Source organism: Pontibacter sp. LHS1, from assembly GCF_058932855.1.
In genome coordinates, this window is sequence record NZ_JBZYWF010000017.1 from 1 (window position 1) to 57,303 (window position 57,303).

General features: G+C 50.4%; 56 protein-coding genes (1 of these 56 only partly in view). 26 read left to right on the forward strand and 30 right to left on the reverse strand.

The features are described from left to right. Positions 1–21 precede the first annotated feature (21 nt). From AC5FXQ_RS20300 to AC5FXQ_RS20325, 6 genes are all read right to left on the reverse strand, one after another. Complete coding sequence (locus AC5FXQ_RS20300; protein WP_493604244.1) at positions 22–723, reverse strand: TlpA family protein disulfide reductase; 702 nt, start codon at positions 721–723, stop codon at positions 22–24. Between the two features lie 19 nt (positions 724–742). Beyond that, entirely contained in the window at positions 743–961 is a 219-nt protein-coding gene (locus tag AC5FXQ_RS20305; RefSeq protein ID WP_493604245.1) for a PLDc N-terminal domain-containing protein, read from the reverse strand. A gap of 27 nt (positions 962–988) precedes the next feature. Further along, positions 989–1,519: a hypothetical protein gene (locus tag AC5FXQ_RS20310; protein ID WP_493604246.1), complete on the reverse strand. Its 531-nt coding sequence runs from the start codon at positions 1,517–1,519 to the stop codon at positions 989–991. A gap of 7 nt (positions 1,520–1,526) precedes the next feature. Then, positions 1,527–1,817 (reverse strand): hypothetical protein, encoded by a 291-nt coding sequence (locus tag AC5FXQ_RS20315; RefSeq protein WP_493604247.1) that lies wholly within the window; start codon positions 1,815–1,817, stop codon positions 1,527–1,529. 104 nt (positions 1,818–1,921) lie between these two features. Further along, positions 1,922–3,118 (reverse strand): glycine C-acetyltransferase, encoded by a 1,197-nt coding sequence (gene kbl, locus AC5FXQ_RS20320; protein WP_493604248.1) that lies wholly within the window; start codon positions 3,116–3,118, stop codon positions 1,922–1,924. Positions 3,119–3,177: 59 nt separating this feature from the next. After that, positions 3,178–4,551 (reverse strand): hypothetical protein, encoded by a 1,374-nt coding sequence (locus AC5FXQ_RS20325; protein WP_493604249.1) that lies wholly within the window; start codon positions 4,549–4,551, stop codon positions 3,178–3,180. 385 nt (positions 4,552–4,936) lie between these two features. On the opposite strand from AC5FXQ_RS20325, the gene AC5FXQ_RS20330 reads away from it, so the two are divergent. The 5 genes from AC5FXQ_RS20330 (at position 4,937) to AC5FXQ_RS20350 (ending at position 9,924) form a co-directional block, all read left to right on the forward strand. Then, complete coding sequence (locus tag AC5FXQ_RS20330) at positions 4,937–5,914, forward strand: NAD-dependent epimerase/dehydratase family protein (RefSeq protein ID WP_493604250.1); 978 nt, start codon at positions 4,937–4,939, stop codon at positions 5,912–5,914. A 249-nt stretch (positions 5,915–6,163) separates the two neighbouring features. Next, entirely contained in the window at positions 6,164–6,835 is a 672-nt protein-coding gene (locus AC5FXQ_RS20335; protein WP_493604251.1) for a BT1926 family outer membrane beta-barrel protein, read from the forward strand. Between the two features lie 164 nt (positions 6,836–6,999). Continuing rightward, on the forward strand, positions 7,000–7,341 hold the full coding sequence (locus AC5FXQ_RS20340; RefSeq protein ID WP_493604252.1) for a thioredoxin domain-containing protein: 342 nt from the start codon (positions 7,000–7,002) through the stop codon (positions 7,339–7,341). A gap of 46 nt (positions 7,342–7,387) precedes the next feature. Continuing rightward, the gene (locus AC5FXQ_RS20345) at positions 7,388–8,872 is read left to right on the forward strand and encodes a DUF4403 family protein (RefSeq protein WP_493604253.1); all 1,485 of its coding nucleotides are present in this window, start codon (positions 7,388–7,390) and stop codon (positions 8,870–8,872) included. Positions 8,873–8,934: 62 nt separating this feature from the next. Continuing rightward, a complete protein-coding gene (locus AC5FXQ_RS20350; protein WP_493604254.1) occupies positions 8,935–9,924 on the forward strand; it encodes a YihY/virulence factor BrkB family protein in 990 nt (329 codons plus the stop codon). A 75-nt stretch (positions 9,925–9,999) separates the two neighbouring features. On the opposite strand, the gene rlmN is transcribed toward AC5FXQ_RS20350, so the two are convergent. Continuing rightward, a complete protein-coding gene (rlmN, locus tag AC5FXQ_RS20355; RefSeq protein WP_493604255.1) occupies positions 10,000–11,076 on the reverse strand; it encodes a dual-specificity RNA methyltransferase RlmN in 1,077 nt (358 codons plus the stop codon). Positions 11,077–11,097: 21 nt separating this feature from the next. Next, positions 11,098–11,526 (reverse strand): acyl-CoA thioesterase, encoded by a 429-nt coding sequence (locus AC5FXQ_RS20360; RefSeq protein WP_493604256.1) that lies wholly within the window; start codon positions 11,524–11,526, stop codon positions 11,098–11,100. 226 nt (positions 11,527–11,752) lie between these two features. On the opposite strand from AC5FXQ_RS20360, the gene mnmC2 reads away from it, so the two are divergent. From mnmC2 to AC5FXQ_RS20375, 3 genes are all read left to right on the forward strand, one after another. Further along, positions 11,753–12,430, forward strand: a complete 678-nt coding sequence (mnmC2, locus tag AC5FXQ_RS20365; protein ID WP_493604257.1) for a tRNA (5-methylaminomethyl-2-thiouridine)(34)-methyltransferase MnmC2 — start codon at positions 11,753–11,755, stop codon at positions 12,428–12,430. 52 nt (positions 12,431–12,482) lie between these two features. Next, positions 12,483–13,022 (forward strand): glutathione peroxidase, encoded by a 540-nt coding sequence (locus AC5FXQ_RS20370; protein WP_493604258.1) that lies wholly within the window; start codon positions 12,483–12,485, stop codon positions 13,020–13,022. Between the two features lie 272 nt (positions 13,023–13,294). Further along, positions 13,295–13,600 (forward strand): hypothetical protein, encoded by a 306-nt coding sequence (locus tag AC5FXQ_RS20375; RefSeq protein ID WP_007652269.1) that lies wholly within the window; start codon positions 13,295–13,297, stop codon positions 13,598–13,600. Between the two features lie 118 nt (positions 13,601–13,718). Here the strand turns inward: AC5FXQ_RS20375 and AC5FXQ_RS20380 are convergent, their stop codons facing one another. After that, entirely contained in the window at positions 13,719–14,309 is a 591-nt protein-coding gene (locus AC5FXQ_RS20380; RefSeq protein ID WP_493604259.1) for a 5-formyltetrahydrofolate cyclo-ligase, read from the reverse strand. After that, on the reverse strand, positions 14,309–15,886 hold the full coding sequence (gene bshC / locus AC5FXQ_RS20385; protein ID WP_493604260.1) for a bacillithiol biosynthesis cysteine-adding enzyme BshC: 1,578 nt from the start codon (positions 15,884–15,886) through the stop codon (positions 14,309–14,311). The genes AC5FXQ_RS20380 and bshC overlap by 1 nt, the downstream gene beginning before the upstream one ends. A 251-nt stretch (positions 15,887–16,137) precedes the next feature. Here bshC and AC5FXQ_RS20390 point away from each other — a divergent pair, with 251 nt between their 5' ends. Next, positions 16,138–16,518, forward strand: a complete 381-nt coding sequence (locus AC5FXQ_RS20390) for a PH domain-containing protein (protein WP_040573377.1) — start codon at positions 16,138–16,140, stop codon at positions 16,516–16,518. A 1-nt stretch (position 16,519) separates the two neighbouring features. Here AC5FXQ_RS20390 and AC5FXQ_RS20395 read toward each other — a convergent pair whose 3' ends face one another. The 10 genes from AC5FXQ_RS20395 to AC5FXQ_RS20440 all read right to left on the reverse strand — a co-directional run bounded on the left by AC5FXQ_RS20395 (position 16,520) and on the right by AC5FXQ_RS20440 (position 23,397). Next, positions 16,520–16,915: a hypothetical protein gene (locus AC5FXQ_RS20395; protein ID WP_493604261.1), complete on the reverse strand. Its 396-nt coding sequence runs from the start codon at positions 16,913–16,915 to the stop codon at positions 16,520–16,522. A 189-nt stretch (positions 16,916–17,104) separates the two neighbouring features. After that, positions 17,105–18,418 (reverse strand): 30S ribosomal protein S12 methylthiotransferase RimO, encoded by a 1,314-nt coding sequence (gene rimO, locus AC5FXQ_RS20400; RefSeq protein ID WP_493604262.1) that lies wholly within the window; start codon positions 18,416–18,418, stop codon positions 17,105–17,107. Positions 18,419–18,571: 153 nt separating this feature from the next. Next, positions 18,572–18,982, reverse strand: coding sequence for a hypothetical protein (locus tag AC5FXQ_RS20405; protein ID WP_493604263.1), 411 nt, complete (start codon positions 18,980–18,982; stop codon positions 18,572–18,574). Between the two features lie 166 nt (positions 18,983–19,148). Beyond that, complete coding sequence (locus AC5FXQ_RS20410) at positions 19,149–19,664, reverse strand: carboxypeptidase regulatory-like domain-containing protein (RefSeq protein ID WP_493604264.1); 516 nt, start codon at positions 19,662–19,664, stop codon at positions 19,149–19,151. A gap of 18 nt (positions 19,665–19,682) precedes the next feature. Next, positions 19,683–20,642, reverse strand: coding sequence for a signal recognition particle-docking protein FtsY (gene ftsY, locus AC5FXQ_RS20415; protein WP_299984308.1), 960 nt, complete (start codon positions 20,640–20,642; stop codon positions 19,683–19,685). Positions 20,643–20,756: 114 nt separating this feature from the next. Next, positions 20,757–20,909 carry a DUF4295 domain-containing protein gene (locus AC5FXQ_RS20420; protein WP_253401133.1) on the reverse strand — a complete coding sequence of 51 codons (153 nt, stop codon included), beginning with the start codon at positions 20,907–20,909 and terminating at the stop codon, positions 20,757–20,759. Positions 20,910–20,911: 2 nt separating this feature from the next. Then, positions 20,912–21,100, reverse strand: a complete 189-nt coding sequence (gene rpmG / locus AC5FXQ_RS20425; protein WP_493604265.1) for a 50S ribosomal protein L33 — start codon at positions 21,098–21,100, stop codon at positions 20,912–20,914. A gap of 134 nt (positions 21,101–21,234) precedes the next feature. After that, positions 21,235–22,851 (reverse strand): aminopeptidase P family protein, encoded by a 1,617-nt coding sequence (locus AC5FXQ_RS20430; RefSeq protein ID WP_493604266.1) that lies wholly within the window; start codon positions 22,849–22,851, stop codon positions 21,235–21,237. After that, positions 22,851–23,090, reverse strand: a complete 240-nt coding sequence (rpmB, locus tag AC5FXQ_RS20435; RefSeq protein WP_493604267.1) for a 50S ribosomal protein L28 — start codon at positions 23,088–23,090, stop codon at positions 22,851–22,853. Before rpmB ends, AC5FXQ_RS20430 begins: the two co-directional genes overlap by 1 nt. A 133-nt stretch (positions 23,091–23,223) precedes the next feature. Next, positions 23,224–23,397 carry a C1orf53 family protein gene (locus AC5FXQ_RS20440; protein WP_493604268.1) on the reverse strand — a complete coding sequence of 58 codons (174 nt, stop codon included), beginning with the start codon at positions 23,395–23,397 and terminating at the stop codon, positions 23,224–23,226. A 141-nt stretch (positions 23,398–23,538) separates the two neighbouring features. Between AC5FXQ_RS20440 and AC5FXQ_RS20445 the strand changes: the two genes are divergently transcribed. The 7 genes from AC5FXQ_RS20445 to AC5FXQ_RS20475 all read left to right on the forward strand — a co-directional run bounded on the left by AC5FXQ_RS20445 (position 23,539) and on the right by AC5FXQ_RS20475 (position 34,057). Continuing rightward, on the forward strand, positions 23,539–23,841 hold the full coding sequence (locus tag AC5FXQ_RS20445; RefSeq protein ID WP_493604269.1) for a hypothetical protein: 303 nt from the start codon (positions 23,539–23,541) through the stop codon (positions 23,839–23,841). Between the two features lie 148 nt (positions 23,842–23,989). Continuing rightward, a complete protein-coding gene (rocD, locus tag AC5FXQ_RS20450) occupies positions 23,990–25,231 on the forward strand; it encodes an ornithine--oxo-acid transaminase (protein ID WP_493604270.1) in 1,242 nt (413 codons plus the stop codon). A gap of 122 nt (positions 25,232–25,353) precedes the next feature. After that, complete coding sequence (locus AC5FXQ_RS20455; protein WP_493604271.1) at positions 25,354–25,623, forward strand: putative signal transducing protein; 270 nt, start codon at positions 25,354–25,356, stop codon at positions 25,621–25,623. A 247-nt stretch (positions 25,624–25,870) separates the two neighbouring features. Further along, entirely contained in the window at positions 25,871–26,845 is a 975-nt protein-coding gene (gene hemB / locus AC5FXQ_RS20460; protein WP_493604272.1) for a porphobilinogen synthase, read from the forward strand. A 202-nt stretch (positions 26,846–27,047) separates the two neighbouring features. Continuing rightward, positions 27,048–30,809 (forward strand): S8 family serine peptidase, encoded by a 3,762-nt coding sequence (locus AC5FXQ_RS20465; RefSeq protein ID WP_493604273.1) that lies wholly within the window; start codon positions 27,048–27,050, stop codon positions 30,807–30,809. Between the two features lie 594 nt (positions 30,810–31,403). Further along, positions 31,404–33,311: a heparin lyase I family protein gene (locus AC5FXQ_RS20470; RefSeq protein ID WP_493604274.1), complete on the forward strand. Its 1,908-nt coding sequence runs from the start codon at positions 31,404–31,406 to the stop codon at positions 33,309–33,311. 131 nt (positions 33,312–33,442) lie between these two features. Further along, positions 33,443–34,057, forward strand: coding sequence for a hypothetical protein (locus tag AC5FXQ_RS20475; RefSeq protein ID WP_493604275.1), 615 nt, complete (start codon positions 33,443–33,445; stop codon positions 34,055–34,057). A 78-nt stretch (positions 34,058–34,135) separates the two neighbouring features. On the opposite strand, the gene AC5FXQ_RS20480 is transcribed toward AC5FXQ_RS20475, so the two are convergent. From AC5FXQ_RS20480 to AC5FXQ_RS20500, 5 genes are all read right to left on the reverse strand, one after another. Continuing rightward, positions 34,136–36,664, reverse strand: coding sequence for a DUF5916 domain-containing protein (locus tag AC5FXQ_RS20480; RefSeq protein WP_493604276.1), 2,529 nt, complete (start codon positions 36,662–36,664; stop codon positions 34,136–34,138). Positions 36,665–36,871: 207 nt separating this feature from the next. Next, entirely contained in the window at positions 36,872–37,252 is a 381-nt protein-coding gene (locus AC5FXQ_RS20485) for a co-chaperone GroES (protein ID WP_493604277.1), read from the reverse strand. Between the two features lie 17 nt (positions 37,253–37,269). Then, positions 37,270–37,797 (reverse strand): hypothetical protein, encoded by a 528-nt coding sequence (locus tag AC5FXQ_RS20490; protein ID WP_493604278.1) that lies wholly within the window; start codon positions 37,795–37,797, stop codon positions 37,270–37,272. A 139-nt stretch (positions 37,798–37,936) separates the two neighbouring features. Next, complete coding sequence (locus AC5FXQ_RS20495) at positions 37,937–39,136, reverse strand: homogentisate 1,2-dioxygenase (RefSeq protein WP_493604279.1); 1,200 nt, start codon at positions 39,134–39,136, stop codon at positions 37,937–37,939. A 76-nt stretch (positions 39,137–39,212) separates the two neighbouring features. Next, the gene (locus tag AC5FXQ_RS20500; RefSeq protein WP_493604280.1) at positions 39,213–40,898 is read right to left on the reverse strand and encodes a S41 family peptidase; all 1,686 of its coding nucleotides are present in this window, start codon (positions 40,896–40,898) and stop codon (positions 39,213–39,215) included. Positions 40,899–41,272: 374 nt separating this feature from the next. Between AC5FXQ_RS20500 and ruvX the strand changes: the two genes are divergently transcribed. The 4 genes from ruvX to AC5FXQ_RS20520 all read left to right on the forward strand — a co-directional run bounded on the left by ruvX (position 41,273) and on the right by AC5FXQ_RS20520 (position 43,783). After that, the gene (ruvX, locus tag AC5FXQ_RS20505; protein WP_493604281.1) at positions 41,273–41,689 is read left to right on the forward strand and encodes a Holliday junction resolvase RuvX; all 417 of its coding nucleotides are present in this window, start codon (positions 41,273–41,275) and stop codon (positions 41,687–41,689) included. Beyond that, positions 41,686–42,258 carry a peptide deformylase gene (def, locus tag AC5FXQ_RS20510; protein WP_493604282.1) on the forward strand — a complete coding sequence of 191 codons (573 nt, stop codon included), beginning with the start codon at positions 41,686–41,688 and terminating at the stop codon, positions 42,256–42,258. Before ruvX ends, def begins: the two co-directional genes overlap by 4 nt. A 205-nt stretch (positions 42,259–42,463) precedes the next feature. Further along, entirely contained in the window at positions 42,464–43,252 is a 789-nt protein-coding gene (locus AC5FXQ_RS20515) for an alpha/beta fold hydrolase (protein WP_493604283.1), read from the forward strand. Positions 43,253–43,432: 180 nt separating this feature from the next. After that, a complete protein-coding gene (locus AC5FXQ_RS20520) occupies positions 43,433–43,783 on the forward strand; it encodes a hypothetical protein (RefSeq protein WP_493604284.1) in 351 nt (116 codons plus the stop codon). A 53-nt stretch (positions 43,784–43,836) separates the two neighbouring features. Here AC5FXQ_RS20520 and lepB read toward each other — a convergent pair whose 3' ends face one another. Next, a complete protein-coding gene (gene lepB, locus AC5FXQ_RS20525; RefSeq protein ID WP_493604308.1) occupies positions 43,837–44,928 on the reverse strand; it encodes a signal peptidase I in 1,092 nt (363 codons plus the stop codon). Between the two features lie 158 nt (positions 44,929–45,086). After that, a complete protein-coding gene (locus AC5FXQ_RS20530) occupies positions 45,087–45,524 on the reverse strand; it encodes a DUF1810 domain-containing protein (protein WP_493604285.1) in 438 nt (145 codons plus the stop codon). 204 nt (positions 45,525–45,728) lie between these two features. Between AC5FXQ_RS20530 and AC5FXQ_RS20535 the strand changes: the two genes are divergently transcribed. Beyond that, positions 45,729–46,742, forward strand: a complete 1,014-nt coding sequence (locus tag AC5FXQ_RS20535; protein ID WP_493604286.1) for a zinc dependent phospholipase C family protein — start codon at positions 45,729–45,731, stop codon at positions 46,740–46,742. Positions 46,743–46,864: 122 nt separating this feature from the next. Beyond that, the gene (locus tag AC5FXQ_RS20540) at positions 46,865–48,433 is read left to right on the forward strand and encodes a serine hydrolase (RefSeq protein ID WP_493604287.1); all 1,569 of its coding nucleotides are present in this window, start codon (positions 46,865–46,867) and stop codon (positions 48,431–48,433) included. 995 nt (positions 48,434–49,428) lie between these two features. Here the strand turns inward: AC5FXQ_RS20540 and ettA are convergent. After that, positions 49,429–51,099 carry an energy-dependent translational throttle protein EttA gene (gene ettA, locus AC5FXQ_RS20545; protein ID WP_493604288.1) on the reverse strand — a complete coding sequence of 557 codons (1,671 nt, stop codon included), beginning with the start codon at positions 51,097–51,099 and terminating at the stop codon, positions 49,429–49,431. Positions 51,100–51,465: 366 nt separating this feature from the next. Here ettA and AC5FXQ_RS20550 point away from each other — a divergent pair, with 366 nt between their 5' ends. The 3 genes from AC5FXQ_RS20550 (at position 51,466) to AC5FXQ_RS20560 (ending at position 54,080) form a co-directional block, all read left to right on the forward strand. Further along, on the forward strand, positions 51,466–52,779 hold the full coding sequence (locus AC5FXQ_RS20550; protein ID WP_493604289.1) for a DUF349 domain-containing protein: 1,314 nt from the start codon (positions 51,466–51,468) through the stop codon (positions 52,777–52,779). A gap of 279 nt (positions 52,780–53,058) precedes the next feature. Next, positions 53,059–53,280, forward strand: a complete 222-nt coding sequence (locus AC5FXQ_RS20555; RefSeq protein ID WP_007652164.1) for a DUF2795 domain-containing protein — start codon at positions 53,059–53,061, stop codon at positions 53,278–53,280. Positions 53,281–53,351: 71 nt separating this feature from the next. Then, on the forward strand, positions 53,352–54,080 hold the full coding sequence (locus AC5FXQ_RS20560; protein ID WP_493604290.1) for an ABC transporter ATP-binding protein: 729 nt from the start codon (positions 53,352–53,354) through the stop codon (positions 54,078–54,080). On the opposite strand, the gene AC5FXQ_RS20565 is transcribed toward AC5FXQ_RS20560, so the two are convergent. Then, the gene (locus AC5FXQ_RS20565; RefSeq protein ID WP_493604291.1) at positions 54,077–54,769 is read right to left on the reverse strand and encodes a 2-C-methyl-D-erythritol 4-phosphate cytidylyltransferase; all 693 of its coding nucleotides are present in this window, start codon (positions 54,767–54,769) and stop codon (positions 54,077–54,079) included. The genes AC5FXQ_RS20560 and AC5FXQ_RS20565 overlap by 4 nt on opposite strands. 142 nt (positions 54,770–54,911) lie before the next feature. Further along, entirely contained in the window at positions 54,912–55,958 is a 1,047-nt protein-coding gene (queA, locus tag AC5FXQ_RS20570; protein WP_196119166.1) for a tRNA preQ1(34) S-adenosylmethionine ribosyltransferase-isomerase QueA, read from the reverse strand. Positions 55,959–56,140: 182 nt separating this feature from the next. Between queA and AC5FXQ_RS20575 the strand changes: the two genes are divergently transcribed. After that, on the forward strand, positions 56,141–57,303 hold the 5' portion of the coding sequence (locus AC5FXQ_RS20575) for an ABC transporter permease (RefSeq protein ID WP_493604292.1). Its footprint extends 85 nt past the window's final position; 1,163 of the gene's 1,248 nt are visible here — the first part of the coding sequence; its start codon is at positions 56,141–56,143; its stop codon lies beyond the right edge, outside the window.

Sequence of the window (57,303 nt, forward strand, 5' to 3'; positions counted from 1 at the left end):
GGTTGTAGGTCTAGCGTATGATCAGTCGCTGCTTAGCAAAGCTTCTACTTCCTTTTTAAGTATCTGGTAATTCTCTGCATCCGCCTGCTCCTTTGTTATTGTAATCTTTTCTCCTTCATCGTTGGTAAAGCTTCTTGCCACAACAGCACCTCTTGTCAGGCTCACAATTTTTTGCTGAGGGTTTATGAAGTAGTTCGTAGGGAAACCAGTGATATGTCTGAAACCTGCAATCGAAAGCACATTAGGCTGATCAGGCTTCTGCTCTGCCGGCACCAATAAAAAACCCTTATTGTACTTGCCAGCTAACTTCGTTAGCGTTTCTCCTTCGGCATCATGAAAAAGCACAACCAAGGCCAACCTGTCCTTATATTCTTCCGCAATTTTGTTTAATGCAGGAATCTCAGCAATACATGGGCCACACCATGATGCGGAAGCAATCATCATGATAGGCTTCTTCAAATTGCTTATAGTCAATTGTTTTTTATCTAAGGTAGTAAATGTGTGTTCGCCCAGATAAGAACCCATGATCGCATACCCCACTGAGTCCTGGTAACTACGAACTAATGCTGTGTTGTTTGTCTCCCAGGCTTGGTTAATAAGTGCTCTATAAGTCATTATTTGCTCCTCTGTATCGGCAAACATCCTCCTGTCTGCGGACTTAACTTGGCCATACCCTGACAGGGATAGCAACAGCATAGTAGCTATACCTAGTATTGTTTTCATTTATTTATCGATTGGGTATTTAGAGGGAAGATCTTCTTTTCCAGAACACCCAATAGGCCAGCAGGCCAAACACAGGCACTATCCAGAGCACGACCATCCAAAGCAGGCGCTCGGTCAGGTTATAATCTGTTTTAAAGATCAGGTGCAGCAGCGAGAGAAGCACCAACAGGTAATAGGCTACCACTAGCAAGAGAATGGAGCCAAAGAAAGGGTCGTTTCCGATAAAACAGAACAGCATGGAGTTGGATTGAGAATGAAAAGAGTTTTAAAATTTTCCGTTTAAAAGCATTGAATAATCATTCGCTTCAGTGAGTAAAGTAATTTCGGGTTCTATCGTATCGTCTTCAAAGCGATTGTGTCCAGTTGTCTCGTAATGCAGCAGTTTTCCAGCTGCAAAGAAATAACGGCCATTGAAAATTTTCTCGGTTTTCCCCAAGTCAAATGTCTCACTTTCTGCGTCGTACAAAAAGCTGTTAAACTGCTCATGTACTAAAATCAGATCGCCTTTTTCGAAATAATAATCTTTTGTTTCTATACCGTTTGAAAGTCCTACCCATAAACTCACTTTCCTGATGGAGCCAGCTTCATAGAAGCCCTTCAACTCGCCTCCTCCATCTGGCTGACTCTCCAGAAAAGCTTCTGCATTCAGCGTAACATCTTGTAAATAATCGGCCGCGTTGATAGTTGAGACTTTATTTAATATCTCATCAATTCGATGCTCTTTTTCAGATTGGATGCAAGCTGTAGCAAGTACTGAAAGCGATAAAAGTAGTGCAATAAGAATCGAGTGTTTCATCAGCTGCCTACCCAAACAGAATCTGGCTGACAAACCACGCCAGATAGGCCAGTGCCGGGGCGCAGAGCAGCAGGACCATACCCAGATTTACACGCACCCACTGTGGGTTGAGCATCATACTCAGATAGGCCTCCGCTGAAAGCAGAATAGAAAAGTAAAAGGTAATTTGAAGCAGCGTACTGGTCAGGTTTACCTCACCCCGTATACCTGCCGTGGCATAAGCCAGAAAGGATATCACCAACCAAGCCAGCACGGTACCGAGCAGCAACTGACCAGCCTTAATTTTGACGTTGTTCATAGGTAGAGCGGGTATAGGTATAACTGATGTGTACAAGGTAATAAAAAAAACAGCCACTCCCCCAATGGAAGCGGCTGTTTCTATACCTTGATATAGTTGCAATCTTACTTGATCACACCCAACTCGCGGCCAACCTCTGTGAAAGCGGCAATGCACTTGTCGATGTGTACGCGGTCGTGCACGGCGGAGAGCTGCACACGGATACGGGCCTGGCCTTTTGGTACCACCGGATAGTAGAAACCAATCACATAAATGCCTTTGTCGAGCATACGTGCAGCAAACTCCTGCGCAAGCGGTGCATCATACAGCATTACCGGAACGATCGGGTGGTCGCCTGGTTTGATGTCGAAACCGGCGGCTGTGATCTGCTCACGGAAGTAGCGGGTGTTCCACTCCAGTTTGTCGCGCAGCTCGGTGGTAGAGCTCAGCATGTCGAGCACGGCGATGGAGGCGCCTACGATAGACGGTGCCAGTGAGTTGGAGAACAGGTATGGACGGGAACGCTGACGCAGCATGTCAATGATCTCTTTCTTGCCGGACGTGAAACCGCCCATGGCACCTCCCAGCGCTTTGCCAAGCGTACCGGTAATGATGTCCACTTTGTCCATCACGTTGTGGTACTCGTGCGTACCGCGACCCGTTTTGCCCATAAAGCCAGTGGAGTGCGAGTCATCGACCATCAGCACAGCCTGGTATTTGTCAGCCAGCTCCACGATCTTGTCGAGTTGCGCCACAGTACCGTCCATGGAGAAGGCGCCGTCCGTGACGATGATGCGGTGCTTGGTGCCGGCATTTACGGCTTCCTGCAGCTTGGCCTCCAGGTCTTCCATGTTGTTGTGCTCGTAGCGGAAGCGCTGCGCCTTGCAAAGACGGATGCCGTCGATGATGGAGGCGTGGTTCAGGGCATCGGAGATAATAGCAGACTCTGCATCGAACAAAGGCTCGAACACACCGCCATTGGCGTCGAAAGCTGCTGCGTATAGGATCGTGTCTTCTGTGCCCAGGAACTCAGACAGCTTTTGCTCCAGCTCTTTGTGGATGTCCTGCGTGCCGCAGATAAAGCGCACGGAGCTCATACCGTAACCATGCGTGTCGATGGCGTGCTTGGCGGCTTCGATCACTTTCGGGTGAGCCGACAGGCCCAGGTAGTTGTTCGCGCAGAAGTTCAGCACGTGCTGCATCTGCGTGGTATCGATATCAGCTCCCTGCGGAGTGGTGATGATACGCTCCTGCTTATACAAACCAGCTTCCTTAATCTCGGCAAGCTGTTTTTCCAAATCTGGTTTTAACGTTTCGTACATGGGTTATCTTCGTTAGGCTGTTACTTGTTTTATTTTGTTCGGGCAGGTATAGCCCCTGCTTATTCTTCTGTTTTAGGCGGCGGACGGCGGATAATTGGCCTCGGTCGCGGAGGTTTTGATTTTTCGGCTTGTCCCTCAGGTATAGGCGTCCCTTCAGTTGTAGCTGCCTCAGGTTTATCCATTGCTGGTGAGCCTCCCTCCTGCTGTTCATCTGCTTTCGGCTCTGCCCCCGGTGTAGTTGCCGGTGGAGTTGGTCGCTTGATAATCGGGCGCGGACGGGGCGGTTTGGCTGACGCCGCAACATTTGGCTCAGCTCTCAGTGTGTTTTCAGCTGACTTGCCCTCTGGTTGTTCAGCTCCTTTATCAGGTATAGCAGGCGTTCCTGCTACAGATGCGTGTGCTGGTGATTCTTCTTCCGGGGATACGTTTCCAGTAGCGTCAGGTATAGCAACATCAGCCGCTGTAGGTCCTGCCTCTTCTGGCTTCGCTTCCGAAGTTGCTGGTTTGGTCAAAGCAGCCGGACGCTTGATAACAGGTCGTGGCCTTGGCGGTTTTGGAGCACCTTCAGCAGCTGGCTGCGGCAGGTTATCTGTACCTGCTGGTGCTATTTCTGCTGCTGCAGGTTTAGCTTCTGTACCCGAAGCCGGTTGTTCTTCCGAAGGTTTCTGCAGGGCCGTTGGCCTTTTAATGACCGGCCTTGGGCGCGGTGGCTTGGGCGCTTCTGCAGCTGCTTCGCTTGCAGGTGCTACACCTTCGGCTGGCTTTTCCGGAGCAGGTTGCGCTTCTCCTTGTGGAGGCTTTTGCAACGCGGCAGGTCGTTTAATCACAGGTCTCGGACGGGCGGCAGGCTTTGACGTTTCAGCTGCTGCTTCCGGAGCAGCTTGGTCAGGTATAGCTTTAGTATCCTGCTCCTTGTCAGCTGGCTGATTTTCTGGCTTCGACAGGACGGCCGGACGCTTGATGACCGGTCTGGCTCGTGGTACTGCTGGTTTGGCGGCCTCTTCTGCCGGTTTATCTGCAGTTGTGGCTTCTTCTCCTTCCACTGGTGGCTTCAAGGCAGCAGGTCGGCGCACCACAGGTCTTGGCTTAGGCACTGCAGCAGGTATAACTGGCTTTTCCTCAATTGTTTCCTGTGGAACATCCGGTGTGGCAGGTATAGCTGCGGGGCTTTCGGCTTCAGGCTTTGGAGCGGGAGCGGCGGCACGTCGGGCAGCTGGTCGTGGAGCAGCTGTGATGGCTGGCTTCGGCACGTCCTCTTCGCGCAGGTGGTAGCGCAGCCGCACGTTGTTGAGCAACATTTTCACGGCCACATAAAAGCTGTTGGGGTGCATTTGCGCATACATGCTTTCCCAGGCCTGGTACCGGGCCGGGTCTTCTGCCGCAAAGGCTTCCTTGTTTATCCGCTTTTTTATGAGGTACTCTTCAAACGTCATAGTGCGCTGACCGTGTGCTATACCTGTAAAGGTACGGAAACAGGCCTGAATCGTGTTTTATATTCGCTCAATTGGCCGGCCACGACACCTGCAGCGGCCTTTTGCTCAACAAATATAAGAAAAACGCACTCCTGAAACAGGGTGGCATTATTTCTATTTTATCATTGCATTACTTAATCATTAAATCTGCTTTCTGCTATTTCAGTAGCCGATTAGCCGCTATACCTTTGGTTCGTGGTGAAAATATTAGGTTAAGATTAATTTAGTGAGCATGAAGCGCTTGCCTTTGGCAGGCGTTTTCTATTTATGAACGTTTGGGAATCTTAGCTTTATCCTTTCAGGATTGCATTGAAATCGGTTACTTTGTGCAAATAATTTAAAGACTATGGCAAACACAAGTGACACGGTATTGGTGATTGGCGCCTGCGGACAACTTGGCTCTGAACTCACCCTGGAGCTACGCAACATGTATGGCGGGTCTAATGTAGTGGCAGCCGATATTGCGGCTCCTAAGCAGGCTGACCTACGCGACTCAGGCCCATTTGAGAAGGTGGATGTACTGGACACATACATACTGGCCGAACTGGCCTCCAAATATAAATTCAAGCAGATCTATCACCTGGCAGCAGTGCTGTCGGCTACGGGTGAGCGTAACCCGAAGTTCGCCTGGAAGCTGAACATGGAAGGTCTGTTCAATGTGCTGGACCTGTCGCTGGAGCACAAGGTGCAGAAGGTATACTGGCCAAGCTCTATTGCCGTTTTCGGCCCGAACACCCCGCGCCAGAACACGCCGCAGCATACCATCATGGACCCCAACACTGTATATGGCGTGAGCAAGCAGGCAGGCGAGCGCTGGTGCGAGTACTACTTCCAGAAGTATGGCCTCGATGTGCGCAGCCTCCGCTACCCTGGCCTGATCGGCTACAAGGCTCTGCCGGGTGGTGGCACCACCGACTACGCCGTGGACATTTACCACAAAGCCTTGGAAGGCGAAACATACGAGTGCTTTCTGAGCGAAGACACTTACCTGCCGATGATGTACATGCCAGATGCCCTCAAGGCAACCCTGGACCTGATGCACGCGCCGGCTGAGCAAGTGAAAATCCGCGACTCTTACAACCTGAGCGCCATGAGCTTCTCTCCAAAAGAGATTACCGAGTCTATCCGCAAGTTTATACCTGAATTCGATATTACGTACAAACCAGACTACCGCCAGCAGATCGCTGACTCGTGGCCACAGAGCATCGACGACAGCACCGCCCAAAAGGATTGGGGCTGGAAACCTGCCTATGACCTCGACGCCATGACCGAAGACATGCTCCTGAACCTGAAGAAGATGAAGGAAGAGCAGACACTGGCTTAGCTAAAAGTTTATGATAAGAGGCTGAAGCTGTGATAAAGTTCTACTGAAGCCTTATACCTATAATATGTAACCGGAAACGGGTGGTGTGAAAGCATCACCCGTTTTTATTTAGCACTCAACTAATTAAAAACCATCATATTACACAAAACATCCTTTGTTTAAAGCATATTTTTTCATGCCTATGCACCAAATATCATAACATGGCACAGTATTTGGTTTTTCCTATATATACTTAACCAAATTATCTATATGAAACTAAAACTACTAGCCTTTTCCTGCTGCCTGGCCGCAGCTTTCACAGCTCAGGCGCAGACCGCAGAGGTGGCACAACCTGAAAACAAAACTTTTAAACCAAGTGCTGGCGACATTACCACGGAAGTGAGTGTCAATTTGGAATATGGCACATTCCTGAACAGTGGCCAGCTGCGTGTCCGTAAGTTTACTGCCGAACGTAAGGCCATGCGTCTAGGCACCAGTCTAGACTATACTTATAGCAAAATGGACGCTGATGTCTATAGCTCTACTTTCGGAATTAGCTTGGCACCAGGTATAGAAAGGCACTTTGGTGGTACTAACAGGCTTTCACCTTATATCGGAGTTGAGTTGCCGATTGGTTTCAGAACATCGAAGTATGAAACGGATCACTTCACTGTAAAGGGATCGACAGCTTATAATAGTTCAGCGGATCGAGCCAATTTTAACATAGGCTTGAACGGCCTGGCAGGTGTCGATTATTATTTTGCGCCACGTTTTTACATGGGGTTCGAAGTTGGTGCAGGCGTGCGCTATAATAAATACAATGATATTGAAACTACCTTCAAAAGAGATTTACCTAACTCTTCGCAGGAACTGGAAGGCTACCACTCCATCAGCTTTTCTCCTTTTGCCAATGGAGGCCTCCGGGTAGGTTTTGTATTTTAATAAAGATTAAAGATTAGCTACACTTATACAATCAGCCGCCTGCATCTTGCAGGCGGCTGTTTTCTTATTCAGCAATTAACCTATATTTTGCACAAAACGTCTATAAGTTACAGAGGCACTGTCGCTGGACCACCACCGGCTTGCCGATCCCAAAACACTGAAACATGACTGTAACTGACATAAACGACGACAAACTCCGCAAGCTGATATTTGAAAAAGAACGTGTAATCGTAAAATTCACTGACCCGGCGTGCCCTGTATGCAAACAGCTTTCCCCTTTTTTTCGCAAATTCTCCACTGAACCACAATACAGCAGCATTACGTTTGCACGCATGAGTGCCAGCGAGAATCCAGTATCCAGTCAGGAGGTCAAGCTGACGGGTACGCCGTTTTTTGCTTCTTACCTGAAAGGAACAATTCAGGAGTGCGGCATTGTTGACACCGAAGAAGGCATTCGCGCTATGCTGTCCCGGCTTTTACAACCTGCTAGTCAGGAAACAAAATAATAACACACACCGGGTCGAGCACGGACAATGCACAAATGCCGTTAACTTGCGCCATAATCTAGAAGGCTATACCAGCGTGTTCCGACTCACTACCCTACAGCTCGTTTTCATATTATTCGTACTGAGCAGCCTGCTCGCTTTTCAGGCATGTTCCAGTACAGCTCGCCTGAACACTACTGCCCCAGCGGCTACCGTGTCAAATGCGCCTGTTTATAAGCCGAAGCTTTCATCCATCAGCATACCTGTTTCCATCCCGCTGGCTGCTATCGAAGACAAGCTAAACCAGGAACTACAGGGAGCCTTGTACAAAGACGATAACCTGGACGATGACAACCTGATGGTGACCGTGCTCAAAAAGGGCCGTATGACCATCCGGGCTGATAAGGATAAACTCTACTTCAGTGTGCCGCTGCAGGTATACGCCAAGGGGCGATGGCAGTGGGAGCCCTGCAAGGCCTGCCCTTCGTTCAGTAAGACCGAGGCTACCTCTTTCGATATGGTGGTGCGCACCGAGAGCCGCTTTGGCCTCACCGATGACTACAAAGTAAACACCATCACGAGCGGTAATTTTGAGTGGGGCGACACAAGGCCTTACATCACCTTGGGCCCGCTTAAAATCGGGTTGGCCCGCTTCATAGAGCCCGCCATGAAGCAGCAAATGAACACGATCGCCCGCCAGCTGGACAAAGAAATACAAAGCCGCCTGAACCTGCGCCAATACGTAGCCGATACCTGGGTGCAGCTGCAACAGCCGGTAAAGCTGGACGACAACCTCAATGCCTGGCTCACCGTGAATCCGCAGGAGGTGCGCATGGCACCACTTTATGCTCACAACGGCAGCCTGCACACCCGCCTCGGCATCAGCTCTTATATACAGGTAAGCACGGATGGCAAGCCTCAGACGCAGGTAAACAAAACCCTGCCCCGCCTGATCATCGACAGCCGCCTGAGTGATGACATCCAGATCGGGCTGACCGCTACCGTGCCCTATACCCATGCCAGCAGCCTGATGCAGCAGCAAGTGGCTAATCAAACCTATACCTTCGACGAGGGCAAAAGCCAACTCACCGTAAAAGATGCCGCCATCACCCCAAGTGGCGAGCAGCTGGTACTGATGCTGGACGTGGACGGCAAAACCAAGACTGGTCTCTTTACCAAGAAGCTGGTAGGCAAGCTATACCTGCGCGGCACACCTTACTACGATGCGCAAACCGCCTCTATCAGATTGCGTGACGTGGACTATGACCTCGACACCAGGGACATGCTGTTGAACACGGCCAACTGGCTCGCCAAGAACAAATTCAAGGAGATGATCCAGAGTCAGGTGAACATACCGGTACAAAGCCAACTGACTGATGTGCGCAACATGCTGCAGCAGACACTGAACCAGTCAAGCCGCCTGCATGAATCTGTACTGCTGCGGGGAGCTGTCAATGAGCTGGCCCTTGAGAACATTTACCTGAGTCCGAAAGGTATACAGGCTGTTGTAAACGCACGGGGTAACCTGACGGCCACCATCGATAAGCTCTAGCATTTCCAACCTAACATTTCCCGCTGTCGTATCAAAAATCTATTCTGATACAGACAAGCAACATGGTAAAATCTATAACGAGTAGCGTATTCCCTCTTTTAAAAAACACCTTCAGCGGGTTCATGGACAATAGTTCCCTGCTGTTGGCTGCTGCGCTGGCCTTCAATGCTATCTTTTCCATCCCGCCCCTGCTCATCATCATTATTCAGGCGGCGGGTTTCTTTTTGGGGGAGCAGGCTGTTTCGGGGGAGTTGTCGGAGCAGATTTCTACGGCAATAGGTCCTAATGCTGCAGGAGAGGTAGAAACTATTATTCAAAATGCGGCAGTAAGTGAAGGCGGCGGCATTGCTTTCTGGATAGGTATAGGCACGCTTATCTTTGCCTCTACCACCTTCTTCGCCACCCTGCAGGAGTCACTGAACCGGGTATGGAACGTAAAACCAAAACCAACAAACGGCATCGTGAAAATGCTGAAGGTACGATTGTTCTCATTTGGCATTGTATTGAGCATTGCGCTCCTCATGCTGGTGTCACTGCTACTCAGTGCCGTTATGGCGATTATGAGCGATTACCTCCGGCAGATATTTGATGAATACCTGCAATTTATATCTCCTGACGTATTGTACTACCTTATCAGAGCATTGGATTTCATCCTCTCTGTTGCGATCATTACAGCTTTATTCTCGCTTATCTTTAAATATCTGCCAGATGCTTTTATTAAGTGGAAAGATGTGTGGTTTGGTGGCCTGATCACGGCTTTGCTGTTCACCATCGGCAAATTCCTGATCAGCTGGTTTATCAGCACCAGCGATCCGGGCTCGGCATATGGGGCAGCCGGCTCTATCATCGTGATTCTGGTATGGATCTATTACTCGTCGCTTATCGTGCTGTTCGGAGCGGAGTTCACCCAGCAGTATGCCTCTGAGTTCGGACAGGAAATTCGCCCGAAAGAGCATGCCGTACTCTTCAGAGAGCAGGAGATCACTGACAATCCACATGACATCTCGAGTGGCAGACCAAGACCTGAGGGCAGGTTCAATAAAGCCAGCTGACATAAACTCAAGAATAGCAAAAGGCCCCTGCTACAAGTATAGCAGGGGCCTTTTGTTTGATGTATCGCTCAGGCTTTAAGCAGCAGGCTGTTTCTCTTTAACGGCAAGCTGTCCGCAGGCGGCGTCAATGTCCTTACCACGGCTGCGGCGCACGTTCACCTGCACGCCACGGTCGGCGAGGTAGTAAATGAAGCTCTGCCAGCGCTCTTCGTCTGTATTTTTGTAGTCAGCGTTCTCAATCGGGTTATACTCGATCAGGTTGATCTTGCAAGGTATAACTTTGGAGAAACGGTACAGCTCTTCGGCATCCTGCAGGGTGTCGTTGAAGTTCTGGAACACAATGTATTCGTAGGTCACTTTGCGGCCCGTCACCTGGTGGAAATGCTTCAGGGCATCTGTCAGCGCCTCGAGCGAGTTTGATTCGTTGATCGGCATGATCTGGTTACGCTTCTCGTCGTTGGCGGCGTGCAGCGACAGAGCCAGGTTGGCTTTTACGCCATCATCGGCCATCTTCTTGATCATCTTGGCTATACCTGCCGTACTCACCGTAATGCGGCGTGCGGCCATACCCAGGCCATCATGCGCCGTGATGCGCTCGATGCTCTTCATCACGTTGGCATAGTTCAGCATCGGCTCGCCCATACCCATGTACACGATGTTAGTCAGTGGCTGGCCATACTGCTGCAGGCTCTGCTCGTTGATGCGCACTACCTGATCATATATCTCGGCGGCATCGAGGTTGCGCACGCGGTCCATGTAGCCGGTGGCGCAGAACTTGCAGGTAAGCGAACAGCCTACCTGGCTGCTCACACAAGCGGTTTTGCGCTCTTCGTGCGGTATAAGCACACCCTCCACAATGTTGTTGTCGTGCAGTTTGAAAGCAGACTTGATGGTGCCGTCGTTGCTGAGTTGCTTGGTAGCTACCTGCACCGCGTTAATGGCAAAGTGCTGGTCCAGCTTTTCGCGCAGGGCCAGGCTCACGTTGTTCATCTCCTCAAACGACTGCGCCGAGTGCTTCCAGATCCACTCATAGACCTGCTTGGCACGGAACGCTTTCTCGCCCTGCTCCACAAGCCATGCCTTTAAGTCGTCGAGCGACAACTTACGGATGTCTTTTTTATTTAAAACGGGTATATCTGCAATCAAATTCATACCACAAAATTACAAAAATACTTAGGCTTTAGTTTCAATCCGGGCTTTTACTTCATCGGGCAGTGCCATTAATTTTCGTTCCTGGTAGTTAAAGCACAGCATACCTGTCTTGGCGCGGGCCACTTCCTTGCTATTCTGGTTGAGCACGTGGTAGGTAATGTCGAAGCCATACTTGTGCACATCGTCAAAAGCCAGCTTTAGCGTCAGCACATCTCCATAGAAGCCTTCGCCCTTGTACTCGATGGCCACGTCGGCCATGATCAGGCTGGCACCGCCCATATCGAGCTCGGTATAGCCGAAGTGCTTGAGCAGTTGCAGCCTTGCCTCGTGCAGGATGGAGAGTAGCGCATCGTTGCCGAGGTGGGCTCCGTAGTTGAGGTCGGTGATACGCACAGGTATAGTTGTTTCGAAAGAGATGTGTTCAGGTATAGCTACTTTGATGCGGGGCATGTTTGATGGTTATTTGTTAGTTGTTGACTTTATTTTTCGCGATGTTCGACAACGCCTGAGCAGGTATAGCGCTGTTTTCAGGTATAGCACTTGGCGGCTCTTTTCTTCGTCTCCGGGCAATTATTTATTCTTCCTTCAGCCTTACTTATTAATAATCACGCATTCCTCATTATTTCTTGCGGACAGGCCAAAGCATTGCTTACATTTGTAAAGTAAATAAATAATCATGCATCTCGAAATCAGGCAGACCAAAGACGGCTCCAACACCTTGTACGTGCCCGAACTGAACGAGCACTACCACTCGGTGCATGGCGCTTTGCAGGAGTCGCAGCATGTCTTCATTAAGCACGGCCTGGAGCATGTGCTCAATCTCCGCAAAGACATCAAAATACTGGAGGTAGGTTTTGGCACCGGCCTCAACGCCATCCTCACTTACCCCTTCGCGCTGGCTCAGAAGGCCTTCATCCAATACGATACGCTGGAGAAGTTTCCGCTGGAGATGAAGGTGGTAGAGCAACTGCAGTTTGACAGAGTCATTCTGAATCCTGAGCTGCACGATGCATTTCTGGAACTTCACAAAGCTCCCTGGAACGAGCCAGTCGACGTAATCCCTTACTTTACGCTACAGAAGATCCACGAAACGCTGGAAGAATTCGTGCCGCCGCGTGCTTATTACGATCTGATCTATTTCGACGCCTTCGCTCCCGAGAAGCAGCCTGAACTGTGGTCTGACAAGATGTTTGATAAGTTATACCAGGCTACCCGCCCCGGCGGTGTGTTGGTTACCTACTGTGCAAAAGGCTCCTTTAAGCGAAGCCTGAAAGCAGCCGGCTACGAAGTGGAGGCACTCCCAGGCCCTCCGGGTAAACGCGAAATGACACGCGGCATCAGACCGGTGGAGTAAAACCTTTTCAATTAATTTTTGTTGAGGTATAGCATAGACTTAAAACGGAGCCATGAGCAAAACTCAGAACAACAGTGAATTTTATAACCTATCGGCCACTTCTTTGCAGGGCAAGGAGGTAAACATGGAGGACTTCAAGGGGAAGGTGGTGTTGGTCGTGAACACTGCCAGCCACTGCGGTTTCACGCCCCAGTACGAAGGCCTGGAGAACCTGTATAAAAAGTACAAGGACGATGGACTGGTCATATTAGGCTTTCCTTGTAACCAGTTCGGCAACCAGGAACCGGGCGGTAAAGAAGAGATAGAGCAGGGCTGCCTGATCAATTATGGCGTCAGTTTCCCGATGATGGAGAAAGTGGACGTGAACGGCAGTAATGCCCACCCTGTGTTCCAATACCTCAAGTCAGAGCTGGGCGGCCTGCTGGGCAGTCGTGTGAAATGGAACTTCACCAAATTCCTGATCGATGCCAATGGCAAGCCGGTGAAGCGCTACGCCCCCATCACAAAACCCGAGAAGATAACACCAGACATAGAGCGTCTGCTGCAAAAAGCTGAAGTGACACCTGACACAATTGAGCAGGCTAACAAATAGTATATCAACAGGTTACGCACTTTACCATGTATACCTGTTTAGTAAGATAACTAGGTATAATAGGCCTGCCGTATACCTTTGTTTTGTCCCAAGCTATTTCTATTTAACCCCTTACAGCAAAGTTTAATCTTAACAAAGTATAAAACAGACACTTACATTGTACTTCTGCTAATTTTTTTTTCAGGCTCTGCCACAAAAATTGTTTTATTTCTGGAATTAAGTCTTATTTTGCATTGTCTTAGAGCAATGAAAGCAAATCAACAGGAAGCAAAATGAAGAAATTATTACAGAAAGTGGTGAAGCCTTTTCAGGCGAAGTACGAAGTAGTTTGTACGACTTACCAGGTTATACCTGGCCTGCCAGTGAACAAGAACGAATCCAGACACCAGTTTGAACGCGGTGCGGTAGTAGAAGCCCGTGATTTTTACACAAAAGTGGTGAGCTCAGACATGACCCGCACCATGGCACCTGTTGAAGTGCAGCTGCGAAAAATTTACCTCGGCGGCAAGACAATTGAGCAGGCTGAATTCGGCCCTGTAGCTCAGCTTCGCCAGGTGGTAAATGGCAAAAAGAAATAAGGCTCAAGGGCCTCAAACAAAAAGTCCCGCTGCAGTGATGCAGCGGGACTTTTTGTTTGAGGCTTATGCAACGTCCTGATCTAAGTTGATTCCAACCAAGCTCAGGTAGCGCTGCAAACTAACTATGCAACGCTGATGCCTCCGGCCACACCCCCTCGGGCGTTATGGCAAAGTCAAGCGGTACATCATATACATTTGGGTCGGCTATGCGCTCCACAGGCGGCTCCAGCGACAGGCCGATCTTCACAACATCTGGCCGGCAGTCAGCCAAAAAACGGTCATAAAAGCCTTTGCCATACCCTACCCGGTGGCCTTGCTTATCGAAAGCCAGCAAAGGAATCAGCACCAGATCTACTTCGTGGGCGTGGATGATCTCGGCATCCTGAGGTTCAGGTATACCCCAGGCATTTTCTACAAGCACCGACTCTTCCGTCAAATGATGATGGGTGAGCACGTTTTGGACCGCGTCCGTGACGGGCACTACTACCCGCACCTCAGGGTATTCCAGTCGAAGCCGCTCAATAATGGCCCAGGTGTTCACCTCATTGTTTTTGATGATCGGCAGAAACACATGCACTGTTTGCCCCGCCCGGAGGGTAAAGTGCTGAAAAAACAGGTCGGCTATGCGCTGGCTCCGAACAGCCACCTCGTCGATGGACAGCGCCCGGCGACGCTGCAGCATGGTTTTTCGCAGCTCAGCTTTGTGCATTATTCTTCCTCCAGTATCGTGAACCTGAACTCCAGCGGATCAAAAGCCTCTACCAGTGCAGGTATAAAGTTCGGGTGGTTGGTCTGGTACGAGAGCAGGTTGTCCTGCCGCTCCTGCAGGCTGCCATTCGGGAAGAGCTTCTCCTTCAGATTTTCCAGCTGCTTAAAGGTTTGCTCGTGCTTGTTGTCGCGGGCTTTGGAGAGCTTCTTCTCGAGCATCTGCAGCGAGTTATAAGCCTTCTGCTGTTCGGCCGCCACGGCTCTTACCAAGGTCGGGTCTATACCGTCAGCCAGCGCCTCTACCTGCTTGAATGCCTCGGCCACGGCCTCCCGCTGCGCCTCCAGATCAATTTCGGCCTCGTGCAGTTGCGACGATAGCTTCTTTTTGAGTTCCTGATAATCCTGAAACAGGTCAAGCGGCTGCAGCCCCAGCTTGTGCATGCGGTTAGCATTGGGCTTGCTGATATACAGCGCCGAGTTGCGCAGCATGATCATCGGAAATGTTACCTGATGCGCCTCAAACACCTTACAAAGCTGGAACCAGTACGCTACCTCGGCCCCACCGCCAATATAGGCCAGGTTAGGCAACACCATCTCTTCGAAGAGCGGCCGCAGAATCACATTCGGGCTAAAGTGCTCTGGATGCTGCCGGGCCTCCTGCAGCATTTCTTCTCGTGAAAGGCTAATTTCGGTATTAAGTACTTTATACCTGTCGCCTTCCTGCACAATGCGCTCGCGCATGTTTTCCTGCAAGTAAAACAGGTTGATTTCACGTGAAAATACCTGCGGCTTATACCCCAGCTGCTCCAGCTGTGCGTTCGTCTTCTCTACCAATTTATTTGACAACTGCTCGGTCAGCTCCTTCTCCACCACAGGTATAAGTGCCTTCTTCAGCTCCCTGTGGTCGCCGTCGATGCTCACCAAGCCATACTCACCAAACAGTGCATGGGTGATGGCACGGGTCGCATCAGCCAGGGTTTTGCTGTTGCGGTAGGCCTCTTCAAATATGGGGAAAGCTTCTGGCAGCTCTTCCAGCACCTTGTCCAGTCCTGCCGTTGAGAAACGGCCTACAGCACCCGTCTGCTCCGACTCCCAGGTATAGCGCTTACCAAACAGGTTGAAATGGTTGATCTCGGCAAAGTCATGGTCTTCGGTGGCCATCCAGTACACGGGCACGAAATGGTGATCCGGGTAAGCCGCCTGCAACTGCCGGCAGGTATTGATGGCCGTTACGATCTTATAAACAAAGTAGAGCGGCCCCGTGAAGATGTTGAGCTGGTGGCCAGTGGTGACGGTGTAGGTATTGGGCTGCTGCAACAGCTCCAGGTTTTGATGCACAGCGGGGTGAACATCTGCTACGGAGCCATATTGCTCCTGCAAAGCCTGATACAAGGTATGGCGCTGGGCTTCTGTGAACTGCTTCTCCTTGATTTGCTCTCCAAAGGCCTCCAGCGTCGGGAAGCGGTGATAGAACGTCTTTAGCTTTTCGCTTTGTGACAGGTAATCGGCTATCGTTTGGGAGAAAGCGCCAGTAGCGGCATAGTCTACCTTGGTGATTTTCATATCAGTTACTTCCATCTGCTCTATTTTGTGGCTTTACGCTGTGTGCCTATACCTGGAGGGATAGGCAGGGACCTGCGCCAGTGTTGCGCCACAAAGTACGCGTTTTTTAGTTTTTATATATAGCTGATACGATAGAAAACAGGTATAGGCGGACGGAATCTGAATTTAGATACCCACTGCCCTCGCTCCGAAAGCTTTTATTACGAGGGCTTTAGTAGATAAACTAAAGGTATAAAGCCCGTATACCTAGCTAAAAATCGTATGATATGGGACTATTAAATGGATTGATGGGGCATGCATCGGCAGTGCCTGTCGAAAAACTCACGAAGGAATTTCAGCCGATCCTGCTCGACGACGAGCAAATTGAAAAGGCTTTCCGCCTGATCCGCGACATGCTGGTGTTCACAAACAAGCGGCTGATCGTGGTGAACAAGCAGGGTATAACGGGCTCTAAAATTGAATACCAGAGCGTGCCTTATGCCAGCATCAAGATGTTCTCGAAAGAGAGCGCCGGCATGCTCGACTTCGACGCCGAGCTCAAGATCTGGCTGACAGGTGAAGCATCGCCCACCATCAAGCAGGAGTTCCGCAAAGGCGACAACGTGAATGAGGCCTACAAGGTGCTAAGCAGGTATGTGCTGAAATAAGCTAGAGTGAGTTGAGCCAGCCCTCAGCGTTTTCTGCTGTTTCAAAGCCTTTGGCAATGCCCTTGCGCACCATATTAATGGCTCTGTCGGTGGAAAGCCGACTGAAGTAGTCCTGTGAGTAAACGGCGGCATGGTATTGCAGCCCTGCTTCCTCCGCCCGCTGATGCCAGTCGTATGCCAGCCAATCCGTTAGATCTACCCACAGCCCCTGCACATCGTAATGGTTGTCGAGTAGTTTGTGGCAGCGCTCTTTCTGCAGGAAAAACAGGATCTGCTCATACCCTTGCTTAATCACCTCGCTGGTGAAGGCACCATGCCAGGTAGCTGTAATGTAATCTTCTACAGCATTGTATTCGAGTGTGAGGGAGTCGGTGGTGAGTAGCTTAATGTGCCGCATATAGGGTGAGATAGGCTTTGACAGGGGAAAGCCTGTGCTTGTACTATACGTTGGTTCGAAACACCATATTACGTAATTCCAGATTATAATCAAAAAAGGAAACCCCTTGTTTGCCGTAGCACCCAAGGAATTTCCTTTGATATTGGTCTAAACCTGAGTTATGAACTTAACTCTGATCTCTCAAATAATTTAAAGCACTACCTCCCCGTATAGGTCGAAATCCGAAGCATCGGTGATCTTCACGTTAGCGAAATCACCAAGGCGCACATACTGGCTTTCAGCTGGCACAAGCACTTCGTTGTCTACCTCCGGCGAGTCGTACTGGGTACGTCCCACGAAGTAGCCACTCTCTTTGCGATCGAACAGCACCTTGTAGGTCTTGCCTATTTTCTCTTCGTTCAATTCAACAGAGATTCCCTGCTGCAACTCCATGATGGCGTCTGCACGCTCCTGCTTCACCTCGTCCGGCACGTTGTCTTCCAAGGTATGGGAGTGGGTGTTTTCTTCATGCGAATAAGTAAAGATACCCAGACGCTCAAAGCGGGTTTCCTCCACCCAGTCGTACAGCTCCTGGAAATCCTGATCAGTCTCGCCCGGGTGGCCGGCAATTAGGGTAGTACGCAGGGCAATGTCCGGCACACGCTGACGGATCTGGTCCACCAGCTCAATCGTGCGGCGCTTGCTGATGCCACGGCGCATGGACTTGAGCATGTTGTCGGAAATATGCTGCAACGGCATATCAAGGTACTTGCAGATGTTGTCGCGCTCGTTCATCACGTCGAACACCTCCATAGGGAACTGCGACGGGTAAGCGTACTGCATACGGATCCAGTCTATACCCTCTACATCCGACAGGTTACGGAGCAGGTCAGCCAGCTTACGCTCGCCGTAGTGCTGCAAGCCGTAGTAAGTCAGGTCCTGCGCAATCAGCACCAATTCTTTCGTACCCATGCTAGCCAATCGCTTCGCCTCTTTTACAAGGTCTTCGATCGGGCGATCCACGTGTTTGCCACGCATCAGAGGTATAGCACAGAAAGAGCAAGGGCGGTTGCATCCTTCGGCAATTTTAAAGTAAGCAAAGTGCGAAGGCGTAGTAATGAGTCGCTCACCAATCAGCTCATGCTTGTAGTCCGCCTCCAGCTTTTTGAGTAGCTGCGGCATTTCCAGCGTACCAAAGTAGGCGTCGACCTGCGGAATCTCCTGCTCCAGCGAGTCTTTGTAGCGCTGCGACAAACAGCCGGTTACGTATAGCTTATCGATCTGACCCGCTTCTTTGGCCTCGGCGTAGCGCAAAATGGTATCGATGGACTCCTGCTTGGCGTTATCGATAAAGCCGCAGGTGTTCACGATGATGATATTTGAATCGTCTTTTTCAGACTCATGCGCCACGTCAAATTCGTTGGCACGCAGTTGCCCCATCAGCACTTCCGAATCCACCAGGTTTTTAGAGCAACCCAGCGTGATCACGTTTACCTTGTCTTTCTTTAAACTTCTTACTTTCACTTATCTATGTATTAGCGCGATAATTCCCAATTATTCAAAACCATTGCGGCTGCGCATTAGTTCGATTGGGCAAATGAACTGCAAAAGTACAACATGTTTGGGGAATAAAAGAACAACCAGCAACGGTGAGGCTGGTTTTGTTTGCGCTGGCTGTTAATTAGCTTCTTTCGAAGCGAACCATTTGCCTGCTGCTGCGCTTCCCTTCATCAGTTCAACTGCAATAGGCAAGTCGTAATTGCTGATGAGCAGTTTGATTACCTGCAACAGGTTGTAGTCCCACAGGTAGTCCGTCGACTCCAAAATGGCAATATTCCGCAAAGGGGTATTGGGGATGTGTTGAATGAAGCGGAAAATGACTTCATCGGTGAGCACGCCACCGGCCGGGGTTCCGGAGTCCACGATCAGGTTAGTGACGTTCTTCTCTATGATTGTGCTAAACAAAGAGACCATCGTCTCTTGAAACTGGCCTGATTCTACACTTAGTTCATCTGACCATTTCACACTTAAGATCCCGGAGTTTTCCTCATACACCATCGCCATCATCTTATCCTCACTTTCAGCCATAAAGGGTACCTCCGCTTAAGAGTAAATCTTTTTTAGGTAAGGTTGTTTATAGCTGTTGCAAGATGAGCGTTACCAACTATTTAGTCTTTACGGACAACGACAGAGGTTCTTAAAGGACAATCCTTTTGCAAATGTATTGCAAAGTGATCAATAACTGCAGAATAGCTTAATAAAATGCGTTATAGTTAACCAGAAACTCCACAGTCGTTACTTCGCCTTCTTTCACCTCCACCGGAAAGATGTTCATGTCTCCGTCAAAAAGGTTGGCGTACAGGCCCTGCTCTTCTTTGGTGAAAAGGCTATACCTGCCGGGCTTCAGACTAACCGAAAAGTGTCCGTTATCGTCTGTTTTGACCTGTGTGATCAGTTTGGTTTGAATGGTGGTGTGAAAAACACCGTCCTGGGATGTGGTTTGCGAGCTGTTCGTCAGCTCATAGATGTATACGGTGCGCTCCACGCCACGTCGGCCGCTGCTGGGCGGGGCGTCCGGGGAGGGCATTTGGTTGCCTGCCTCCCAGAGAATCTGCCCCTGTATACCTTGTTTTATGTGCATCTGCTGCCCTGCCTGCGTTTTAGATTCCTGCTGCATATCCTGTGCTTCGCCATCCTGCCCCGTCGTACCCTGGGTACCGTTACAAACAGTCAGCAACAGCGACAGCCCTATCAGCAGCAATTTTCCCATACAGGCAATAGCAAAAATCTATTTGCGGGAGAAGAATGACTCCACGAACTGGTTCTTGTCGAACAACTGCAGGTCTTCAATCTTCTCGCCCACCCCGATGTATTTCACCGGGATCTTAAACTCATCAGAAATACCGATCACCACACCGCCCTTGGCCGTACCATCCAGCTTGGTAATAGCCAGTGCCGTTACGTCAGTAGCTTTGGTGAACTCACGCGCCTGAATCAGGGCGTTTTGGCCTGTACTACCGTCGAGCACCAGCAATACCTCGTGCGGGGTGTCTGCCGTGATCTTCTGCATCACGCGCTTGATCTTCGAAAGTTCGTTCATCAGACCCACTTTGTTGTGCAGTCGGCCCGCCGTATCGATGATCACGACATCAGCGCCTATGTCCACGCCTTTTTTTACAGCATCATAGGCCACAGAGGCTGGGTCGGTGTTCATGCCATGCGAAATAACCGGCACGCCTACACGCTCACCCCAGATAATCAGCTGATCAACGGCAGCGGCACGGAAGGTATCGGCGGCACCCAGCACGACTTTCTTGCCGGCTTTATGAAACTGCGACGCCAGTTTGCCGATGGTGGTGGTTTTACCCACGCCGTTCACACCTACTACCATGATCACGTATGGCTTTATACCTGCTGGCAAGTCGAAGTTGGCGCCGTCGCCGGCACGGTTCTCCTCAAGCAATGCAGCAATCTCCTCACGCAGGATCCTGTCAAGCTCACTGGTGCTCACGTACTTATCGCGGGCCACACGTTTCTCGATGCGGTCGATGATTTTTACCGTCGTCTCTACTCCTACGTCCGCATGCACCAGAATTTCCTCCAGTTCGTCGAGCACCTCCACGTCTACAGTGGACTTGCCAACGACTGCTTTGCTCAATTGCCCGAAAAAGCTGGTTTTGGTTTTCTCAAGACCTTTATCGAGCGATTCTTTCTTCTGCTCTTTGCTGAAAAAGTCAAAAATTCCCATTTGCGTGTTTTGTAGGGTGAGACTATCTCGGTGTGATACGGTAATATACTAAAAAAGTCCCAGCAAAGGGACTTTTTCATGTATTCTATCTATGTATAAGTAGAGTAGGCTTAATTACTTCTTAATGAACTCCTGTACTTTGTCAACAGGCACCATCTCTTCTTTAAAGCTGTAAGCACCAGTTTTTGGAGACTTAACGGCTTTGATCACTTTCGCCCAATCTTTACCTGTAGCGGTTTTTAGGGTTGCAACTACCTTCTTAGCCATGGTTATTTAATTTCTTTATGTACAGTTACTTTTTTCAACACAGGGTTATACTTCCTAAGCTCTAGACGCTCAGCAGTATTCTTTCTGTTTTTGGTAGTGATGTACCTTGAAGTTCCAGGCATGCCAGTCGCTTTATGCTCTGTGCACTCCATAATTACCTGGATTCTATTACCTTTTGCTTTTTTAGCCATCTCAACAGTAAATTTTTATTTAGGACTGCAAATATACAAGCTTAAATCTCTAATTACAAACAAAGTATAAATTTTTCTGAAGAAGCTTTTTAGGTGCTGCCTCAGACCAATGTCATACCTCCCTTGCAACGCCCCTAATCCAGCTTTGGCAGCTTAAAACCATCCAGTGCGCTCGGTTGGGCCATTGTCTTCTCTACTTCCTCTACCGTGCGTGGCGCCAGTTTTGACAGGTTTTCCCAGCCTTTTTCGGTGATCAGGATATCGTCTTCTATACGAACGCCAATGCCCCACCACTTTTTATCACAGGGGCTGCCTTCCGGAATGTAAATACCTGGCTCTACCGTAATTACCGTGTTTGCCTGGAAAGGTCCGTAGCTGCCGCGGTCGTGCACGTCGAGGCCAAGGTAGTGGGAGGTGCCATGCGGGAAATAGCGCTGCACTTCGTCACGTTTTTTGATGATACCCATTTTAAAAAGCCCGTCTGCTATCACGGCTTCGGCGGCCTGATGCGGTGCGTTAAAAGCGTTGCCCACCTTGCACTGCTGAAAGCCTGCCTCCTGCGCCCTGAGCACCAGCTCGTAAATAGCACGTTGCTCTTTACTGAATTTGCCATTGGCAGGTATAGTGCGCGTCACGTCGGCTGTATAGCCCAGGTACTCGGCACCCACATCCATCAGCACCAGCTCACTGCCAGGTATAGCCGGCTTCGCACTCGAGGTATAGTGCAGCACACAGCCGTTGTTGCCTGCCCCTACTATGCTGGGGTAGCCCACATGCTGCGCACCGTATTTCTTGAACACAAACTCATGTATACCCTGCACCTCCATTTCGGACATGCCAGGCTTCATGGCCTTCATTACTTCGATCTGCCCCACTGCTGACATACTCGCCGCTTTACGAAGTAAATTGATCTCCTCCTCGTTTTTCACTTCACGCATGGCGCCCAGCACCTGGTCGAGTGTGAAAGCATCGAGCTTCTGCTTAGGTATAGCAGCGACCGCCTTGGTGCGAGAGCGCATGTCTTTGGCTTGCAGGTAACCCTGCAGTGCCCGGTCATCTTTCAGCTCCGGCTCCTGCTGCATGGCTTCTTGTATGTACGCCACTACCCCTTCCGCCTGCGCCAGCCCATGCTCCCGCACAATACCATAGAGCATGCTGCGTGTCGCGCCGAAGTTGGCCGGGTATTTCACCTTCGTTTTGAATTGACTCAGCAGACTAAACAGATCCGCTTCGTCTGCAGCATCATCGCGCACGTCGTGCGGCAAACCTTTGATCAGGATCTGCTGTAGATTGGCCGTGTCGAGCTTAAAACTGGCGAAGTCAGTATTAGCTAACGTCGCTATACCTAGCTCCTTCTCTGCTCCCTGCACACCTAGCCTGCCACCATTCCAGAGTTCCTGCATTTCGTCGTTGGGCTGCACAAACAGCAGTTCCTGCACTTGCTTGCCGTTCACGTTCTGCGGACTCTGAAAGAGCAGCAGCACCGCGTTCGGCTCCTTATACCCTGTCAGGTAGTAGAAGTCCGGGTCAGGATGGTAGTAGTAATCCACGTCGTTGGCACGGTTGCGCACCGGACTGGCAAAAAGAACGGCAACGGAGCGAGGGGGCAGCTGTTGCCGCAGCACCTCTCTCCGTTGCCGGTGAAACTCTTTATCTAAAGTATCAGATGGCTTTCCCGAGCTTGCATGCGGTTGCGCTACTGCCGTTAAAGACAGCCAGCATAACAGTGCACACAGCCGGAAGGCTGCCATTAGTACATAATGTAGCCTTGCTCAACAGCCTTCTTCAGTACTGCAGAGATGCCGTTCTTGTTGATAGTTCTCAATGCTGAAGTAGAAACTTTAAGGGTTACCCAAGCATCTTCCTCAGGGATGTAGAAACGCTTCTTCTGAAGGTTCGGATAGAACTTACGCTTTGTCTTATTGTTAGCGTGAGAAACGTTATTTCCTACTCGTACTCTCTTTCCGGTTAAATCGCAAACTCGTGCCATCTTGTATTTTCTTCTAAATTATTTCAATAGGGGTGCAAATATCTGTAAAAAGATACAGAAATTCAAAGGCATAGCAGATATTTTTAACAAAACCTGTTCTGTTACAGCCTAAAGCAACTTTTAAATGTATGCTTTAAGCTTGCTTATCCTTGTTCTGTGCCTCCTCCCGCTTCTTTTTGGTAAAGCCGTAGGGGCAGTTGCGGCAGGCATTCTTGCAGCAATAGCCACGCTTGAGCAGGTACTTGGCCGTCAACACCATCAGCCCCCGCTCAAAGTAAAAATCTTCGCCTTCTTTCAGATCGCTCACGCTATACTCTTTATAAAGCAACAAATATCGGCAATTCAGGGCCATTTACCAAAAAGCCCCTCTCCTGCACCCTATACCTCTAAGGTGATTCGTTTTAGTAGAGATAGCCACGATCCAATAATAACCCTAAGCCCTGAGTCTATGACCCATTTCCAGAACCTATATGAAGCCGTAAGTGCTATGCGCGCCCGGGGATTTGTCAACACCTTCAGCATTCAGCACCAGCGGGTGTACTGCTCCGAGCAGAGCTGCGAAATTTCCCCCAATCAGCTCACCTTGCTGGAGCGGCATACCGTACCCTCTTCCACCTCGCAAAGCGGACAGCAAGAGGTGTATGGCTTCCGGACTGACAACAACCTGCTCGGTATCATGACAGATACTTATGCCGAGTACGATGCCGAGGAGTTTCGCTCTGTTTTCAGGCAGTGCCGGCAGTCCCAATAGGCGCCTTTTCCGGCTAAAGGTATAATTCAGGCTGTTTTTGCTATATTTACAACCTATAACCAGAATCCCGGTAAATATAGGTCCGGAGCTACAGCCTATGGCGCAGCTCTGCCCTTTGTTTCGGACAACAGCTTTTAATCTATAAACTATGAGCACGCTATCCATCACCTCCAGCCAGCAGGCTATCGAAACCGAAGAAAAATACGGCGCCCACAACTACCACCCGCTGCCGGTGGTGCTGAACAAGGGCGAGGGCGTATACCTGTGGGACGTGGAGGGCAAACGCTATTATGACTTCCTGTCGGCCTACAGCGCCGTGAACCAGGGCCATTGCCACCCGCACATCATCAACGCCCTGATCGAGCAGGCAAAGCAACTCACACTTACTTCCCGCGCTTTCTACAACGACAAGCTAGGTTTGGCCGAGAAGTATATTTGTGAGCTGTTTGGCTACGACAAGTCGCTTTACATGAACTCTGGTGCTGAGGCTGTAGAAACGGCCATCAAACTGGCCCGTAAGTGGGCGTACCTCAAAAAAGGTATTGCGCCTAACAGTGCTGAGATTATTGTAGTAGAGCGTAACTTCCACGGCCGTACCACAGGCATCATCTCCTTCTCTACCGACCCGGATTCCACCAAGGGTTTTGGTCCGTACATGCCAGGCTTCAAAGTGATCCCTTACAACGATCTGGAGGCGCTGGAAGCAGCCCTGAAAGAGAATCCTAACGTGTGCGGATTCCTGGTGGAGCCCATACAGGGTGAAGCAGGCGTGGTCGTGCCACAGGACGGCTATATGGCTAAGGCGCATGCGCTCTGCAAAGAGTACAATGTGCTGCTGATGGCAGATGAGATCCAGACAGGTATAGCCCGCACGGGCAAGATGCTTGCCAGCTACTACGACAATGTAAAGGCCGATATCCTGATCCTTGGTAAGGCCCTTTCGGGTGGTGTACTGCCTGTTTCGTGTGTGTTAGCTGACGACGACATCATGCTATGCATCCAGCCGGGCGAGCACGGCTCTACTTTCGGCGGTAACCCAATGGCTGCCGCGGTGGCGATTGCCGCTTTGGAGGTGATAAAAGAAGAAAACCTGGTAGACAATGCCTACAGACTGGGTGAAGTATTCCGGGACCGCATGAACCAACTGAAGGCAAAGCGTCCTGAGGTAGTAACCACTGTACGTGGCCGCGGCTTGCTGAACGCCATTGTGATTGAGCCAGCAGCTGACAGTCGCACAGCTTGGGATGTATGCGTGGAATTGAAAGAAAATGGCTTGCTAGCCAAGCCTACCCATGGCGACATCATCCGATTCGCACCTCCTTTGGTGATGACAGAAGAGCAGCTGCACGAATGCTGCGACATCATTGAGAAGGTGGTCATGAACTTCTAAGCCAGGTATACCTGAAACATATGAAAGGCGAAGCTGCTATAGCTTCGCCTTTTTTTATTTTCATCAACTATGCGCATCTGCTTGAAATTCGGTAGCTTTAGAGTAGTAACAGCTTTGAAAACATGACCCAATCAGACGACACCAAACCAGTACTGATATTCTCCGGCGACTTTCATCGGGCAGCCGTCATCAAAAACATGCTCGAGAACCACGGCATTTACGTGTTCATGCAGAACGAGCACATGGGCAGCATTGCCCCTTTTCAAGTAGCTTCCGGCGGCTTTAATCCGGTGCGGCTCATTATTTCGGGACATGATGAAGAAGAGGCAAAAAGGATTTTGGAGGGATTTAGTGAGGCAGATTTTGACACTGAGGCGGATAACAACGACTGAACTCAACAGCATGAAAAGATCAAACTGGCCCCTGAAAGCGCTTCTGCTCGTAGCTTTAGCATTTGCCATTTATAGTTTTGGCAAAAGTATGGGCGAGGCACTTTCTTATATCGCGAACTAATTACGCGACTCTCGTTTTCCAGCTACAACGCGCCCCAATTTCTAGGCCATACTTTCGCATTGCCACGCATAAGCCGTACCTTTGCCGTATACTTATGTTGAAGCATTTTAGAGCAATCGCTATACTATGATTACGAAAAGACCAAGACGAAATCGTTATAACGAGGTCATCCGCAGCATGGTGCAGGAAACAGCACTGGAGCTGAACGACTTCATTTTCCCGCTTTTTATTATTGAAGGCCAAAACCAGAAGGTAGAAGTAGCTTCCATGCCGGGCATCAACCGTTACTCTATCGATACGCTGCTCGACGAGGTGGCGTCATGCGTAGACCTGGGCATCAAAGCCTTCGCCCCTTTCCCGAGCATCCCCGAAAATCTGAAAGACAAGTACGCCAGGGAGAGTGCGAACCCAGAGGGCCTGTTCCCGAGGGCCATCCGCGAAATCAAAAAAAACTTCCCGGACGTGGTGCTGATGACCGATGTCGCCATGGACCCTTACAGCTCTGACGGCCACGACGGCATTGTGATAAACGGTGAGATCGTAAACGACGAGACGCTGGAGGTATTAGGCAACATGGCGCTCACGCAGGCACAGGCCGGCGCCGACATTGTGGGCCCTTCAGACATGATGGACGGTCGTGTAGGCCACATCCGACGCGTACTAGACGAGAACGGTTTCCACAAAGTGGGCATCATGAGCTATACCGCAAAGTATGCGAGTGCCTTCTACGGCCCGTTCCGCGACGCCCTGGACTCCGCCCCAAAAATGGGCGACAAGAAAACCTACCAGATGAACCCGGCTAACAGCCGCGAAGCTCTGATTGAAGCGGCGCTGGACACTGAAGAAGGAGCCGATTACCTGATGGTAAAACCTGCTCTGGCATACCTGGACATCATCAAGCTGCTGCGCGACAACTCGCACCTGCCGATAGCCGCCTACAATGTGAGCGGAGAGTACGCCATGGTGAAAGCCGCCGGCCTCAAAGGCTGGATCGACGGAGAGAAAGCCATGCTGGAGAGTTTGTTGAGCATCAAGCGAGCCGGGGCGGATATTACCCTGTCATACTTTGCCAAGGATTTTGCAAAGTACCTCCAAAAATAACTAAGTCTGATCCACGACAATACAAGCGCCCTGGGTTCAAAGCTCAGGGCGCTTTGTTTTGAAAGCAGGTCAGCATTAACGCAGAACCTGGCACCTCTTAAAACCAATGTTTAACCAAATAAAGTATTCACACTGAACCAGTTTGGCGTTCGCGCACTTTTAGTTATATTGGTGGTTCTAAACTTCTACCTACTACTACTTTATGAGAGGATTGAGCCTTTGGCTGATGGCTGCGGCACTCGCAACGACTTCTGTTAGCTTCGCGCAACAGAATGGCTCGGTGCCTGTGCGCGCTAATGTGCAGGAACTGGGCCGCATTGCGGCAGCTGAAGACAAAAATTACCGTACAAAGCGTGCCGAAGCTATTGCGCTTGCCAAACAGAATGGCTGGGAGATCGAGAAGACCTATCAGGATGGTACGTACATATCACTGCAGGGGCTCGATGAACTGGGCATGCCGGTTTACTACATCACCTATAACAACAACGCCGCTATCACAACCCGCACAAACCAGCTCTGGGCAGGCGGCAAGTTGGGGCTTAACCTGAGTGGGGCAAGCAACAGCGTAACGGACAAAATGGGGGTCTGGGACGGTGGCCTGGTACGCGAGTCACATGTGGAGCTGCGAGGCCGGGTAGAGCAGAAAGACAAGCCTTCGAAACTAAATGACCATGCCACCCACGTGGCCGGCACCCTCATTGCCAGCGGACAGAGCCTGATGGCCAAAGGCATGGCGCACGGGGTGAAAAAGCTACACGCTTACGACTTTAATAACAGTGCCTCCGAAATGGCCGAGGCTGCGCAAGCCAAAATGCTGGTTTCGAACCACTCCTATGGCACCATAGCCGGCTGGCGCTATAACAGTGAGCGCAAAGGCACCGACGAGGACCCGTATTGGGAGTGGTGGGGCACACCTCAGGTAAGCGAAACAGAGGACTACAAGTTCGGCTACTACGACGAAACTTCTGTCAGCTGGGACCGCATCGCCTACAATGCACCCTATTTTCTGATCGTGAAGTCAGGCGGAAACAACCGGCAGGAACCAGGTCCTGCTGTGGGCAAGCCTTACATGCAGCGCAACTCCAACGGTAATTTTACGCTAGTCGCACAACGCCCGGAAAGCATCAGCAGCAACAACAGCTATGATGGCATAGCCACCTACGGCACTGCCAAGAATATACTGACAGTGGGTGCCGTAAACAGCCTTCCCAACGGCTACAACCAGCCCTCCGATGTCAAGATCACCAACTTCAGCAGCTTTGGCCCTACTGATGATGGCCGTATTAAGCCTGACTTGGTAGGTGGCGGAGAAAGAATTCTTTCCACAACCAGTGCCAGCGATAAGTCTTACAAAGCTCTGAGCGGCACCTCTATGGCAGCCCCCAACATTTCGGGTTCCCTGCTGCTGCTGCAGGAGCACTATGCCAACCTGCAAAACGGGCAGTTCATGCGTGCCGCTACGCTCAAAGGTTTGGCCATTCATACAGCTGACGAGGCCGGCGACGCTCCTGGGCCTGACTACATGCATGGCTGGGGACTTCTGAATGCCAGTCGCGCCGCCACTATGATCAGCAACACCCAAGGCACACACCTGATACAGGAGCGCAATCTGGAACAAGGCAAATCCTATACGCTTGAGGTAGTGGCATCCGGCGCGGGTCCACTGGTAGCCACTATTTCCTGGACCGACCCGGAAGGCGCTGCCCACTCCATGTACAGCGCCCTCAACAACCGCAGTCCGCGCCTGATTAATGACCTGGACATACGTGTCACGCACCGCGGCAATACGGTCATGCCCTGGGTATTAAACCCAAATACTCCCGAACTGCCCGCCACCCGGGGCGACAACGTGGTAGACAATGTAGAGCAGGTGCTTATACCTAACGCTATACCTGGCGAGACCTACACCATTACCGTATCGCACAAGCGCACGCTTCAGAAAGGGCCTCAGGAGTATTCCCTGCTGGTGAGCGGCATGGGTGGTACAGCCTACTGTGCAAGTGCTCCCACTTCAGAGGCAGGTTCACGCATCAGCAAAATTGTTTTTGACGGCATTACAACTTCTTTCGAAGGATGCGCCACTTACCGTCTGCAGGAAGAAATGCTGCTATCCTTTGAGCCGGGGCAAACTAAAACGGTGTCGTTTGAGCTGGGCACCTGCGGCGCCAACGCCAGCAAGGCTGTCAAGGTATACGTAGACTGGAACGGCAATGGCAGCTTCGAAGATCAGGGTGAGGAAGCTGCTGCTTCTGGTGTTATCAACGGCGTTGGGGTGTTCAATGCCAGCATTTCGGCTCCCTCGTTTCTACAGCCTGGCTTCATGACCCGACTGCGCGTCGTGCTGGTTGAAACCTCCACTCCGGCAGGTGTAAGCTCTTGTGGCACTTACACCCGCGGCGAAACGCAGGACTATATCATTCAGATCACAAAGCCTTCCACAGATGTTGCCCTGGAGCAGGTAATGCCGGTGGGTTCATCGCTCTGCGCCGGCACGAATCAGCAGTTTCTGGTTACAATCCGCAACAATGGGCTCAGCAATCAGAAAAATATTCCGGTGACACTAGAGGTATACCGCAGTGGTTCCAAAGTAGCTACAATGACAACGGTTTACACCAAAACCCTAGAATCCTATACCACAGACGAGATCTTGCTGACAGCCGATTTTCAGACGGAGGCTGGCGCTACTTATGAACTGATTGCTTCGGCAGGCACCACCAGTGATGCCGTACCAGAGAATAACACCTTGAGCAAAACTTACGGCGTAGGTGGCAACACCACCGTGGCACAGGCCGTGGCGACTCGCTGCGGCGACCAGCCCAGCTATACCCTGACCGGCACTGGCGACGGCACCCTCTTTTGGTACAATACAGCAAGCGGAGGCACACCCATCGCTGCGGGCAACTCAACCAGCATTGCGACGAGCAGTGTCAACGGCACGCTCTATGCCTCCCTCAACGATTTTTCGGCCACCGTTGGGCCAGCGACCAAGAAATTTGCAACAGGTGGTGGGTATAACCAGTTTACGCCGGATGTGATTGTAGACGCAAAGGCACCTATGCTGCTGGAAAGCGCCCGCCTGTATATCGGTAACCCCGGCAAAATCACCTTTACAGCCTACAACAGCGACGGCTCTCCTGTTTCGAGCCGGACACTTACAGTAGAGGCTACCCGCTCCACCCCTGCCCCGGGCGTGCAGGAGGATGACCCAGATGATCAGGGCCAGGTATACTATCTGGGGCTGGAACTTCCTGAGGCTGGCACTTACAACATCGCAATAAGCTATGACCATGCAAATGGGGCCACCATCTACCGGAACAATGCCGGCGTAACGGGTTATCCATTTGGCGTAAGCAATGTGTTCACTATTACCGGAACCACGGCCAACCCGGGCGCACTAAGCTATTATTATTACTTTTATGACCTGAAGGTGCGTGCTCTCGGCTGTATTAGTCCAAGGGTAGCTGTACCGGTTGAGAATGGCTCTCCACTCCCGACGCCGGTGATTTCACGCCAGGGCCTGAGCCTGCAGTCAAGTGCAGCGGACGGCAACCAGTGGTACCTGAACAGCCAGCCTATACCTGGTGCCATTGAGCAGACCTATACCCCAACAGAAAGCGGGGACTATAGCGTGCAGGCACAGTGGAGGGGCTGCGTTTCTACACGATCGCAAATCTATACCTTCGCCTATCAGGCTAATGGCCGTGAACTGAAGAAGGAGTTGGTAGCCTCACCTAATCCAAGTACCGGCGTATTTAAGGTGCAGTTTGAGACGGCGCAGCAGGAGGATCTGTACCTGAACGTGACCGACATGCTGGGCAACCTGATCTATACCCGTAAAGTGGCTGGCTTCAATGGTTTCTATGAAGCGAACATCGACTTATCGGCAAGAGCCTCTGGCATTTACCTGCTCCGCGTGAAGTTCGGTGATCAGGCCTTTACCCAGAAGCTCGTCTTACAGCGCTAATAAGCAGCGAGCAATCAGAAGAGCCCTGGCTTAACAGCCAGGGCTCTTTTTATGTTAAAAGTTAATTGCCAATAAGAACAACCTATACTTCTGATGAATCCGAAACTTAAAGCTAGATCGTTCCGGCTACATTGCTCTTCTCCTCCTTAGCTATCGGATTAATTTCATCAAACCCTTCAGCTGATAGAGACACTTCAAAGCAACTTTAAAATGGGGCCTTCATATGTTTCATAAAAAGGGTACAGCTTTTTACTTTCACCTCCCATATCATGGAGTTAGAATAACATTAGATACTGTTTGCTAATTAAAAAATCTAAACACTGTCACAACACAGATTATAAATAATATTCCTCGTATTATTTATAAACAGCACAAGCCAAAATCTGAGCTATTTTCTCCGTTTTGAGCTCTCGAATACTCAATTACTTTCTTCTTTCTAAAGCCTCCCTACTACCCCACATAATTAAGAAGAAAGAATCGCTCTACATGCGATAGCACGACTTGACCCCACCTTGCTTTCGATCTATTCCCATAGACTGTTACTAAAGCTTTAACACAGGGACAATGTTTAAAATCATATCTATTCTTTACTGCTTGCTGTTAATTTCATTCAGCGCGTTTGCACAGACCAGTCTTGTTCCATTTGGCTCCTCTTGGCGATATCTTGATAACGGCACCAATCAGAATACTAACTGGCGCACTGTAGCCTTTAAGGACACCAAGTGGAAAACAGCCAATGGAAAATTTGGCTATGGTATAAGTGATGCCGCGACTGTGGTAAGCTTCGGATCTAATCCCAGCAAAAAGTATATCACAACCTATTTCAGAAAAAGCATTCCCATAGCTGATCCAGCCATTTACTCTTCCTTTACTATCAATGTGAAAAGAGATGACGGAGCGGTAGTCTATGTAAACGGAAAGGAAGTGCACCGGAGTAACATGCCTACAGGCACTGTATCTTTTACCACGTTAGCCAAAGAGGCTGCTGATAATGGAACTGTTCCTCAAACATTCTCCATTAGCCCTTCAGCCTTTTCTAAGGGCACAAATGTGATAGCAGTGGAAATTCACCAGGCGCAGGCAAACACACCGGACATGGCCTTTGATTTAGAACTTATAGCCAATGCAGTTCCAACGCCAACAGATCAGACCCCTCCTACAGTCACAAGCATCAACCGGCAAAACCCAACCACCGAAAGCACTAGTGCCTCTCACCTAACCTTTAGGGTGACTTTTACCGAAAAGGTAACAGGTGTGGATGCGGCTGATTTTACAGTTAGCACCTCCGGTACTGTGAGCGCGTCTGTGGCATCAACCGCAGCCGTAGGCAGTGCCGGCAATACTTATGACCTGACAGTCGGCACCGTTTCCGGTGAAGGGACTTTGCGTTTGGACCTGCAGGAAAGCGGCACGGATATTATGGATGTTGCAGGAAACGTTATCAATGGCGGCTACACAAGTGGGCAGAGCTATGTAATCCAACAGCCAGCCTTAGAGCAGCCAAAGGTCCTCTATTATGAAGGATTTGAAAGCGGTACTGGTTTCACTGGTATGAATATTCAAACCAGTACTACTTATGGGTTCAATGTGGTAGGCAACCCGACCTATCAGGACCTAAAGGTTGGCCGCTGGGAATTGAGAGCAGGTGACCCGCCTGCCTCTAACGGTACCCGAGCCGAAGTACTCTTCTCTGAGAACCTGGCACAGCAGGAAACCTGGCACTCATTTGTTGGCTACTTCCCTTCTGAAGACAACCTGATCGACACCGATGACGAGGCTTTCAACCAATGGCATCAGGGAAGCAGTTTCGGGCGGCCAATGATGACATTCCGAACTGAAAATGGTCGCTTTGAAGTGCTTAGGCGTTCTCCTGATGGAAGTAAGACGCATTATTACATCATGGGTTCCATCATCTATGACCAGTGGGTGCATTTTGTGATTCACTTAAAGCAGCATCTAACTGATGGGATTATGCAGGTTTGGATAAATGGCGAACTCAAGATGGACTACCAAGGCCCGACTATGTTTGATGGTCCTATTGGCAGATGGAAAATGGGTATTTACAAAAGCAGTTGGAATAATGGGTCCTCAACTAATTCTATAAAACGGGTATGGTACGTCGACGAGGTCAGAGTAGGTAATGCCACATCTACTTACGAGAGTATCAAACCCGCTCCAGGCAATAACCTTAAACTACTTACAACTACTAAAACTGACAACCTGAACTATAAAATCAATGACCAACAATCGGGCATTGAGCAAACAGACGAGGTAGAGGTATATCCCACCCTAGCGAAGAGAGGCTCTACAGTTATTTTAAAAACGAGCGGTGTTTCGGTAAATGTAGCTATAGTATCGGATGTTACAGGACGACTTCTCTATGAGCAAAGATTTACCGGCCTCACCTCAATTGAAACAGGCAATCTACCCAGTGGTCTTTACTTTATAAGTCTGGCAGGAAAGAAGCGCCATAAAAAACATAAATTCATAATCACTGATTAATTTTCAATCGTAAACTTGGCTACTCCAATAATGATTCTGATTATTGAGGCAGCTTAGGTTTTTGCCAGTAGCCACACCAACTTTGCTTATCCGGATGCATTGCCTATCTTCAGCCAAACAAAGCAAAGACTATGAAGAAATTACTACTCGCAATAGGTGTGGCATGCGTGTTCGCCTCCTGCGCTCAGCAGCCACAAACCAGCAACACACCCACTGCTGATGCTGGGGCCACAACGCAGCAGGCTGCCTCTGCACCATCTCCTGTCACGGCTACACAACAGGCTTTCTTCTCTGAATTGAGCAAGCTGTGCGGCAAGAGCTTCAGAGGTGTGGCTGTATTCCCAGCCGATGGCAAAGATCCGTTTGCAGGCAAAGAGCTGACGATGCACGTGCAGGCCTGCTCTGACACCACCATCCGCATCCCTTTTCATGTGGGGGAGGATAAATCCAGAACATGGGTAATCCGGCAGATGGAGGAAGGGCTGCAACTCAAACATGACCATCGCCACGAAGACGGCACTCCGGACGAAGTAACCATGTACGGCGGCATTGCCCTCGACACAGAGGATGCCAGCACCATGCGCTTCCCGGCCGACGCCTTCACTGCCCAGCTTATACCTGCCGCCTCAACCAACGAATGGAACCTGGTGCTGAGCCCCGACGGCCGCACATTCAGCTACATCCTCAAGCGCGACAACCAGCTCCGCTTTCAGGCTGATTTCGACCTGACCCAACCGATCAACTGATCTATACCTGCTATACCTTAAAGCAAGAAGGCCCGGAACTGCAGTAGCTCCGCGCCTTCTTTTTGGGGTATCCCAATCCTAGGACTTAGAGAACTGTTTCTTTAGCACCTGGTAGTCGATAAAGTAGAGCACACGCACCGACAGGCTGTTAGTCTGGGGTCCTGTGATGGTGCGGGTAAAGTTCTCGTGATAGCGCGGGATAATTTCTCCCTGACTTTCCAGAATGGCGTTCTTCCACATCACACTGATTTCGCTGCCCGGCGCAAACCACCATGAGTAGATCATGTCGATGTTGAAGGCATTATAATTGATGTTGTGATTTGGCAGTTCATCGTCCGGGAAGTAACCGCCGTGCGGGTAGTTATCGGCCAGTAACTCTCCTTTCGGACCGAGCTGGAAGAAGCGATTGTACTCAGCCTTGGACCAGTAGTGCCGCGCCCGCAATGACAGCGACATGCGGTTGTTGAAGATATACGAACTGGTGAGGGTGTTGTCTACCGTGTTCACGTCACGCAGGCCAAAGATGATGTCGTGCTCCCGGCCCAGGTCGGTGTTTCTGGTAAAGTGATTGGCATAGCCCATGTCGTCGCGGTTGCTGTTGCGGCTATACCGGTAAATGAACATCAGCTTGTCGTTAACCCGGAAGCGCGGCGAAACAGAGTAGCCGAAATTCTGGCGCTCGTGCTCATCGAATGTACGGTAGCTGAAGTCAACATCCAGGGCCAGGCGCTTGCGGTAATCCGACGAAATCCAGCCGCCAATGCTGCGGTTCACTGGGAAGGTATAGTAACGGCCCGCTACCCGTGGTTCGAAGAAATCGTACGTCTTCACCGGCTCCAGGTTAAAGTTGGTGCCGATGCTCAGGAAATTGCGGAGCGTGCCACTCACTCGGCCATAGATCACGAAGTTCTGAAAATCATCAGGCTTATACCGGCGGCTGTAGGTGGCGCCCAGTTGGGTGTTCATGTTGAGCAGCTTCCAGAAGGGCTGGTAGATGTTGTAGCGCAGGTTCAGGTCCTCGTCCACAGTATTGCGGATGAAGTTGATGCCCATGTCATTCGGGTCATAAGTATCTGACTTCATGGAGTGGGTGAACCGGTACTGGAAATTACCGCTCACCTTGCCCCCACCGATGCTATACATGTGCCCCAACTGCGCGTCGCCGGGGTAGTACTTTTGGCTCAGGGCTGCACTGCCTTCCACGGCATACCGGTTTCCCTGGTTAGCCACCCGAAAGAGCATGCCGGTCAGGTTGGCGTCGTAGGTGCTATCCTCGCGCAGCACGTTCGTGTTCACTAGCGTCACGTAGGAGTTGTTTTTGAGCGACTGGTCCAGCACCAGGATGTTATAGTTAGTGAGCGGCTGTGTTTCCTTCTGGAAGCGGTTGCCCTCGCTATCCTCGAGTGTGGCGAATTGCCGCCCTACCACCGCATTGAACAAACCTATACCTAAGCCTGACTGCGTGCGACCCGATATTTTGGTGCCGTTCAGCATCTTGGTTTCGCGCGGATTTTCGATGATGATGTTGCCTTGTTCTCGCTCAGCGTTTGCATTCAGAAAATTGATGGGTGTGCCGCCAATGCGTCGCGAGTACAGAAAGCCGCCTTTGTTGAACAGCTCCGTGCCCTCCATAAAGAAAGGCCGGTACTCGTTGAACTGAACCTCGAAAGGCGACAGGTTGAGCACCTGGTTGTCGGACTGCACCTGGCTGAAATCAGGTATAAGCGTCATGTCGAGCGTGAAGGCGTCGTTGATGCCGTATTTCACGTCCATACCTCCACTAAAGTTAACATTGTCTTCGTATCGCACGCTGCCGTCGCCGTTTCGCACCGGGTACTTCTCGGCATAGGCCGACACGTAGGGCGTGAGCGACAGGCGCAGCGGCGCTTTCACGTTTTTAAGCCCCCTCAGCTTACCAAACTGGTTGGTAAAGCCGCTGATGGCCGGGTCTACGTGGTTCCAGAAGTAGCTCTCACGTGAAGACTGGCGGTGTCGCGTGAAGTTCAGGCCCCAGAGCTGCTCCGGCTTTTTGCTGAAGCGGATAGCCGAGTAAGGGATGCGCATCTCAACCACCCAGGCTTTGTCGTACATTTTGGCGCTGCTCTCCCACACGGCATTCCAGGTAAAGTCCTCTCCGTTGGAGGAGTAGCGGGCATCGAGTTGCACACCAGCCGGTGTTACAAAGAACCCGAAACCGTTGATCTGATCATTATAGGTATCGAAGAACACACCGAAGTAGTCCGTATTGCCCAGGTCGTCCCGCTTGCCCAGCTGTCTGAAAATGCTGTCCTGCGACACGTCCTGCATGTAGGCGCCGATGTAGATCGACATATCGTCGTAGAGCACGCGCACTTGTGTCGGGTGCACCTCTTTCAGTCCGGGCTTTGGTTTGTTCTGGATGAAGCCAGTGGCGATTTCGGCCTGCTGCCACTCCTCCTCGTCAAGCGTGCCATCTATCTTGATCGATTCTGAGATACGGGAAGCCTGCAGATGCTTTTGATAAAGCGTAGGTGCTTTCTTTTCTTGGCCCCATACCTGCTGAGACAGCATATTCAACACAATAACGAACCCCAGTACCCAGGTAGGTTTAGGTAAAAAGTACTTCATACAGATTAAGCGGCAAAGGTGTGTTACACAAAGGTATAGAATAGATGTGCCCGAGGCCACTATACTTGCTATTTCCCGACAACAAAATGCTCAATTCCATAACGAAGCAGGCAAGCATGGTTTTTTTAATGACGGAGGGGGATGAAAGTAAAAAGCGCCATACCCGGATTTCAGGTATGGCGCTCTGGTATGACGAGTGAAACTGGCTTACAGGTCTTCTTCGCGCACCAGCATCAGCACTGCTGACTGCGGCACGATAAAGTATTTCTCGTTGAGGTAGTTGATTTCAATGGCATCGCGCTGCAGGTAGATGGCCAGGTCACCCTCTTTTATCTGAAGCGGCAGATAGCGCACTTGCTCCTGTTCCTCGTCGCCAAACACCTCTTCATCGAATCCATAGTCAGCCGGCATTGGGTAGCCCGGACCAACCTTCATCACATAGCCTTCCTGTACCTTCTCTTTTTCCTGTACGCCGGGCGGCAGGTATAGCCCGCTCTTGGTCTGCTCCCGCGAAGTCTTCGGCTTGATCAGCACCCGGTCGCCTACAATGATGATCTTCTCCAGTTTGTTGCTTTCTGAAATTCTCATGGATATGGTATGCATGATTAAATTGGGTCTGCGGTCACTTTAAAGCGCATAGCTGCCTTAATCACAATATCACGCGTGATCGGCTTGGCTACGGCGGCTTTTGTTATGACGGTATAAGTTTCTCCTTTAATGTACTTGTCCAGCTTCGAATTAGTAGATTTCAGCTCAATGGCCTTAACCCCCTTCGGTACCTCGTCCAGGTAAGCAATCATTGTCTCCTCTCCTTTGTCGTTGCTCAGGTGGATTTCGATGCTGCGCAAAAAGTCAAAATTCTCGTCAGCGGGATCAGATATTGTGAGCGTCAGTTTGTTCAGGCTCACGTCTTTTACCAGCTCGGCGCGTGTCTTGTTGTTCTTGAAAGTCTCCGATGAGTTCGTCTTGACAGGTATAGGCGACAGCGGCGTTACGATACCTATCGGGAAATTCGACCGGATGTGGATGTCCTCCTCCTGATTGATGTAGAAAGTGAGCAAATCGTCTACCTTATCGCAGGATGTTCCTATAAACGTGAGCAGCACAAGTGCCGCCAACAGTATTCTCTTCATAAAAAGGTGAAATTTAAAGTCCTCTCTTTGATCATTTTAATCCTCTGTACGGCTTAAAAAGAAGGACAACCTTGCGGGCTGCCCTTCTTAATTGCCTGCACAGAGTGCAAAAATAACAAAAATGATCGAGAGTATACCCTTAATCAAACATGTCCGCAGCACGTGAGCCACCCGGGCCGTTTTCGAGCCAGCTCATTGGGTAGTTCTTGTCCATCAGCCCTACGGCTTCTTCGGTCAGGTATAGCGGCTTGAAGGTGTCGATCATCACAGCGTACTCGTGTGTTTCTTTCTTGCCGATGCTCGCCTCCACTGTGCCCGGGTGTGGCCCGTGCGGTATACCTCCCGGATGAACCGTAAAGGAGGCTCTGTCCACCCCTTTACGGGACATGAAGTCGCCGGCCACGTAGTAGAGCACCTCGTCGGAGTCTACGTTGGAGTGGTTGTAAGGCGCAGGTATAGCCAGTGGGTGGTAATCGAACAGGCGCGGCACAAAGGAGCAGATCACGAAGTTGTGCGCCTCGAAGGTCTGGTGTACGGGAGGTGGCTGGTGAATGCGGCCGGTTATGGGCTCAAAGTCGTAGATGGACAGCGCATACGGATAGAAGTAGCCGTCCCAACCCACCACGTCAAACGGACTGAAGTCGTAGTAGTACTGGTGCAGCATGCCGTCTTTTTTGATCTGCACCAAATGCTCACCACCCTCTGTATATTCGATCAGCTCGTGCGGGGCACGGATGTCACGCTCACAAAACGGTGCGTGCTCCAGCAGCTGTCCGAAGTGGTTACGATAGCGGCGTGGTGTCTCAATCGGGCTGAATGATTCGGTAATCAGCAAGCGCACCGGGCCGTCGTTGAAATGGAACTGGTGAATGATGGTGCGCGGTATCACGATGTAATCACCCTCACGGAACTCCAGTTTGCCCATCTGCGACAGCAGCACGCCGCTGCCCTCGTGCACAAACACCACCTCGTCGGCCTGCCCGTTTTTGTAGTAGTAGTCCATTTTGCGCTCCGACGGGTTGCAGATGCTGATGGCCACATCGCTGTTGAGCATCATGGTTTTACGGGCGCTCAGGTAGTCAGAACCTGTAACGGTCTGATCGAGCGTCTTCAGGTGATGCGGTGCCAGCTTTACACCTTCGGCCTTTTTGGGTGCGTAAGGTATAGGATCTTCGATGCGGGTGATGCGCGTCGGCGGATTCTTGTGGTACAGCAACGATGACAGGCCGCTAAAGCCCAGCGTACCCACCAGCTGCTCGGCGTACAGACTGCCGTCCTCCTGCCTGAACTGCACGTGGCGCTTCTGCGGGATAGTGCCTAGTTTGTGATAATAAGCCATTCCTCTCTGTTTGGTTATGGTTTACAAAAGCAGCCCTACCGGGTGCCTTTCTGATACAGGTATAAATCCTGATTTGTTATACGCCCCCTTTGGCAAGGCGCTGGGCTTTCCCGAACTGGCGCAGGGCCTCCTGGAACTCCTCGTCCTTCTCGTGCAGGATCGGGAAGAAGCCCGGATTACCGTATACGCTGCGGCCGATGAAAGCCTTCACGTTGTTACGGAGCAGCGTCTGTGAGCGCTTGTACTGGGCCTCGTCGTACTTCACCTCCGACTGTGCTGCCATACGCATCAACTCCTGCAGCATTTTATCAGACACGTTGAACGACTTAACGAACTTATCCATCGACATCTTCTCCAGGTCTTTACGGTTGTCGTTGTAGTAGGCCAATGCATACTCCCTGATCACATTCTTGCTGTACAGCTGGCTCAGCAGCTCCGACAACTCAGTAGTATCGCGCGGCACAAACACATCAGGCATGATACCCCCGCCACCATACACCACACGGCCTTTGCCTGTCTTATACTTAAGTGAATCCACAAACAGGCTGCTATCCGGATGGAAATACTCACCATTCTCGAAGCGGTTCAGCATATCTTTCTGATAATCCTCGGTACCTGCCACATAAGGCTTCTGGATAGAGCGGCCACTCGGCGTGTAGTAGCGCGAAATGGTCAGGCGCAGTTCCGAACCATCGTTCAGTGGGATTGGCATCTGCACCAGTCCTTTTCCAAACGAGCGTCGTCCCACAATCAGGGCACGGTCGTTGTCCTGCAGGGCGCCTGCCACAATCTCGGAGGCAGAGGCACTGCCCTCGTCCAACAGCACGATCACAGGACCGTTTTCGAAATCACCCTTGGTGCGGGCAAAAGACTTGGAGTCGTAGCGGGTGCCTTTGCCATCGGTATACACGATCATCCTGTCGCCTGCAATAAACTCGTCGGCCATGCGGGTAGCGTGGTCCATGTAACCGCCTGGGTTGCCGCGCAGGTCGAGTATCAGCTGCTGCATACCTTTTTTCTTGAGCCCGGTCAAGGCTGTCTTAAACTCGTCGAAGGTATTGTTGGCAAAGCGGCTCACTTTAATGTAGCCCGTGTTGCTGTTCACCATGTAGTTCACATCCACTGACACGGTTGGGATCTTGTTGCGGGTGATCGTGAATTCGAATGGCTTCTTGTTGCCTTTGCGCAGCACCTGTATCTTTACGTCTGTGCCTTTGGGGCCCCGCAGGCGCTTGAATACGCCTTCGTTCGTTATACCTGTACCCGCTACATTCTCGCCGTTTACAGTCACAATCTTGTCGCCGGCCTGTATACCTGCCGCTTCTGACGGACCGCCGCTCAGGGGCGTAATCACATAAATCGTGTCTTTAAAAATATTGAACTCCACGCCGATGCCTTCAAAATCGCCTTCCAGGTATGATCGGGCCATGGCCAGATCGGCAGCCGGAATGTAAGAGGTATGTGGATCTAGCTTCTCGAGCATCTTGGTGATAGCGTGGTCGGTGAGCTTCTCGGTGTCCACGGTGTCCACGTAATCGCGGTCGATGTAGCTTAGTATGTCACGGAATTTCAAGTAAGCCTTGGCTGTACTTTGCGGATTGTTATCGGAAGGGGAAAAGGTATTTGCGCCGATCAGCACCCCCACAATCAGGGCCAAGGCGATGTACAGGGGCAAGCGCACCTGAAAAGGCGTGTTGCGGGCTTTGCCCTGCTCTGGCACTTCCGGCTCCTCCTGTGATTTGTATTTGGTTTCTTCGCTCATCTCGATCTCTAAAAACGGTTAAATATAAAGCTAAGCGGGCGCTTTTTTGCAGCTTTACAGAGATAAATATTCAAGCATCGCTATGCAAGGCTCCTTTTTAAGTATACCTGCATACAGTACAGCTTGTTATTCTTTTAACAAAGCTTTGGTCGGGTTTTATTCCATTTTAGTATAAAAAGATCCGGACAAGCTACCTTTTTTTTGCTCACAAGACACGCACGGGTCTGCAAGACGCAGTGGAGCCCAGCCTCTCCAACCTGATCAACCCCGCCAATCCTTTTTAATCCTGTAAATCCTGATTAAATCCCTTAACTTTGTATTTTTAAAGCGCAAATGCTCGATTAAGGCAGGCAAAAGACGTTACACAGGGCACTATGGCGAGAATTTTAGGTATAGACTACGGCAACAAGCGGGTGGGGCTGGCCGCAACGGACACACTCCAGATCATTGCTTCGCCGCTCGAAACTATACATGCCAAAGATGTGCTGACTTACCTGAAAGCCTATACCCAGCGCGAACCCGTGGAGGCTTTTGTGGTAGGCATGCCGCGCCGCCTGACCGGTGAAGCCACCGATGCAACGCCACATGTCATTGGCTTTGTACGTAAGCTCCAGAAGGAGTTTCCGGGTATACCAGTCCACACCGTAGACGAGCGCTTTACCTCCAGTATGGCTCAGAAAGCGATGCTGGCCGGCGGACTTAAGAAAAAGGATCGCCAAGACAAAGGCACCGTGGACCGCGTAAGTGCCGCCATTATTTTACAGTCGTATTTAGAAAGCAGAACAATATGATTTATCCTATTACCGCCTATGGCGACCCGGTGCTGAAAGAGCCGGCGCAGGACATTCCAAAGGACTACGAAGGCCTGAACGAGCTCATCGAAGACATGTACACCACCATGTACCATGCGCATGGCGTGGGCCTGGCTGCCCCTCAGATCAGCAAGGGCATCCGCCTGTTCGTCATCGATTCAGAACCAATGATGGATGAGGGCGACGAAGGAAAAGGTGTGAAAAAGGCGTTCATCAACCCGGAGATCATAGAGGAAGATGGTGAAGAGTGGGGCTTTGAGGAAGGTTGCCTGAGCATACCGGGTGTGCGTGAAGTGGTATACCGTCCCGAGCGCATCGTAATCCGCTACTTCGACCAGGACTGGAACGAACACACCGATACCTACGACGGCATGACGGCCCGTGTAATTCAGCACGAGTACGACCACATCGAGGGCATCCTGTTCACAGACCACCTTTCCGGTTTGAAAAAGCGCCTGATCAAGAACAAGCTAACCAAAATATCCAAAGGAGAAGTGGATGCGGACTACCGCATGAAATTCCCGATAGCGGCAACGAAGAAGCGCTAATCGCTATACCCGACACCGATGAAAGATCGCCTGCTCCAGACCGCTGTGGCAGGCGATTTACTTTACTGCCACACATCCGCCGCGCAAATCATCAAAGGTTAAACTTAAGATTTTGTGCTGTACTCTCATCGGCCATGCCTACCTTAGCGGCACATCTATTCAATTACCAACATTTTTCTTCACCTCACTTTCTATACTCAAACTTATGAATGCGATTAAACGAAACAATGTGACGGTAACCGGAAAAGGAGAAAAGCCGATGCTGTTTGCTCATGGCTACGGCTGCGATCAGAACATGTGGCGTTATATTACTCCTGCTTTTCAGGATGATTATAAGATTGTACTTTTCGATCACATAGGGTTTGGTAACTCAGACGCCTCTACCTATTCAAAAGATCGCTACTCGTCGCTGCACGGTTATGCGGCTGATGTCCTGGAGATATGCCACGAACTGGACCTGCAGGATGTCATCTTTGTAGGCCACTCGGTAAGTGCCATGATCGGAGTACTGGCTGCCATACAGGAGCCTGAGCGCTTCTCTAAGCTTGTGCTCGTTAGCCCTTCGCCAAGCTTTATTAACGATGGAGAGTACTTTGGAGGATTTTCCAGACAGGACATAGATGGCCTGCTTATGTCGCTGGACGGAGACTATTTGGGTTGGTCCAACACGATTGCCCCTGTGATCATGGGGAACGCTGACCGTCCGGAATTGGCACAGGAGTTGGCGCAGAGCTTCTGCAAAAGCAACCCCGAAATTGCCAATGACTTTGCCCATATCACCTTCTTGTCAGACAACCGAAAGGACCTGCCTCAGGTAAAGACAGACACCCTGATTTTGCAATGCTCGGAGGACGCCATTGCCCCGCTGCCGGTTGGCGAATTTACCCACCGGAGCATCGCTGGCAGCAAATTCGTAGTGCTAGAGGCGACAGGCCATTGCCCTAACCTGAGCGCGCCGGAAGAGACGATCAAGGCTACTAAGAATTTTTTGTAAAAATACCGTACATGTATCTGTGGAGGTACCGGTCAGTAGGCGCAAAGTCATTGAGCTGCGGAGAAACAGATATAGCTTTTAGTGGAATTGACAGACAGTATAGAATATAAAGAATTAAAGAAGGCTAACGGAGATGTTTTCCTAGAGGTAAGAAGGATGCCTGATAATGGCTTTATAGCTATGAACTGGATTGGTATACAGTCTCTTGAAACTGTTGTGATGGGCGGTAACTTGGTTCTGTCGATGTTGCGGCAGAAGCCATCGCCAGGAATTCTGAACAGTAACCGGGAGCTAATAGGACCCTGGGAAGCAGCAGTTAATTGGCTGGCCTTTAAGTGGGCCCCACAGGCCAAAAGTTTGGGGCTGCGCTACTTTGCACATGTACTGTCTCCAGGCATTTATGGGCAGCGGTCATTTAAAGCATTGTTTCCTAACCTCAGGGAGGTGCTCGATGTAAAGTCATTCGATGAGGAAGAGGGGGCCGAAGAGTGGCTCCGCATAAAAGTCTCCATCAGAAAGACCAGCACCTAGCCTGTCCAGCTATGACTAGCAGCAACTGCCGCTGCTAGTCATAGCTGAGGTTATTACTCCACCCAGCTAAACAACCGACGCCAGCGAATTTTATCCAACCCACCCGCTTCTTCATCCACCGAAAGCCAGGTAAACAAAGGTTTGCCGACAATGTGGTCTTCCGGCACAAAGCCCCAGTAGCGGGAGTCGAGAGAGTTGTGACGGTTGTCGCCCATCATAAAGTAGTAGTTCTGCCGGAAGGTATAGCTTGTGGCCTCAGCTCCATCCAGGTATAGCCGGCCGTCCCGTACCTCAGCGTTTTTGTTCTGCTCGTATTCCAGGATGATATTTTGGTAAATGGGTAGTGTTTCGGGTGTAATAGTGACCGATGCGCCTTGCTTTGGGATGTAGAGCGGACCGTAGTTATCGCGGTTCCAGTTCTGGCCTGGCACCTGCGGAAATATACCTGGCTCTGATTCGCCCGACGCCATTTGTTGCAACTCGATACCCTGTATAAAAACAAGCGAAGCTAATTCCCGCGCCCTGGCAGGTGTGGTGTGCAGTAGGTAACCACCCTGCACCGGGTATACGTCTGTGAGACTTCGCTCTCTGAAGAACTTCGGCTGTAGCACCTTGTCGGTGGCCATAAAATAGCCGTACTGCAGCTGCTCCGGGTTGTCAAGTGGCTTACCGTTCACGTATACCTGCCGGTCACGGATCTCCAGCATGTCGCCGGCTATACCTACGCAGCGCTTCACGTAGTGCGTACGCTGGTCCATGGGATGCTCTGGTTCATCCGGAAAATTGAACACGACCGGATCGTTATGCTTCACCTCCGAAAAGCCGGGCAACCGGTAAGACTTCAATTGCAAGGCATCAGAGTAAGCAGGTAGATCCGTACCCCAAATGGTTTGGTGCGTGAGTGGCACCTGCAGTGGCGTCATGGGAGTGCGGGGGCCGTAGTGCAGTTTGCTCACAAATAAGCGGTCGCCCACCAACATGGACTTCTCCATAGAAGGCGTCGGGATAGCATAGGCTTCAAATGTGGCCCAGCGGAAAAACGTGGAAACCACCACGGCAAACATCAAAGCGTTTCCCCATTCGCGCAACACACTTTTCTTGGCTGGCCTCTCAGCCGATTTCTTCTTCCAGAGTTTTAACTGCATCATCATAGTATAGTAGGTCCACTATATTCTAACTGCAGCAAGTTTCAGTAAATTATGATCTTTGCTTAAAAAATTACGTGCCCATACCCTGGAAAGGTATAGGCTTAGTTTATAACTGCCTGCACGGGCCTGCATTTTGGCTGGAAAGAGCGCCTGCATTACCTCAGCGACTCCAAAAGCTGCAGTGTCTTTTCATCCTCCTTGCCATCATAATATTTGTCGAGCACAGCTTTGAAAACAGGATCAGCACCGGGTACTGCGGCAAACAGGGTCATACTGGAGCGCAGCTTCAGGTCATCTGGGCTCCCCAGGATTTGGTTGGCTGTTTTTCCCTCCAGCGCTAACATGGCTTTGGAAATCTCTACTAACCTTTGCCCCAGCACAGGGTGCTGCAGGTATAGCCGGGCCTCTGCCAGATCTTTAATGGCGTAGTAACGGGCGGTCTCGCTATACCCCAATCCCTGCAGCTGCGGGAAAATATACCACATCCAATGGCTACGCTTCCTGCCATTTTCGATTTCGGTTAGTGCCTGCTGGTAGCTGTCAGCTTGTGCGTCCAGGAAGCGGGTAAGGCTTGATATATTTTCTATGCTCATGTGTGTCAAGTGTATGTCGGAACAAAAGAGTTTAAACGAAAACTGTAAACTTCTGCATGTAAACCTTACATAATCTACATTTCTAATTTAGGGCTCTGCCAGCCAGACTCACAGTCATACTACACCTATTTTTACTTCGCACTTCTGAGACAGCCTGTAAGGCTTATAACATACAAATTCCGCTATTCTCCGTACACCGCAGGTATGGCTTTCCGACAAATCGCTGTACTGCTTCTCTTCACCTTCCTGCTGCCCCTCACCGGGTATAGCTGGGGCTTTTTCGCGCACCAGCGCATCAACCGGTTGGCTGTGTATACGCTGCCGCCCGAGATGGTGGGCTTCTACAAAAAGCACATCCGCTACATCACAGAAAACGCCGTGAACCCAGACCGTCGCCGCTATGCAGTGGCTGGCGAGGCGCCCCGCCACTACATCGACCTAGACGTATACGGCGACAGCGCCCTTTATAAAATGCCCCGCTACTGGCAACAAGCGGTGGAGCGCTATGGTGAAGATACGCTCATGGCGCACGGTATCGTGCCCTGGCACATTAACCGCATGAAGTTTCAGCTCACGCAGGCTTTCAAAGACCGCGACCTTGACCGCATCCTACGCCTCTCGGCCGACATGGGCCATTACATAGCCGACGCCTGCGTGCCGCTGCACACCACCCGCAACTACAACGGACAGTTTACAGGGCAGCGCGGTATACATGGCTTTTGGGAGAGCCGCCTCCCCGAACTGCTCTCCGACAACTACGACTTCTTTGTGGGGCAGGCCCGCTATATAGAGCAACCGCAGCTTAAGGCCTGGGAAATTGTCGCCAGCGCCCATCTGGCCCTCGACTCCGTACTCGGTTTTGAGCGTGAACTTACTCTGGCTTTTGACGAAGAGAAGAAGTATAGCTACGAAGTACGCGGCAACCTAACCACGCGGGTGTATTCCAGAGAGTTTTCAGAGGCCTATCACCGCCGACTGAACGGGCAGGTGGAGCGGCAGATGCGCCTTGCCATCCATACCGTGGCCAGCTATTGGTTTACAGCCTGGGTAGACGCGGGTCAGCCCAACCTCCGGCAGCTAGCTCCTACCCTATCGGCAGAAGAACAGGAGCGCCTGCGCATGGAACTGAAGGAGTACGAACAAGGCCCTCACCTGCCCCGTGAAGAGGGAGAGACCCGGCTGCACAACAAGACATGGGTTTCAGGACGCAGAGAGTAGTTAGAAAGCCCCCCACCTACAGCCCGTATCCTTTATTGTCGTCTATACAACGACGGACAGGCCATGTTATGCAAAAGGATGTAAAATTGCCTATCTTGCCTCTACAACCCACTTACTCACCTATGAACTCTATTGATACTTTCTTTAAGCGCCTTGTGCTGCTCCTCACACTGGCAACAGTGTGTAGCCTGCAGGCTTCAGCGCAGCAAAACACAGCCGCTACGCTCCAGAAGCTGGATGCCTATTACCAGAAGGCGCTGAAGGATTGGGATGTCCCGGGCATGGCCATTGCCATCGTGAAAAATGACTCTGTGATCTTTGCCAAGGGCTACGGCGTGCGCGATCTCAAGGCAGGCGGACAAGTAGATGCTAACACGGTGTTCGGCATCGCCTCCAATTCCAAAGCTTATACCTCCGCCGCCCTCGGCATATTGGTAGATGAAGGCAAACTCAACTGGGACGACAAAGTAACAAAGCACCTGCCCTGGCTGCAGCTCTATGACCCTTATGTAACCCAGGAGCTCAACATCAAGGACCTGCTGAGCCATCGCGCTGGCTTCCGCACCTTCAGCGGGGATCTACTCTGGTACAACACCACCTACAGTCGCCGCGAAATTCTGGAGCGTGCCCGTCATCTCAAGCCCGCCTACAGCTTCCGCGACGGTTACGGCTACTCCAACCTCATGTTCATCGCGGCCGGCGAAGTCATTGAGGCCGTTTCGGGGCAAACGTGGGAAGACTTTATCAAGCAGCGCTTCTTCACGCCGCTGGGTATGAACCGCTCTTATACCTCCGTGAACGAGCTGGCCGGCAAAGATAACATCGCCTCTCCGCACGGCTTCGATGAAAAGCACAGGCCCTACCCAACCACCTTTACTGCCTGGGACAACTGGAACCCTGCCGCAGGCATTTTTACGAGCGTAAACCAGCAAGCCCAGTGGATGCGCCTGCAGCTCAATCGTGGCACTTACAAAGGCCAGAAGATCTTCAGCGAAGATGCCAGCCGCATGATGTGGACTGCACACAATGCCCTGCCTATCTCCAAACAAGCTGAAACCAATGTGCCTTCCACCCACTTTTCGGCTGCTGGCCTGGGCTGGATGATGAACGACTACGAAGGTCGCAAAATATTGGCGCATGGTGGCGGACATGAAGGCATGAACAGCCGCACGGTACTGGTACCTGAAGAGAACCTGGGCATCATCATCCTGACAAACAGCATGAGCAGCATCATGTCGCCACTAGCTAATTATACCCTGGACCAGTTTTTTGGGGTACAGAACGGCCGCGACTGGAGCCAGTTCTCGCTCGACAACATTGCTAAAGCACGCAAGGCGCAGGAAGAAGCTGCCGCCAAGGCTGGCAAAGAAAAACCGCGCAAAAGCAAACCGACCATGGATCTGGAAGCCTACGCGGGCACCTACAACAGTCCGCTTTACGGCGATGCCACTGTCACAGTACAGAACAAGCAACTGGTGTTGGATTTAGCCCCAGCTCCAGCTCTGGGCGGCAAGCTTACGCACTGGCAGCATGACATCTTTGATCTGGAGTGGAAAAACAACTTCGCGCTGCTTACGCCTACGAAGGTGCGATTTATTGTAGGCCCGGACGGTAAGATTGCTGAAATGAGACTCGATGCTAATAACCCTGATTTCCACTTCAGCGAGCTGGAGTTTAAGAAAGTGAAGTAAACGAACTCAAATCTTAAAAACAGCGGGGCCATACCTGAAATCAGGTATGGCCCCGCTGTTTTTAAGATACAGCTCTTAGTAAGCTACAATAACAGAAACAATGCTCGCAACCGCAAAATAGCCTGCTATGACAATGTATGCGAGTGCATCTTCATCAAAGTAAAGTTTTTTCATGAGTGACAACCTTTTAAATGTTAGAAATGCTTTAAAATACCTTCGGCCGTCTTAGTATACTTTACGTGTTATGCAGGCAATTGTTGTACTATGTCAAAAACAGTTATAATTTTTTATATATAAATATTTCTATGTAGGTATGTTGCTAATGTACAGATGATTACTGAGTCATTGCGTATGCTTTTAGCTGTAACGTAATCGATCGTTTGCTGGACGACTAATTGAAATTAAGTATCCGTTTTAAAGCAACAAGGGCGGTGCTGTCGAGCACCGCCCTTGTTATATAATATGTTTCTAAGCTAACTATGCTACTACTACTAGTAAACTACTTATTGCGCCACCAAGCACAAAGTAAGCAGCAACAATCAGATTAGCTTTTGATTCATTAAGGGTAAATTTTTTCATGACAATAGAATGTTTTAGGGTTTAGGTTAGACTTTATTATTGTAAGCATAAAAAAATTCACTTCTAGTTAAATATCATCATATTTTCCCCAGAAGACATTGCAAATAAATATTAAATAATTATTATATGCAAACAATTGTATATAAATTCTATTTAGTAGAACAATATTTAAACCCTGTTTCTATCTAACCTCCTGCCCATAATACAACTAACTAATAGTCAAACAAATACAAAATGAAATAATTCATAAGAATAATTCAATTCAAATTTTGTTAAAAATTTTGCGGGAAAAATCTTAACCTAAGTCGTTGACTCCACTGACAAGCAAATAAAAAGCAAAATCCCCTGGCAACTAAACGGTTGCCAGGGGATTCCATTGATACAGAGAGCTGAACTTCAGTACACAATCGTGCAATCTATACCAGCTTTTTGTAGCGTATACGCTTTGGCTCAGTATCACCTAAGCGCTTCTTCTTGTTCTCCTCGTAGTCGGTATAGTTGCCTTCAAACCAGTATACCTGCGAGTCGCCTTCAAAAGCGAGGATATGCGTACAGATACGGTCCAGGAACCAGCGGTCGTGTGAAATGATCACGGCACAGCCTGCAAAGTTCTCCAGCGCATCCTCCAGGGCGCGAATGGCATTTACATCCAGATCGTTGGTCGGTTCGTCCAGAAGCAGCAGGTTACCGCCCTCTTTCAGCGTCATGGCCAGGTGCACGCGGTTACGCTCACCACCCGACAGTTTCTCCACTTTCTTCTCCTGGTCACCACCTGAGAAGTTAAACTTGCTTACATAGGCACGGGAGTTTACCTGACGACCAGCCATCATCATATGCTCCGTACCTCCTGAGATCACCTCAAACACCGACTTGTTCGGATCCAGGTTCGCGTGCTCCTGGTCAACATAAGAGATCTGCACGGTAGAACCCACAGTGAACTCACCTGCATCGGGTTTCTCCTGGCCCGTGATCAACTTAAACAGCGTCGTCTTACCGGCACCGTTCGGACCAATGATACCCACAATGCCACCCTGCGGCAAGGAGAAGTTTAAGTTCTCAAACAACAGCTTATCGCCATAGGCCTTGCTGATGTTATGCGCCTCGATTACCTGCGCACCCAAACGTGGGCCATCCGGTATAAAGAGCTCCAGTTTTTCTTCTTTCTTAGAAGCTTCTTCGCTCGCAAGCTTATCATATTGGCTGATGCGCGCCTTTGACTTGGCATGACGGGCTTTCGGCGCCATGCGTACCCACTCCAATTCACGCTGCAGGGTTTTCTGACGCTTGCTCTCCGACTTCTCTTCTTTCGCCAGGCGGGCAGCTTTCTGCTCCAGCCAGCTGCTGTAGTTGCCTTTCCACGGAATACCCTCGCCACGGTCCAGCTCCAGGATCCAGCCAGCCACATTGTCAAGGAAGTAGCGGTCGTGGGTTACGGCGATCACAGTACCTTTGTAGTGTTGCAAGTGTTGCTCCAGCCAGTCCACTGACTCAGCATCGAGGTGGTTGGTAGGTTCGTCCAGCAGCAACACATCTGGCTCCTGCAGCAGCAGGCGGCAAAGAGCCACGCGACGCTTCTCACCACCCGACAGGTTTCCGATGACGGCGTCCTCAGGCGGTGTGCGCAGGGCATCCATCGCACGCTCCAGGCGGTTGTCCAGTTCCCAGGCGTTGAGTTGGTCCAGGCGCTCCTGCACCTCACCCTGGCGCTCGATGAGCTTGTTCATCTCATCGTCGGTCATCTCCTCGGCAAACTTCATGTTGATCTCGTCAAACTCCTTCAACAGGCCAACAACCTCGCTTACGCCTTCCTCTACTACTTCGCGCACTGTCTTGGTTGGGTCCAGTTGTGGCTCCTGCTCCAGGTAGCCTACCGAGTAGCCCGGCGACCATACCACTTCGCCGCGGATCTCTTTGTCCACGCCGGCGATGATCTTGAGCAGACTCGATTTACCGGAGCCGTTCAAACCCAGCACGCCAATTTTGGCACCATAGAAAAAGGAGAGGTAGATATTTTTGAGTACTTGTTTCTGTGGCGGGTAGATCTTGCTGACCCCGGCCATGGAGAAGATAATGGTTTCGTTGCTCATTTTACTGTATATCAGTTTAGTACTGCCAGCGGGCAGTAAATTAGTTTAGAGGAAAAATGGCATTTACAGCGCCTAACCTGGCAAAAGTGCACGGTTTAGCCATTATTTATGCCGCCAAACACAAATATCGTAAAAATTCATGTGTTTATGGTTCACAAAAGTGCTTTGAAATCACTAAACTTGTAGAAAAACTGTATGGGAGAAGTCCGCACAGACTTACCCTAGCACCAAAACAGGTCGTTGCCAGAAGGCTTCTGCTGCTAAACAGCAGAGTGTCAACGCTACAACCTGACTTGCGTATGCTAAGGTTAGTCTAAATTTTGGACCCTTTGCCCTTTTATGTTCCGATTCTAACCCGATCCTTAAATGGAAAACAACGACCTATTGGAAGAAGCCAAAAAATATGGCTTTATTCAGGACCAGCAAGTATGGCTGAAAGCTTTTATGACCTACCCCGACAGAAAAGTAGGTGAGGTGAAAGAATCAGAAGATGACTCGCTGGTTTATTTTGCCAAGCGCTTTCACATGTTTAGCGACAAAGTAAACGCCCTGCTCGAGCGCATTGCAACTTCCGAAAACAAAGGCTCTTTCCTGATGAAAGTACTGCACATGAAAGACCAGGTAGGTAACTATGATGCGTTAGGTGACTTTGAGGCTATTTATCATACCCTGAGCAAAGCGGAGGAAGAGATAAATGAAACCATCAAGCAGAACCGCGAAAAGAACCTCAGCATCAAGATCGGACTTATACAGGAGGCAGAGGCGCTGCAGGACAGTATGGAGTGGAAAGAGACTTCTGACAAGATGAAGGACCTCCGTGCCACCTGGATCAAAACAGGCCCTGTAGAGAAAGAACTGACCGACGAGATCGAAGAGCGCTTTAAAACAGCTTTGGAGGCTTTCTTTGAACGCAAGAAGTCTTTCTTCAATGATAAGAAACAAATGCAGAACCGCACCTACGACAGGTATAGAGACCTGATCGCCAAGTCGGTAGCACTACAAAACTCTGAGGATTGGGAAGCAACCACAGCCAAGCTAAAAGATCTGCAGACGCAATGGAAGCAGATTGGAGGATCTTTGCCGCGTGCCACTACCAATAAGCTGTGGACTGAGTTCAGAAAAGCGCACAATCACTTCTTTGAGCGCCTTAAAGTAAAGATCACGAACGAGAAGGCTGACTCGAAAGAAAAATACTACGACACCAACCTGGAGCGCAAGCAGGAGCTGGTAAGCCAGGCCGAGCAGTTGCTGCAGCAAAACAGCCTCAACGATGCCGTAAGGCGCGCCAAGGAACTGCAGGCAGAATGGAAAAAAGTAGGCCCTGTACGCCCTGATGTTTCAGATGCGATCTGGGAGCGTTTCATTAAGGCCTGCGACCGTGTATTTGAGATGAGCAGCCTGGAGCACTACATCCGTAAGCGCCAGCAGAACGCCAACGAAACCTATAGCCACGAAGAGGGGCTGCATGCCCGCATCAACGCCCTGCGTGACTTCATCAAGTCAGACCGCCAGGAGCTTGAAGTGCTTGAAACGAACCTGGGCAAACTGAGCGAAGCACCAAGCAATGACTCGTTCCGCAACATGCTTTTGGGCAAGATTCGCAACTTCAACCGTAAGATTAAAACCAAGCAGGCCCTGATCGAGATGTTCCAGGAGCAGCTCAGTACCATCAATAAATAGAGAAATTCAGATTTACCAATATTTTTTAGGGAAGCGCCTGTTGCGAATGCGGCAGGCGCTTTTTATATTTACATACAGCCCAATCAGGGCAAACTGCAGCGAAAAAGCGGGGTCAAAAAAATTTGACTCAAAATGAACATTTACGGTGTATTTGCGTTGTTTTGGTAAAAACAATCACAAAAAGCAATAAATATTTCAAAAAAATTTTAGTTTGTGAATTAATTCATACTTTTGCGAACTATTTTTTTCAACGCCATTTAGATTAAGGAGACACATACTATGTATTGGACACTGGAATTAGCATCATACCTGGAGGACGCACCTTGGCCAGCCACTAAGGACGAGCTGATCGATTACTCTATTCGCTCAGGCGCCCCTATGGAGGTAGTAGAAAACCTGCAGGCACTTGAAGATGACGGGCAGCCTTATGAGAACATTGAGGAGATCTGGCCTGACTATCCTACCAAGGAAGACTTCATGTTCAACGAAGACGAATACTAATTCATGATTAATTAGATAATGGATAATGAGTAATTGGCTTTATATTATTCATTTTCACTATTCATTACTCATTGAAAAACATCGTTGAAGTAAAAAATCTGGTTGCGGGTTATGAGCATCGAACTCTGATCCGCAACCTTTCTTTTTCTGTGCCTTCGCAGGCATTTGTAGCTATTGTTGGTCACAACGGAGCAGGCAAGACAACCCTTTTCAGGGCTTTTCAGCAAAAGATACCCTATCAGGGGCAGCTCCTGCTGCAGGGTCGTGACCTGCGCGACACGAAAGACGCAGCAGCATCCGGCCTCCTCTCCTACCTGCCCCAAAAAAACATCGTTTCTTTCTCTATCAGCGTGCTTGATCTCGTTGTGATGGGCCTTTTCAGGAGAAAGAGCTTTTTTGAGAATTATACCGCACAGGATTATGCTTTAGCTCGCGCTACACTGGCGCAACTGGAACTGACACATCTGCAGGAGCAGGACTTTACTACACTTTCGGGGGGTGAGCAGCAAATGGTGTGGCTGGCGCAGCTGATGCTACAGGACGCCGACGTGGTGTTACTAGATGAGCCTACCCAGCAACTGGATGTTTATTATAAGAAACAGGTATTCCAGCTTTTACAGCAATGGGTACAGCAAAAAGGTAAAACGGTGTTCTGCATAACACATGACCTATACAACCTGCTGCCCATGCAAGGCTACCTCCTCAACCTGTCTAAGCCCGACCCTAATCTAGAACCGCTTTCTCCTGAAACAGTGCAGCAGAACCAGGAATTTCTGGAAGCGCAGCGCATCGTCCGTTAGGACGCCGGATCGAACTGCTTCACGAGTACTTCAGCCAACAGCAGATCTTCAGGCGTTGTGATCTTGATATTGCTATAGCTGCCCTCTACCAGGGCTATACCTGCACCCAGCTGCTCTACGACGGAAGCATCGTCGGTGAAGTACTCCTGCTCGGGTTGCTCGTACGCTTTCTGTAAAAGGCTGGCTTTGAAGCACTGCGGGGTTTGCACGAGTTTATACCTGGTGCGTGGCACAGCCTGGCTCCCGCCCTCGGTCAACTCCCGAATAGAGTCTTTAGGAGACACAGCCACTACGGCAGCACCCGACTCAGCCGCCTGCTCAAAGGCAGCTTTAATTGTGGCAGAGCTTACGAACGGCCGTACCCCATCATGCACAGCTACCAGCGCCTCGCCATGCACCGTCGCCAGGCCATTTTTCACAGAACCAAAGCGTGTCTTCCCCCCCGGCACTGCCATATGAAAAACAGGAAACTTATGCTGCTTGCAAAGGTTTCGCCATACCTGCAACTGGTCTTCCGGCAGCACCACAACGATGCGTATATCGGTATTGTAGGTATAGAACCTCTCAATCGTGTGCATGAGGATTGGCTTGCCGGCAAGCTCGATGAACTGCTTCGGCATACTGTGCTGCATGCGACTGCCCGTGCCACCGGCTACGATAATGGCGTATTGCTGCAAAGCTTTTTCCATAGGATAGGTGTATATACTGCTGTTTCTGCACAGTTGGCTAGCTGCACTACATCAGAATTAGCTAAGTAAATAATGTGCTGCAAATAAAGCAAAAAGCCCCGACTTTGGAGGGCCGGGGCTTTTCTAAATCTTATACTTGCTACTACAGGATCAGCATTACGTCACCGTAGCTGAAGAAGCGGTACTTTTCTTTCACGGCCTCTTCGTAGGCTTTCATCACCAGTTCGTATCCACCAAAAGCAGCTGTCATCATCAGCAGCGTGCTTTCCGGCATGTGGAAGTTTGTAACCAGTGCATTGGCGATCTTGAAGTCATACGGAGGGAAGATGAAACGATCAGTCCAGCCCTCGTTTGGCTTCAGACGGTTGCTGGCCGAAACTGACGACTCCAGCGCACGCATGGTCGTTGTACCGATGGCCACAACCCGCTTTTTATTGTCCAACGCCTTGTTTACCAGCTCTGCTGTGTCGTTTGGCACCATGAAATTCTCTGAGTCCATTTTGTGCTTGGTCAGGTCTTCTACATCCACAGGACGGAAAGTACCCAGGCCAACATGCAGCGTAAGCGGCGTCACATCAACACCCTTGATCTCAAGGCGCTTCAGTACTTCTTTCGTGAAGTGCAGACCAGCTGTTGGAGCGGCTACGGCACCTACGTTTTTGGCATACACTGTCTGGTAACGCTCTTTGTCTTCCGGCTCAGCTTCACGCTTGATGTACTTAGGAAGCGGCGTTTCGCCCAGCTCGTTGATAGTCTTGTAGAACTCTTCGTCCGGTCCGTCGAACAGGAATTTGATCGTACGGCCACGGGAAGTGGTGTTGTCGATTACTTCTGCTACCAGGTCGCTGTCGCCGAAGTACAGTTTGTTGCCTACACGGATTTTACGGGCAGGGTCTACCAGCACGTCCCACAGGTGAATATCCTTGTTGAGCTCACGCAGCAGGAACACTTCGATCTTGGCACCGGTCTTCTCCTTGTTGCCATACAGGCGGGCCGGAAACACTTTGGTATCGTTCACCACCATCACATCGCCTTCATCAAAATACTCCAGGATGTCTTTGAACACGCGGTGTTCAATTTTGCCCGAGTCGCGGTGTACCACCATCATGCGCGATTCGTCGCGGTTAGCGGATGGATGTGTTGCTAGCAGGCTTTCAGGTAGCTCAAACTTAAATTCTGATAACTTCATACTTTTTATATTACGGTATAAATCGTGCTGACTTAGAACGGCCTGTATCAGGGTCTATGGCGGCTCCCTTAAAAATCAGGAAGGTATACCCATGATACAATTAAAAAATCAAACCGCAAATTTACTTAGTTTGCCCGAAATATTCTTACTTTTAAGAAAATTACTTTGCTGTACGCCCAACTATGATCTACCTACGCCTTATAGCTGAAAGTTTCCGATTTGCATGGCAGGCCCTGCGTGCCAACCTGCTCCGAACGATCCTCTCCCTGTTGGGTGTAACGATAGGTATTTTCGCTATCATATCGGTGTTTACGCTGGTTGACTCGCTTGAACGCAACGTGCGCGACAGTATGAGCTTTATTGGCGACAAAGTGCTGTATGTGGAGAAGTGGCCCTGGAGTTTTGGCGGCGAGTACCCCTGGTGGAAATACTTTAAACGCCCACAGCCCAACACGCACGAATACCGCCTGCTGGACCGCAACCTGACGAATGATGCGGGTGTGGCCATTTTCGCCAATAAAGGACGTAGTTTATTCAAGCACCGTAACAACAATTACAGAGATGCCGGGCTCATGGGTGTAACCTATGACTACAACAAAGTAACGGAGATTCCGGTGGCAGAAGGCCGCTACTTTATACCGCAGGAGGTGGATGCTGCCCGCAATGTGATGATCATAGGCGATGAGATAGCTAATACGCTGTACCCGGGCCAGCCAGCCATTGGGCAGGAACTCCGGGTTAGCGGCCATAAGTTCACGGTGATCGGGGTAATGGAGAAGCAGGGCGAAAGCATGTTTGGCATGCCTAACTTCGATCAGATGGGTATTATACCTTATGGCACCTTCAGCAAAATGTACGCGACAGGCCCTAATGGCATCGGCTCTACTATTGCGGTAAAAGGCCGCGAAGAGGACATAGGACTGCAGGAACTGGAATACGAAGTGCGCGGCATGATGCGAAATATCCGCGGCCTGAAGCCTCGCGATGAAGATAACTTTGCCATCAACAGACCCGAAATGGCAACGCAAGCTGTAACGGGTTTCTTTCAGGTAGTTGGCCTGGCAGGATGGGTGATTGGTGGCTTTGCCATACTGGTAGGCGGCTTCGGCATCGCCAACATCATGTTTGTGTCTGTTAAAGAACGCACCAATATCATTGGGATACAAAAATCACTGGGCGCTAAAAACTATTTCATTCTGTTCCAGTTCTTGTTTGAGTCAGTATTTTTGAGCATTATTGGCGGGGGCATCGGTATCCTGCTCGTGTTCCTGCTCACGCTTATACCACAGGACATGATGAAGATTTCGCTATCGGCAGGCAACATTATACTGGGCCTGGGCGTATC

Bases quoted from the DNA above. Each gene is read 5' to 3' on its own strand.
- ftsY (WP_299984308.1), bottom strand. From the start codon at position 20,642: ATGGGAATTTTTGACTTTTTCAGCAAAGAGCAGAAGAAAGAATCGCTC.
- AC5FXQ_RS20540 (WP_493604287.1), top strand. From the start codon at position 46,865: ATGAACTCTATTGATACTTTCTTTAAGCGCCTTGTGCTGCTCCTCACA.
- hemB (WP_493604272.1), top strand. From the start codon at position 25,871: ATGATTACGAAAAGACCAAGACGAAATCGTTATAACGAGGTCATCCGC.
- AC5FXQ_RS20555 (WP_007652164.1), top strand. From the start codon at position 53,059: ATGTATTGGACACTGGAATTAGCATCATACCTGGAGGACGCACCTTGG.
- rpmB (WP_493604267.1), bottom strand. From the start codon at position 23,090: ATGGCACGAGTTTGCGATTTAACCGGAAAGAGAGTACGAGTAGGAAAT.
- AC5FXQ_RS20325 (WP_493604249.1), bottom strand. From the start codon at position 4,551: ATGACGTTTGAAGAGTACCTCATAAAAAAGCGGATAAACAAGGAAGCC.
- AC5FXQ_RS20315 (WP_493604247.1), bottom strand. From the start codon at position 1,817: ATGAACAACGTCAAAATTAAGGCTGGTCAGTTGCTGCTCGGTACCGTG.
- AC5FXQ_RS20500 (WP_493604280.1), bottom strand. From the start codon at position 40,898: ATGAGCGAAGAAACCAAATACAAATCACAGGAGGAGCCGGAAGTGCCA.
- AC5FXQ_RS20535 (WP_493604286.1), top strand. From the start codon at position 45,729: ATGGCTTTCCGACAAATCGCTGTACTGCTTCTCTTCACCTTCCTGCTG.
- AC5FXQ_RS20370 (WP_493604258.1), top strand. From the start codon at position 12,483: ATGAGCAAAACTCAGAACAACAGTGAATTTTATAACCTATCGGCCACT.
- AC5FXQ_RS20410 (WP_493604264.1), bottom strand. From the start codon at position 19,664: ATGGGAAAATTGCTGCTGATAGGGCTGTCGCTGTTGCTGACTGTTTGT.
- AC5FXQ_RS20530 (WP_493604285.1), bottom strand. From the start codon at position 45,524: ATGAGCATAGAAAATATATCAAGCCTTACCCGCTTCCTGGACGCACAA.
- AC5FXQ_RS20340 (WP_493604252.1), top strand. From the start codon at position 7,000: ATGACTGTAACTGACATAAACGACGACAAACTCCGCAAGCTGATATTT.
- AC5FXQ_RS20360 (WP_493604256.1), bottom strand. From the start codon at position 11,526: ATGCCCCGCATCAAAGTAGCTATACCTGAACACATCTCTTTCGAAACA.
- ruvX (WP_493604281.1), top strand. From the start codon at position 41,273: ATGGCGAGAATTTTAGGTATAGACTACGGCAACAAGCGGGTGGGGCTG.
- rocD (WP_493604270.1), top strand. From the start codon at position 23,990: ATGAGCACGCTATCCATCACCTCCAGCCAGCAGGCTATCGAAACCGAA.
- AC5FXQ_RS20550 (WP_493604289.1), top strand. From the start codon at position 51,466: ATGGAAAACAACGACCTATTGGAAGAAGCCAAAAAATATGGCTTTATT.
- AC5FXQ_RS20480 (WP_493604276.1), bottom strand. From the start codon at position 36,664: ATGAAGTACTTTTTACCTAAACCTACCTGGGTACTGGGGTTCGTTATT.
- AC5FXQ_RS20390 (WP_040573377.1), top strand. From the start codon at position 16,138: ATGGGACTATTAAATGGATTGATGGGGCATGCATCGGCAGTGCCTGTC.
- AC5FXQ_RS20300 (WP_493604244.1), bottom strand. From the start codon at position 723: ATGAAAACAATACTAGGTATAGCTACTATGCTGTTGCTATCCCTGTCA.
- AC5FXQ_RS20485 (WP_493604277.1), bottom strand. From the start codon at position 37,252: ATGAGAATTTCAGAAAGCAACAAACTGGAGAAGATCATCATTGTAGGC.
- AC5FXQ_RS20520 (WP_493604284.1), top strand. From the start codon at position 43,433: ATGAACTGGATTGGTATACAGTCTCTTGAAACTGTTGTGATGGGCGGT.
- AC5FXQ_RS20565 (WP_493604291.1), bottom strand. From the start codon at position 54,769: ATGGAAAAAGCTTTGCAGCAATACGCCATTATCGTAGCCGGTGGCACG.
- AC5FXQ_RS20375 (WP_007652269.1), top strand. From the start codon at position 13,295: ATGAAGAAATTATTACAGAAAGTGGTGAAGCCTTTTCAGGCGAAGTAC.
- AC5FXQ_RS20495 (WP_493604279.1), bottom strand. From the start codon at position 39,136: ATGGCTTATTATCACAAACTAGGCACTATCCCGCAGAAGCGCCACGTG.
- AC5FXQ_RS20490 (WP_493604278.1), bottom strand. From the start codon at position 37,797: ATGAAGAGAATACTGTTGGCGGCACTTGTGCTGCTCACGTTTATAGGA.
- AC5FXQ_RS20515 (WP_493604283.1), top strand. From the start codon at position 42,464: ATGAATGCGATTAAACGAAACAATGTGACGGTAACCGGAAAAGGAGAA.
- AC5FXQ_RS20420 (WP_253401133.1), bottom strand. From the start codon at position 20,909: ATGGCTAAGAAGGTAGTTGCAACCCTAAAAACCGCTACAGGTAAAGAT.
- AC5FXQ_RS20380 (WP_493604259.1), bottom strand. From the start codon at position 14,309: ATGCACAAAGCTGAGCTGCGAAAAACCATGCTGCAGCGTCGCCGGGCG.
- AC5FXQ_RS20430 (WP_493604266.1), bottom strand. From the start codon at position 22,851: ATGGCAGCCTTCCGGCTGTGTGCACTGTTATGCTGGCTGTCTTTAACG.
- bshC (WP_493604260.1), bottom strand. From the start codon at position 15,886: ATGGAAGTAACTGATATGAAAATCACCAAGGTAGACTATGCCGCTACT.
- AC5FXQ_RS20350 (WP_493604254.1), top strand. From the start codon at position 8,935: ATGGTAAAATCTATAACGAGTAGCGTATTCCCTCTTTTAAAAAACACC.
- rlmN (WP_493604255.1), bottom strand. From the start codon at position 11,076: ATGAATTTGATTGCAGATATACCCGTTTTAAATAAAAAAGACATCCGT.
- AC5FXQ_RS20455 (WP_493604271.1), top strand. From the start codon at position 25,354: ATGACCCAATCAGACGACACCAAACCAGTACTGATATTCTCCGGCGAC.
- AC5FXQ_RS20405 (WP_493604263.1), bottom strand. From the start codon at position 18,982: ATGGCTGAAAGTGAGGATAAGATGATGGCGATGGTGTATGAGGAAAAC.
- AC5FXQ_RS20310 (WP_493604246.1), bottom strand. From the start codon at position 1,519: ATGAAACACTCGATTCTTATTGCACTACTTTTATCGCTTTCAGTACTT.
- AC5FXQ_RS20445 (WP_493604269.1), top strand. From the start codon at position 23,539: ATGACCCATTTCCAGAACCTATATGAAGCCGTAAGTGCTATGCGCGCC.
- queA (WP_196119166.1), bottom strand. From the start codon at position 55,958: ATGAAGTTATCAGAATTTAAGTTTGAGCTACCTGAAAGCCTGCTAGCA.
- AC5FXQ_RS20475 (WP_493604275.1), top strand. From the start codon at position 33,443: ATGAAGAAATTACTACTCGCAATAGGTGTGGCATGCGTGTTCGCCTCC.
- ettA (WP_493604288.1), bottom strand. From the start codon at position 51,099: ATGAGCAACGAAACCATTATCTTCTCCATGGCCGGGGTCAGCAAGATC.
- AC5FXQ_RS20395 (WP_493604261.1), bottom strand. From the start codon at position 16,915: ATGCGGCACATTAAGCTACTCACCACCGACTCCCTCACACTCGAATAC.
- rpmG (WP_493604265.1), bottom strand. From the start codon at position 21,100: ATGGCTAAAAAAGCAAAAGGTAATAGAATCCAGGTAATTATGGAGTGC.
- AC5FXQ_RS20465 (WP_493604273.1), top strand. From the start codon at position 27,048: ATGAGAGGATTGAGCCTTTGGCTGATGGCTGCGGCACTCGCAACGACT.
- AC5FXQ_RS20305 (WP_493604245.1), bottom strand. From the start codon at position 961: ATGCTGTTCTGTTTTATCGGAAACGACCCTTTCTTTGGCTCCATTCTC.
- AC5FXQ_RS20335 (WP_493604251.1), top strand. From the start codon at position 6,164: ATGAAACTAAAACTACTAGCCTTTTCCTGCTGCCTGGCCGCAGCTTTC.
- AC5FXQ_RS20330 (WP_493604250.1), top strand. From the start codon at position 4,937: ATGGCAAACACAAGTGACACGGTATTGGTGATTGGCGCCTGCGGACAA.
- mnmC2 (WP_493604257.1), top strand. From the start codon at position 11,753: ATGCATCTCGAAATCAGGCAGACCAAAGACGGCTCCAACACCTTGTAC.
- def (WP_493604282.1), top strand. From the start codon at position 41,686: ATGATTTATCCTATTACCGCCTATGGCGACCCGGTGCTGAAAGAGCCG.
- kbl (WP_493604248.1), bottom strand. From the start codon at position 3,118: ATGTACGAAACGTTAAAACCAGATTTGGAAAAACAGCTTGCCGAGATT.
- lepB (WP_493604308.1), bottom strand. From the start codon at position 44,928: ATGCAGTTAAAACTCTGGAAGAAGAAATCGGCTGAGAGGCCAGCCAAG.